The sequence below is a fragment of the uncultured Methanobrevibacter sp. genome, assembly GCF_902788255.1.
Classification (GTDB): domain Archaea; phylum Methanobacteriota; class Methanobacteria; order Methanobacteriales; family Methanobacteriaceae; genus Methanocatella.
This window is the reverse complement of record NZ_CADAJR010000023.1, coordinates 1-54,228: the sequence shown is the minus strand read 5'-3', so window position 1 is coordinate 54,228 and position 54,228 is coordinate 1. Positions and strand designations below refer to the sequence as shown.

Annotated in this window: 55 protein-coding genes and 1 pseudogene; 17 read left to right on the top strand and 39 right to left on the bottom strand. The window is 35.8% G+C overall.

The genetic code is table 11. The features are described from left to right. Positions 1-327: 327 nt before the first annotated feature. Genes QZV03_RS07350 through QZV03_RS07330 form a run of 5 tightly spaced genes read right to left on the bottom strand, consistent with a single transcriptional unit; the run spans position 328 to position 7,503 of the window. Positions 328-3,228, bottom strand: a complete 2,901-nt coding sequence (locus QZV03_RS07350) for a DEAD/DEAH box helicase (protein WP_296875409.1) — start codon at positions 3,226-3,228, stop codon at positions 328-330. Next, on the bottom strand, positions 3,225-3,374 hold the full coding sequence (locus QZV03_RS07345; RefSeq protein ID WP_296875407.1) for a hypothetical protein: 150 nt from the start codon (positions 3,372-3,374) through the stop codon (positions 3,225-3,227). The genes QZV03_RS07350 and QZV03_RS07345 overlap by 4 nt, the downstream gene beginning before the upstream one ends. 5 nt (positions 3,375-3,379) lie before the next feature. Next, complete coding sequence (locus tag QZV03_RS07340) at positions 3,380-3,769, bottom strand: (deoxy)nucleoside triphosphate pyrophosphohydrolase (protein WP_296875405.1); 390 nt, start codon at positions 3,767-3,769, stop codon at positions 3,380-3,382. A gap of 46 nt (positions 3,770-3,815) precedes the next feature. Further along, positions 3,816-5,693 carry a DUF2357 domain-containing protein gene (locus QZV03_RS07335; RefSeq protein ID WP_296875403.1) on the bottom strand — a complete coding sequence of 626 codons (1,878 nt, stop codon included), beginning with the start codon at positions 5,691-5,693 and terminating at the stop codon, positions 3,816-3,818. Between the two features lie 7 nt (positions 5,694-5,700). Continuing rightward, positions 5,701-7,503 (bottom strand): McrB family protein, encoded by a 1,803-nt coding sequence (locus QZV03_RS07330; protein ID WP_296875401.1) that lies wholly within the window; start codon positions 7,501-7,503, stop codon positions 5,701-5,703. A 91-nt stretch (positions 7,504-7,594) separates the two neighbouring features. Here QZV03_RS07330 and QZV03_RS07325 point away from each other — a divergent pair, with 91 nt between their 5' ends. The 4 genes from QZV03_RS07325 (at position 7,595) to xerA (ending at position 11,394) form a co-directional block, all read left to right on the top strand. Beyond that, complete coding sequence (locus QZV03_RS07325) at positions 7,595-8,839, top strand: restriction endonuclease subunit S (RefSeq protein WP_296875399.1); 1,245 nt, start codon at positions 7,595-7,597, stop codon at positions 8,837-8,839. A gap of 238 nt (positions 8,840-9,077) precedes the next feature. Then, the gene (locus QZV03_RS07320; protein WP_296875395.1) at positions 9,078-9,644 is read left to right on the top strand and encodes a restriction endonuclease subunit S; all 567 of its coding nucleotides are present in this window, start codon (positions 9,078-9,080) and stop codon (positions 9,642-9,644) included. After that, a complete protein-coding gene (locus QZV03_RS07315; protein ID WP_296875393.1) occupies positions 9,635-10,411 on the top strand; it encodes a restriction endonuclease subunit S in 777 nt (258 codons plus the stop codon). Before QZV03_RS07320 ends, QZV03_RS07315 begins: the two co-directional genes overlap by 10 nt. Beyond that, complete coding sequence (gene xerA / locus QZV03_RS07310; protein WP_296875391.1) at positions 10,408-11,394, top strand: site-specific tyrosine recombinase/integron integrase; 987 nt, start codon at positions 10,408-10,410, stop codon at positions 11,392-11,394. Before QZV03_RS07315 ends, xerA begins: the two co-directional genes overlap by 4 nt. 153 nt (positions 11,395-11,547) lie before the next feature. On the opposite strand, the gene QZV03_RS07305 is transcribed toward xerA, so the two are convergent. The 6 genes from QZV03_RS07305 to QZV03_RS07280 all read right to left on the bottom strand — a co-directional run bounded on the left by QZV03_RS07305 (position 11,548) and on the right by QZV03_RS07280 (position 18,743). Further along, a complete protein-coding gene (locus tag QZV03_RS07305; protein WP_296875388.1) occupies positions 11,548-12,201 on the bottom strand; it encodes a restriction endonuclease subunit S in 654 nt (217 codons plus the stop codon). A 38-nt stretch (positions 12,202-12,239) separates the two neighbouring features. Continuing rightward, positions 12,240-12,824, bottom strand: a complete 585-nt coding sequence (locus tag QZV03_RS07300) for a restriction endonuclease subunit S (protein ID WP_296875386.1) — start codon at positions 12,822-12,824, stop codon at positions 12,240-12,242. A gap of 39 nt (positions 12,825-12,863) precedes the next feature. Then, the gene (locus QZV03_RS07295) at positions 12,864-14,366 is read right to left on the bottom strand and encodes a class I SAM-dependent DNA methyltransferase (protein ID WP_296875384.1); all 1,503 of its coding nucleotides are present in this window, start codon (positions 14,364-14,366) and stop codon (positions 12,864-12,866) included. Positions 14,367-14,375: 9 nt separating this feature from the next. After that, a complete protein-coding gene (locus QZV03_RS07290; RefSeq protein ID WP_296875382.1) occupies positions 14,376-17,402 on the bottom strand; it encodes a type I restriction endonuclease subunit R in 3,027 nt (1,008 codons plus the stop codon). A gap of 235 nt (positions 17,403-17,637) precedes the next feature. Then, complete coding sequence (locus tag QZV03_RS07285) at positions 17,638-18,054, bottom strand: hypothetical protein (RefSeq protein ID WP_296875380.1); 417 nt, start codon at positions 18,052-18,054, stop codon at positions 17,638-17,640. Beyond that, a complete protein-coding gene (locus QZV03_RS07280) occupies positions 18,051-18,743 on the bottom strand; it encodes a hypothetical protein (protein ID WP_296875379.1) in 693 nt (230 codons plus the stop codon). The genes QZV03_RS07285 and QZV03_RS07280 overlap by 4 nt, the downstream gene beginning before the upstream one ends. 492 nt (positions 18,744-19,235) lie before the next feature. On the opposite strand from QZV03_RS07280, the gene QZV03_RS07275 reads away from it, so the two are divergent. After that, complete coding sequence (locus tag QZV03_RS07275; protein ID WP_296875377.1) at positions 19,236-19,886, top strand: zinc ribbon domain-containing protein; 651 nt, start codon at positions 19,236-19,238, stop codon at positions 19,884-19,886. A 9-nt stretch (positions 19,887-19,895) separates the two neighbouring features. Continuing rightward, on the top strand, positions 19,896-20,510 hold the full coding sequence (locus tag QZV03_RS07270; RefSeq protein WP_296875375.1) for a zinc ribbon domain-containing protein: 615 nt from the start codon (positions 19,896-19,898) through the stop codon (positions 20,508-20,510). A gap of 78 nt (positions 20,511-20,588) precedes the next feature. Here QZV03_RS07270 and QZV03_RS07265 read toward each other — a convergent pair whose 3' ends face one another. Further along, the gene (locus QZV03_RS07265; RefSeq protein WP_296875374.1) at positions 20,589-21,575 is read right to left on the bottom strand and encodes a hypothetical protein; all 987 of its coding nucleotides are present in this window, start codon (positions 21,573-21,575) and stop codon (positions 20,589-20,591) included. Positions 21,576-21,814: 239 nt separating this feature from the next. Between QZV03_RS07265 and QZV03_RS07260 the strand changes: the two genes are divergently transcribed. Continuing rightward, entirely contained in the window at positions 21,815-22,723 is a 909-nt protein-coding gene (locus tag QZV03_RS07260; protein WP_296875372.1) for a hypothetical protein, read from the top strand. A gap of 259 nt (positions 22,724-22,982) precedes the next feature. Here QZV03_RS07260 and QZV03_RS07255 read toward each other — a convergent pair whose 3' ends face one another. From QZV03_RS07255 to QZV03_RS07240, 4 genes are all read right to left on the bottom strand, one after another. Continuing rightward, on the bottom strand, positions 22,983-24,200 hold the full coding sequence (locus QZV03_RS07255; protein WP_296875370.1) for a glycosyltransferase family 2 protein: 1,218 nt from the start codon (positions 24,198-24,200) through the stop codon (positions 22,983-22,985). 4 nt (positions 24,201-24,204) lie between these two features. Continuing rightward, positions 24,205-24,633 carry a hypothetical protein gene (locus QZV03_RS07250; RefSeq protein WP_296875368.1) on the bottom strand — a complete coding sequence of 143 codons (429 nt, stop codon included), beginning with the start codon at positions 24,631-24,633 and terminating at the stop codon, positions 24,205-24,207. A gap of 172 nt (positions 24,634-24,805) precedes the next feature. After that, positions 24,806-25,345 (bottom strand): glycosyltransferase family 2 protein, encoded by a 540-nt coding sequence (locus tag QZV03_RS07245; protein ID WP_296875366.1) that lies wholly within the window; start codon positions 25,343-25,345, stop codon positions 24,806-24,808. Between the two features lie 445 nt (positions 25,346-25,790). Next, positions 25,791-26,594, bottom strand: a complete 804-nt coding sequence (locus tag QZV03_RS07240) for a DUF4013 domain-containing protein (protein WP_296875364.1) — start codon at positions 26,592-26,594, stop codon at positions 25,791-25,793. 171 nt (positions 26,595-26,765) lie between these two features. On the opposite strand from QZV03_RS07240, the gene QZV03_RS07235 reads away from it, so the two are divergent. Continuing rightward, entirely contained in the window at positions 26,766-28,157 is a 1,392-nt protein-coding gene (locus tag QZV03_RS07235; RefSeq protein ID WP_296875362.1) for a hypothetical protein, read from the top strand. A gap of 183 nt (positions 28,158-28,340) precedes the next feature. Here QZV03_RS07235 and QZV03_RS07230 read toward each other — a convergent pair whose 3' ends face one another. Both QZV03_RS07230 and QZV03_RS07225 read right to left on the bottom strand, forming a co-directional pair. After that, positions 28,341-28,592: a hypothetical protein gene (locus tag QZV03_RS07230; protein ID WP_296875360.1), complete on the bottom strand. Its 252-nt coding sequence runs from the start codon at positions 28,590-28,592 to the stop codon at positions 28,341-28,343. A gap of 135 nt (positions 28,593-28,727) precedes the next feature. Further along, on the bottom strand, positions 28,728-32,333 hold the full coding sequence (locus tag QZV03_RS07225) for a right-handed parallel beta-helix repeat-containing protein (RefSeq protein ID WP_296875358.1): 3,606 nt from the start codon (positions 32,331-32,333) through the stop codon (positions 28,728-28,730). 261 nt (positions 32,334-32,594) lie between these two features. Between QZV03_RS07225 and QZV03_RS07220 the strand changes: the two genes are divergently transcribed. Continuing rightward, positions 32,595-34,127 (top strand): hypothetical protein, encoded by a 1,533-nt coding sequence (locus tag QZV03_RS07220; protein ID WP_296875356.1) that lies wholly within the window; start codon positions 32,595-32,597, stop codon positions 34,125-34,127. Between the two features lie 119 nt (positions 34,128-34,246). On the opposite strand, the gene QZV03_RS07215 is transcribed toward QZV03_RS07220, so the two are convergent. Further along, a complete protein-coding gene (locus QZV03_RS07215) occupies positions 34,247-34,690 on the bottom strand; it encodes a hypothetical protein (protein ID WP_296875354.1) in 444 nt (147 codons plus the stop codon). Between the two features lie 430 nt (positions 34,691-35,120). Between QZV03_RS07215 and QZV03_RS07210 the strand changes: the two genes are divergently transcribed. Beyond that, positions 35,121-35,336: a hypothetical protein gene (locus QZV03_RS07210; protein WP_296875351.1), complete on the top strand. Its 216-nt coding sequence runs from the start codon at positions 35,121-35,123 to the stop codon at positions 35,334-35,336. Between the two features lie 21 nt (positions 35,337-35,357). On the opposite strand, the gene QZV03_RS07205 is transcribed toward QZV03_RS07210, so the two are convergent. After that, entirely contained in the window at positions 35,358-36,812 is a 1,455-nt protein-coding gene (locus QZV03_RS07205) for a sodium-dependent transporter (protein ID WP_296875349.1), read from the bottom strand. 52 nt (positions 36,813-36,864) lie between these two features. On the opposite strand from QZV03_RS07205, the gene QZV03_RS07200 reads away from it, so the two are divergent. After that, positions 36,865-37,242, top strand: coding sequence for a hypothetical protein (locus QZV03_RS07200; protein WP_296875348.1), 378 nt, complete (start codon positions 36,865-36,867; stop codon positions 37,240-37,242). 70 nt (positions 37,243-37,312) lie between these two features. On the opposite strand, the gene QZV03_RS07195 is transcribed toward QZV03_RS07200, so the two are convergent. Both QZV03_RS07195 and QZV03_RS07190 read right to left on the bottom strand, forming a co-directional pair. Further along, a complete protein-coding gene (locus tag QZV03_RS07195) occupies positions 37,313-38,872 on the bottom strand; it encodes a putative glycoside hydrolase (protein WP_296875346.1) in 1,560 nt (519 codons plus the stop codon). Position 38,873: 1 nt separating this feature from the next. Continuing rightward, complete coding sequence (locus QZV03_RS07190; RefSeq protein WP_296875344.1) at positions 38,874-40,676, bottom strand: Ig-like domain repeat protein; 1,803 nt, start codon at positions 40,674-40,676, stop codon at positions 38,874-38,876. Between the two features lie 394 nt (positions 40,677-41,070). Between QZV03_RS07190 and QZV03_RS11285 the strand changes: the two genes are divergently transcribed. Further along, positions 41,071-41,187, top strand: coding sequence for a hypothetical protein (locus tag QZV03_RS11285; protein WP_394350681.1), 117 nt, complete (start codon positions 41,071-41,073; stop codon positions 41,185-41,187). Here the strand turns inward: QZV03_RS11285 and QZV03_RS07185 are convergent. Together QZV03_RS07185 and ftsY are read right to left on the bottom strand one after the other, a co-directional pair. Next, positions 41,169-41,999: pseudogene (locus tag QZV03_RS07185) on the bottom strand (CapA family protein); the annotation flags it as partial. The gene QZV03_RS11285 and the pseudogene QZV03_RS07185 overlap by 19 nt on opposite strands. Beyond that, positions 41,989-43,512 (bottom strand): signal recognition particle-docking protein FtsY, encoded by a 1,524-nt coding sequence (gene ftsY / locus QZV03_RS07180; protein ID WP_296875340.1) that lies wholly within the window; start codon positions 43,510-43,512, stop codon positions 41,989-41,991. The gene ftsY and the pseudogene QZV03_RS07185, both read right to left, overlap by 11 nt. Before the next feature lie 288 nt (positions 43,513-43,800). On the opposite strand from ftsY, the gene QZV03_RS07175 reads away from it, so the two are divergent. From QZV03_RS07175 to QZV03_RS07160, 4 genes are all read left to right on the top strand, one after another. After that, positions 43,801-44,046, top strand: coding sequence for a hypothetical protein (locus tag QZV03_RS07175; protein ID WP_296875338.1), 246 nt, complete (start codon positions 43,801-43,803; stop codon positions 44,044-44,046). 199 nt (positions 44,047-44,245) lie between these two features. Next, positions 44,246-45,478, top strand: a complete 1,233-nt coding sequence (gene iscB / locus QZV03_RS07170) for an RNA-guided endonuclease IscB (RefSeq protein ID WP_296875335.1) — start codon at positions 44,246-44,248, stop codon at positions 45,476-45,478. 37 nt (positions 45,479-45,515) lie between these two features. Then, positions 45,516-46,280 (top strand): hypothetical protein, encoded by a 765-nt coding sequence (locus QZV03_RS07165; protein WP_296875333.1) that lies wholly within the window; start codon positions 45,516-45,518, stop codon positions 46,278-46,280. Positions 46,281-46,334: 54 nt separating this feature from the next. After that, positions 46,335-46,475 (top strand): hypothetical protein, encoded by a 141-nt coding sequence (locus tag QZV03_RS07160; RefSeq protein WP_296875332.1) that lies wholly within the window; start codon positions 46,335-46,337, stop codon positions 46,473-46,475. A 195-nt stretch (positions 46,476-46,670) separates the two neighbouring features. Here QZV03_RS07160 and pfdA read toward each other — a convergent pair whose 3' ends face one another. From pfdA to QZV03_RS11280, 14 genes are all read right to left on the bottom strand, one after another. Continuing rightward, positions 46,671-47,105, bottom strand: coding sequence for a prefoldin subunit alpha (gene pfdA / locus QZV03_RS07155; protein WP_296875330.1), 435 nt, complete (start codon positions 47,103-47,105; stop codon positions 46,671-46,673). 18 nt (positions 47,106-47,123) lie between these two features. Next, entirely contained in the window at positions 47,124-47,348 is a 225-nt protein-coding gene (gene rpl18a, locus QZV03_RS07150) for a 50S ribosomal protein L18Ae (protein ID WP_296875328.1), read from the bottom strand. A 24-nt stretch (positions 47,349-47,372) separates the two neighbouring features. Beyond that, on the bottom strand, positions 47,373-48,047 hold the full coding sequence (locus QZV03_RS07145) for a translation initiation factor IF-6 (RefSeq protein WP_296875327.1): 675 nt from the start codon (positions 48,045-48,047) through the stop codon (positions 47,373-47,375). A gap of 27 nt (positions 48,048-48,074) precedes the next feature. Beyond that, positions 48,075-48,320 (bottom strand): 50S ribosomal protein L31e, encoded by a 246-nt coding sequence (locus tag QZV03_RS07140; protein WP_292601775.1) that lies wholly within the window; start codon positions 48,318-48,320, stop codon positions 48,075-48,077. Between the two features lie 11 nt (positions 48,321-48,331). Continuing rightward, positions 48,332-48,487, bottom strand: coding sequence for a 50S ribosomal protein L39e (locus QZV03_RS07135; protein ID WP_004032463.1), 156 nt, complete (start codon positions 48,485-48,487; stop codon positions 48,332-48,334). Between the two features lie 20 nt (positions 48,488-48,507). Further along, positions 48,508-49,092 carry an asparagine synthase-related protein gene (locus tag QZV03_RS07130; protein ID WP_296875325.1) on the bottom strand — a complete coding sequence of 195 codons (585 nt, stop codon included), beginning with the start codon at positions 49,090-49,092 and terminating at the stop codon, positions 48,508-48,510. A gap of 6 nt (positions 49,093-49,098) precedes the next feature. Continuing rightward, positions 49,099-49,455: a DNA-binding protein gene (locus QZV03_RS07125; protein ID WP_296875323.1), complete on the bottom strand. Its 357-nt coding sequence runs from the start codon at positions 49,453-49,455 to the stop codon at positions 49,099-49,101. 25 nt (positions 49,456-49,480) lie between these two features. Next, positions 49,481-49,918, bottom strand: coding sequence for a 30S ribosomal protein S19e (locus tag QZV03_RS07120; RefSeq protein ID WP_296875321.1), 438 nt, complete (start codon positions 49,916-49,918; stop codon positions 49,481-49,483). 92 nt (positions 49,919-50,010) lie between these two features. Continuing rightward, positions 50,011-50,268 carry a YhbY family RNA-binding protein gene (locus QZV03_RS07115; RefSeq protein WP_296875319.1) on the bottom strand — a complete coding sequence of 86 codons (258 nt, stop codon included), beginning with the start codon at positions 50,266-50,268 and terminating at the stop codon, positions 50,011-50,013. Further along, on the bottom strand, positions 50,237-50,602 hold the full coding sequence (locus QZV03_RS07110; RefSeq protein ID WP_296875317.1) for a ribonuclease P protein component 4: 366 nt from the start codon (positions 50,600-50,602) through the stop codon (positions 50,237-50,239). The genes QZV03_RS07115 and QZV03_RS07110 overlap by 32 nt, the downstream gene beginning before the upstream one ends. 217 nt (positions 50,603-50,819) lie before the next feature. Further along, positions 50,820-51,056 carry a hypothetical protein gene (locus QZV03_RS07105; RefSeq protein ID WP_296875315.1) on the bottom strand — a complete coding sequence of 79 codons (237 nt, stop codon included), beginning with the start codon at positions 51,054-51,056 and terminating at the stop codon, positions 50,820-50,822. A 421-nt stretch (positions 51,057-51,477) separates the two neighbouring features. Beyond that, on the bottom strand, positions 51,478-52,008 hold the full coding sequence (locus tag QZV03_RS07100; protein WP_296875313.1) for an adenylate kinase family protein: 531 nt from the start codon (positions 52,006-52,008) through the stop codon (positions 51,478-51,480). Continuing rightward, the gene (locus QZV03_RS07095) at positions 52,005-53,099 is read right to left on the bottom strand and encodes a GTP-binding protein (RefSeq protein ID WP_296875311.1); all 1,095 of its coding nucleotides are present in this window, start codon (positions 53,097-53,099) and stop codon (positions 52,005-52,007) included. Before QZV03_RS07095 ends, QZV03_RS07100 begins: the two co-directional genes overlap by 4 nt. 162 nt (positions 53,100-53,261) lie before the next feature. After that, positions 53,262-53,441, bottom strand: coding sequence for a peptidoglycan-binding protein (locus QZV03_RS11280; RefSeq protein WP_394350680.1), 180 nt, complete (start codon positions 53,439-53,441; stop codon positions 53,262-53,264). Here QZV03_RS11280 and QZV03_RS07085 point away from each other — a divergent pair. Continuing rightward, complete coding sequence (locus QZV03_RS07085) at positions 53,436-53,609, top strand: hypothetical protein (protein ID WP_296875307.1); 174 nt, start codon at positions 53,436-53,438, stop codon at positions 53,607-53,609. The genes QZV03_RS11280 and QZV03_RS07085 overlap by 6 nt on opposite strands. 202 nt (positions 53,610-53,811) lie before the next feature. Here QZV03_RS07085 and QZV03_RS07080 read toward each other — a convergent pair. Continuing rightward, on the bottom strand, positions 53,812-54,228 hold a 417-nt coding region (locus QZV03_RS07080; RefSeq protein WP_296875306.1), incomplete at its 5' end, for a hypothetical protein.

Here is a 54,228-nt window from a genome sequence, read left to right as displayed (position 1 = left end):
TAATAATAGATTGTACTTCCTAGTATATAAAATTAAAGGATAATAAAATAAGAAAAAAAATTTAAACACAAAAATTATGAGTCAGCCTCTTTTTTTAAAAAAATGTTAAGAATTAATTTTTCTAAAAATCAAAGACTTACAAACAAATAGAAATTATTTTTAACATCCCTCCCATTCACAATGACTTTTTAGACCCCCAACACATAACCCGTTATAGTTAACTTTTGTTTAATATTATTAAAAAAAATTATACTAATCCAATAAATAATAAAATATATTACATTTTTTCAAACGAAATAAGAATAAGTGTGAATGAACATATTGAATTCAGTCATTGACAAAATAGGAATAGATTTCATCCTTGACTTCTGTGAGAATCTGGAACTTGAAGTTGACAATAGGATGCTCACGACCATCAATTGTTCTATACATCTGCTTATATTTGAGCGGTTTCAATTCACCGATGTAGTAGAACTCTATTCCCTCGTCATTGCTTTTCTGGATGAAAAGCTCAACCTGCAAATCACTGTAGTTAATCAGCGGCTCCAGTTCCCTTGAGGAAGTTTTACGGTTGTTTCTGCTCATCCAGTTGAAGAGTGTTTTGGAAATGAAGTGATCCTCATAGTTTATTGTCTCGGAGATGTCCTCGGACTTGTTGTAGGTTACAAATATCGGACAGGTGTTGTACTTTATCTTGTATCCGCCGATGTTCTGTCCGTTCATATAACTGTCCCAGTTCAAAAGCCTCAGCACGTCCTCACGGGAGTATTTTTCATAGAGCCTGAACTGTGAATCGGTTTTATAAACATTTTCATACTTGTGGAACGCATATTTAAGGACATCTTCCAGATGGCTGTAGTAAACCGGATTTGTTAAAGCCTTTTTAAAGCGATCTGATGCCTCAAGGTTTTCATTGAAGAATAGGTTTTCAGGGTTTTCAACAATCTTCTGGATTGTGTTTGCCTGATATCCATCGCCGTTTTCCTTGCGGTAAAAATCAAGGCTTAAAAAGTTTATCGCACCCCTTATGGCATCCTTCTGATTAACTAATCCGTAACTCTCATCTAAACACTTCTCGATTTGTTCAACTGTGAAACGTTTATTGATTTTAAGACATTCCAGAATGATGAGCTCATGGGGCCTTATCGCCTTCATGAGTTTTCTTGATATGAAGCGCAGGGAGTCCAAATCATCATCGTCTATGTGTGATGTGTAGTCGTCCTCGATGTCTGTGAGGAAATCATGGTATGTCGGATAGTCCTTGTGTGAGAGGATGAGTTCGGGATTGAATTCTGCGTTGATTGCGAAGTCATATAATGAAGGGATTCTTCCCAACTTGTATTTTAATTGATTGTACTTTTCTTTAAACAGTGCCTTCTTATTAAAAGAAGTGTTGTTTATTGATTCATAAATACGCTTTCTTGAAATCTCATCAAAGTTGATTGAAGAGGCACCCGGAATGATTTTCGTACCCTCCATGAGATACTTCCTAATCTTGTCCTTGTCATAGGACCTGTCCCCTGAAAGCGCAATCGGAATCATGAAGTTGTTCCTGTAGTTGCCGATAAAGTCAAGGATTACCACATACTCCTTGTTCTTGTATTTCCTCAAACCCCTTCCAAGCTGCTGGATGAAGATGATTGGGGATTCGGTCGGCCTTACCAAAAGCACCTGGTTGATTTCGGGAATGTCGACACCCTCATTGAAGATGTCAACGGTGAATATGAATTCTAATTTGTTTGGATGACTGTCATCGGTAAGTCGCTCGATTGCATCCTTTCTTTTATCCTGTGAATCGTCACCTGACAGGAATATTGAGCTGTAGCCCCTTTCGTTGAACTTCTCGGCCAACAGCTTCGCTTCCCTTTTTCTTGAGCAGAACACCAGCGCCTTTCTTCTGCTTCCGGAGTAGCTGTAGAACTCAGACTTTTCGATTAGATAGTCAACCCTCTCATCGCTTGCAAGAAGGTTGAAGTCCGTAAAGTCATCATCGATTTCGCCTGTCTCAAATTCAACGTCACTTATTCCGAAGTAATGGAATGGACATAATAGATCTTCTTCAAGAGCCTCCTGGAGACGGATTTCATGTGCGATGTTGTTGTCGAAAAGGTCATAGATGTTAAAGCCGTCGGTACGTTCCGGTGAAGCTGTCATTCCCAAAAGGAATTCGGGCTCGAAATAGCTGATTACCTTAAGGTATGATGCGGCACCTGCCTTGTGGACCTCATCAACGATGATATAGTCGAAATAATCCCTGTCAAATCTTTTATAGACATCCTCCTTGGACATTGTCTGGATAGTTGAGAAAAGATATGGCCTGTCGTAGTCTTTCCGGTTACCGGTTAGGAGTCCGAAGTTTTCATGGTCATTGAAAACATTTTTGTAGGCCTCGATGGACTGCTTTGCAATCTGTTCCCTGTGAACCAGAAATAAAAATCGTTTCGGACTGAAATCCTTTACCGCAAATGCGGAAGCGTAGGTCTTACCGGTACCAGTGGCCGATACCAGAATTGCCTTGTCCTCACCATGCTTTATCAGATTCCTGATGTTTTCAAGAAACTGCTCCTGCATGTAGTTCGGAGTTAAAGTGATGTTTTTTTCCTTTAAATCCCTTGAAATCTCACGGATGTTTGTGAATCTTTTGGTGTCCTTGTAGATTTTTTCATATATCGGAAGGACCTTATCCAAATCGTCCGCCTGATTCCAGAGGCTTTCGAATTCCCGTCTAATCTGTGAGAGCATCTCGCCCTCGTTTAAGGAGGTGAATTCCACATTCCATTCCTTGTTCACCGTAAGAGCATTCATGGTCATGTTTGAGCTTCCGATGATGCCCTTGTAAAAGCCGTCCTTTTTAAAGATGTATCCCTTGGTGTGGAAACCTTCATTCTCATGGCTGTAGAGCTTGATTTCAATGTTTTTGAAATCCTGAAGCTTTCTTAATGCCTTGGGTTCGGTGAAGTTGAGATAGTCTGTGGTGAGGATTTTACCCTTTATGTTGTGGGCTTCCAGGTATCTGAAATCCTCCAAAAGGGGAGTGATGCCTCCCATGGTGATGAACGCCGAGGAGATGATGAACTCGGTGCAGCTTTTAAGCTCATCCTTGATTGAATTGATTACCTTGGTTTCACGGCTGTTCACCAGAAGTTTCGGTCGAAGGTCCGAACTGGAATCCAGGGTTTCGTCTATGAATGCTGTTCTTGCGCCATTGAGGATATCGTCAATGTTCATTGGCCTTCAAGGTGTTTGATAAGTTCCTTTAACTTGTCCACCTGGATTTGGAATTCCTCTTCTCTTGGAGATCCTTTGACCTTTTCGAGTTTGGACTCTAAAGCCTCAAGTTTCTCTTTAGCTAAATCTAGTCTTTTGTCTGCCATTTTAATTACTCCATAGTTTCCTTTAAATAATCAATGATTTGAATGTCTGCGGGAATCCAGTTGACCTCGTCCAGCTGGTCCTTTGAAAGCCACCTGGCGTCGTTGTGCTCCAATAGCTTTGGGGTTCCCTTTTGAATTGTAGCCTCAAAGCAGCTCATCTTGAGATAAAAGGTAGGGTACTGGTATTCTAAATCTAGGGCGAATTTGGTCGGTTTTATTGTGCAGTCGAGTTCTTCCTTGATTTCTCTGATTAGTGCCTCTTCTTTGGTTTCTGAGCCTTCTATTTTTCCGCCCGGAAACTCCCACATGTTTATGAACTCGCCGTAGCCCCTTTTGGTTGCAAGGATTTTATTGTCCTTTTTGATAATAGCTGCAACTACATTTAAAGTTTTCATGATTGTTTTCTCCTGGTTAAATATAGGGCAGCTTACGTTATATATTTTAATAATTTACACTAACAATATCTACTGGCATCAATCCTCTATTAAACAGTAATGTCTTTATAACTTCCTTAATAAACAATTCAAGGTTATCTTCCTCAAATCCTTCATTTCCTGGAGTTAATGAAAATGCTCCAACAGAAGGAATGATAGTATCCGTTTCAAAGAATTGTTTTGTTCTGTTTCCAGGATACAATACGTAAGATCCTTCAGTCATTAAAATTGAATCTTTATATGTGTGCATTTTATAAATGTCCCCATCCTTAAAGACATATTCCTTTTCTTCCAATGCATCACGCTCATCGATTTCAGCGTCCAACTCTTTTTCCAAACCGATTTTTTTATAAAAGTCAACAATTTCCAATTCTGAGCGATATTTAGCATCAAAATGAATGTAATTGACCTCATCATCAATTGTTATCCTTAATGTATAATCCGGTTTGAATGCAAGTGAATATGACCTGTATTTTGAACCATCAAAAAATCTTAAATTATAAAACAGTTCAACATCGATTTCATGATCATATAGGAACAGTTTGAATTTTTTACGTGACCCTACACCTTTTTTGATACCTATTGACCAATTATCCCTGTTGATTTTAAAAACATCCTCAAAACTGATCTTTTTAAGACTCATATCGTTTAAAACTTTTAATAATTTAAAGTAACACCAATATTCATACAATTCGGACAATTTCTTTTCAAATCCTTTAAATTGATTGTTGATCTCATCCCAACTTAACCTGAATGAAAATTCAAGCATTAAAAAGTACTGGAAAATCTCCCTGTAACCTTCTTTTTTCTGTAGAATCTGTGAATTGAAAGGAACATACTCCATTGTTGAAATGTGATTGAAAAATTTGTTTGACAAGTAATATTCAATTTCATCTTCAAATGAAGAGAGTTTATCTTTAATATATCCCTCTTTTGAGTTTTTAAGTAACTTTTCAACAAGTTCACGAATCAATTCTAAAAAGTATTTGAAAAATCGGTTTTCCGGAATGTCAATTATATCCTCATGTTTTGTCTGCTCTATTTCATATGGCAGATAACCGTTCAGTTTTTGAGTAATTTCCAAATCATTATTGGCTTTAAAAAGTTTATTTGGTTTTGATATGATATTTTTTAAGGTATTCTGATTGACATTTGATGCAAAAGAAATTGGAACAGTTTCTGTATGATTTTTAAGTTGAGAATGTAGGTTTTTAGATAAATATTCAAATATTGAGGGTAAATTATCTTCTCTAAACAGATATTCTAAAAACATGAAATCCTCATAATATGTCTCTTTTTGGCGATAGTCAAGTTCAAACTCCTGGTATAATGAAGAGTTGACTTCAAATATCAGACTTAATGAATGTTGTGACAGATCAGCTATCATTGCCGAGTATTGATTGAAGTAATCGATCTTTTTAGACCTTACCTCAATTGGAATTTTGATTGAGTTAATCTTATCTTTTCTAACATCCAAAAATGATTTACCAACATAACTTCTAAAATTAAGTGTTCCTGCAATTTTATATTGTTTATTGTCACCCAACTCAAATCTGAATGGTTTAAAATGAGAATCATTAATTTTTGTTAATGAATACAATACATCAAAATCGGCTTTGACATCTCCTGATTCGAAAAGTATTTGATATTCTGTTTCTTCCAAAAACATTAACTTTGCAAAGTTAGCCCCAATGTCAGGACAATACTGAATAGGAGTTTGATTATCCGGTTCATCAACAATTGGAACATTCTCTAAGGTTACAGAACGTGAGATGCTATCGTCGAATTCCTCATCCCCAGCATAATCTAGTGAACTGACTGTTAATGTTCCTAAATCAGCTGAATTCTCATCAGTTAAATGAATAATAACCTTTTGCTCAATCATTTAAATCTTAATTAATAAATGAAACATATCTTTGATCAGACAATACTTTAGCCATGTCTTTGAGTTTTAAAGCTGAAGTGTAGTACCTGCAATCATCTTTATTGACGATTGTATTTTTAGGATTTTCATTATTGTTCCTGTCAACCAAACAAATGTTAAACAAGTTAGTTAAAACATTACCCATAGCTTTTTCAGATCCATGAAGTTTTGGAAGGATCTTTTGTTTGATTTGAGCATCAAAGTATCTCTCCCAGTTATCCCATTCGTTTGGTGAGTTTTCATATCTCCATGCTACGACCATGAATCTTAAAATTTCATTAATTACTCTAAAACCAAAGTCAAATCCTGATCCTTTCAAGGTTTCTTGGAATGCTGTAAGTTCAATAGCTAAAATATCCCACAAATTTTTATCTTCAACTGTAATTTGAGATAATTCTTCTTTTAATTTATCAATTCCCCAATTAGAAATATTTGAATCTCTAAGTGGAGATTGTAAATAGTTTATGTCGCCTTCAAAATCTCCATGATCCCTATTTAATGACATATATTCATTAGCAGATAATGTATCAAATTCAATAGTGTTTGCCCTATCCAATACTTTTGGTGAAAACATGTATGTTGTTTCATCAATATTGACAGTACCTATTATGAATAAGTTATCAGGTAGTTTTAAAGTTTTATCATCACCATATAACGGAATTTCTTCACCACTTTCAATAGCTGACAAGAAATCAGCAAAATATCTTTCAACATGCGAAAGATTCATTTCGTCCAAAATTAAGAAATAAGGATTTTCAGCATCTTTTTGAGCTTGTTTAATCAATTCATATGCTGGGGTCGATTGATAATTTTCAGTGATTACATTATAATATCCAACAATATTAGTGTTATCTGTCCAATTTGCCCCAACTGGAATTATTTCATAACATTTATTTGAATTTAAGTTAGATGAGATAGGTTCCCCCGAAGAATTACAAAAATCATAATGAGGGACAAAACTGTCAAAATCCATATCCTCCAAATTCAATTTTAGATTAACTTCTTCTCCCTCCTTTTCTTCCAAATAAGTTTGCAGTTTCTTATTTGGAGAATAAGATAACTTAAATAATGCTCTTAACTTTGCTTTCGATTCAATGCCATCAACAATTATATTTAAATCAACTTTTCCCCATTTAAATGGGAAAAAATGGAAAATATCCTTGCCAATATTCCATTGTCTATCATTATAAGCAGAAGCTGTTGAATCTTTAGTAATATTTACATAGTCATTTAACTTTTGATAATCACCCAAAATATTATTAATATCTTCTGCTTTAATCAATATATCAATTTCTGGTCCTTTAGAGTACTTCTTTTTTTGTTCTTTAGGCAGATCATCCCATTTATTGAATAAATGATCTTTAAGTTTCTCATTAGTATAATCTAATTGAACAGAAATATTAATACTCCCTTCTGCAGGAATATCATCTACAAAAAGATTAAATTTGGACTCAGATTGTCTGATTGGTAAAAAATCAATAAAATATTTCTTATCCAGAGTCCAACCCATCGAATTCCAGGAAGCAAAATTTACTCTTCCTTTAACTTTTACATATTTTCCTTCCAAGTCGACATCATTAATTGATTTAAAAACATACTTAGCAAATAATTGGGACAATTTTGTTTTTCCAGTACCAGAATTTCCAGTAAGTATTTCAAATGGTTTAACTTTCATTGATAAAAGATAATTTTCAACTAATTGCTTATCAAAATAATATCCATTAGATATTAGATAATTATAAAATGAACCTACCACTACATTTTCAGACATAAAGACCCACCAAAAACAATATTTCATTAATTAATACATGTTATATATAAACAAATATTAAAAAATGTCGATCGTTAACCCATGAAAAAATTTGAGTTTAGAATTATCTACTTCAAGATATAAATTAGAAGATATATGTTTACAAATTACTGATGGAAAACATGGGGACTGTGAAAACCAAGAAAATTCAGGATATTATTTTGTTAGTGTAAAAGATATTGATGATGGAGTAATTAATTATTCTAATGCAAGACAAATAACTAAATTTGATTTTGAAGATACTGATAAAAGAACAAAATTAGAAAATGAAGATATATTAATTACTAATAGTGGAACCATTGGGAAATTTGTTTTTGTAAACTCACCATTATCTAGAAAAACAACATTTCAGAAGAGTGTAGCGATAATAAAACCAAATAAAAATAAAATAATGCCCAAATTTTTATATTATTATTTGATTTCAGAAAAAAGGAGATTAGTCGAATATGCTGGTGGAACTACACAAAAAAATTTGCTTTTAAGAGATATACGTAATTTTGAAGTAGAAATTCCAAATGAAACACGGCAAAAGAAAATTATTGAACTTTTAAATAATATTGATCAATTAATTTCAGTTAATAAAAAGTTAAATAAAAATTTGCGAAATTTAATAAAAATATTATATAAAGATTATTTTGAGAGTTTTGAATTAAATAATATCCCAAATGATTGGGAAATAATTAATCTTGAGTCAATTATTGATATTTATAATGGATATTCCTATAAAGGAAAAGAATTACAAGAATCAAATTGTGGAATAGTTACAATAAAAAATTTTAATCGAGACGGAAGTTTTAGAATCGATGGATTTAAGGAAATTGTTTATTCAACAAAAATTAAGAAACATCACTTCATAAATGAAAATGATGTTTTGATTTCATGTACGGATGTAACTCAAGATGCAGACATTATAGGAAATTGCATAATTGTTCTTGACAAACAAAAGTATAATGAACTTATAATGTCAATGGATTTAGTGAAAATTGAATCTAAAATTCCTGAAATTAATAATTTCTTATTAGCTACAATATTTAAAAGTTATAGTTTTAAAAAACATATTTTAGGTTACGTTAATGGAACTACCGTTTTACATTTAGACAAAAAAGGAATTAAAAAATTCAAAATAGCACTACCAAAAGATTTATCAGAACTAAAAAATATTTCTGAAAGATTAGAAATTTTCTATTCTGAAATTCAATGTAATCAAAAAGAAATTAATAAATTAGTTAATCTTAGAGATGCTTTACTCCCGAAATTAATGTCTGGAGAAATTGATGTTTCCAAATTTGAAATTTAACATATGAAATATAGATATACTAAAGATAATACTTCCAAGATTATTTTTATTAAATCTTTCTTAACATTAACATCATCTAGCGCATATAATTCAGTTATCAGAAAACTGAGGATTAAAAATCCATTAATTAAATTAAAATTATTAAAATTTATAGTTATTTGGATTATAAACAAAAATATATTAATAATTTTAATAAATAAACCATAAAATACAGTATAATATAAACTCAAATTTAACTTTGAGTTTAGATTTCAATGAGGATAACTTAATTGATTTATGTGAATTAGTAACAGATGGTTCTCATCATAGTCCTCCTTCACAAGTAGAAGGATATTATATGGCATCTGTGAAAGATATGGGAATGTATAAGTTTAATTATTCTGATTGCAGAAAAATATCCAAAGAAGATTATGATAAATTAGTTAAATCCGGATGTTCTCCTAGAAATAATGATATTTTAATTGCAAAGGATGGATCTCCATTATCAAATATATTTATTTATAAAGAAGAATATCCTATGGTTTTGTTATCTTCAATAGCTATAATAAGAACAAATGAAAATAAAATACTTCCTAAATTTTTAAAATATTATCTGCAAAATCCTTCAATTAAGAAGTATATTCAAACTACTTATACTTCTGGATCAGTTATTCCAAGGATTATCCTTAAAGATTTTAAAAAATTTCCAATTAATTATCCTAATATCGAAAATCAAAATAAAATTATTAATATTTTAGAAAGAATTGATAAAAAAATTGAAGTCAATGAAAATATAAATAAAAATTTAGATGAATTATGTCAATAAATAAAAATTTAGATGAATTATGTCATCTAATTTTTAAATATTATTTCATAGATTTTATTCCTTTTCAGAACAATGAATTCATTGATACTGAAATTGGAGAAATTCCAAAAGGATGGAATATAACAACAGTGGGAGATATTTTAGATTGTAAATTAGGAGGAACTCCTAGTAGATCTAATGAAAATTATTGGGGAGGAGATATTGCATGGATAAATTCTGGTAAAGTTAATGAATTTAGAATTCTTGAAGCTTCAGAGTATATTACAGAATTAGGTTTAAAAAAATCTGCTACTAAATTATTACCTGCCAAAACTACTGTTATTGCAATTACTGGTGCTACTTTAGGCCAAATTAGTTTATTAGAAATAGATTCTTGTGCAAATCAGTCAGTCATTGGAGTTATTCCGAATAAAAAATATCCTTATGAGTTCGTATATCCTTTAATTTCAAGTATTCTTTTTGATTTATTGAAACATCAAACAGGGGGAGCACAGCAACATATTAATAAAAACAATGTAGAATCATTTAAAATTGTTTCTCCTCCAGAGAATATTATTTCAGAATATAAAAATATTGTTAGTTCATTATATTCTCAAATATCAGCAAATTGCTTTGAAATAGAAAATTTAACAAAGTTAAGAGATACTTTACTCCCTAAGTTAATGTCTGGTGAAATTGATGTCTCAAAGATAAATTGTGATTTGAAATATGAGATTAATAATTTAACATTGAAACTCAAAAATAAGTTAATAGAGGTGGTAATATGAAAACTAAGATTATTTCAAAAATCCAAAATCAGATGAAACCTTATCTAAACCAGGGACAATACATAAAATTAACAAATTCATTACTCAACTCCCTACAAGATATTGATATTATTGACAATAACAATGAATTGAGTGAAGTAGACAATTTTAAGTTATTAAATCTTTTTTTATCGGCAAAGCAAGTTGAAGGCTGTTCCGATAAAACAATCATATATTACAAATCAACTATTGAAAAAATGTTAATGAAAATCAAAAAGCAGGTTTACAACATTAGCACTGATGATTTGAGAAAGTATCTTTTTGATCACAAATATGAAAAACATTCCTCAAAAACAACTATTGATAATATAAGAAGAATCTTTTCTAGTTTTTTTTCATGGTTAGAAGATGAAGATTATATTATAAAAAATCCCGTTAGAAGAATACATAGAGTAAAAACAGGAAGAGTTGTCAAAGAAGTTTTAAGTGATGAAAATCTTGAAATATTAAGAGACAACTGTGAAGAAATCAGAGACTTAGCGATGGTTGAATTACTAACCTCAACTGGGATCAGAGTTGGAGAATTAGTTAATTTAAACATTGAAGATATTGATTTTTATGAACGGGAATGTGTGGTTTTTGGAAAAGGTGAAAGTGAAAGAGTAGTATATTTTGATGCAAGAACGAAAATACATTTACTTGAATATTTACATTCACGAAATGATGAAAATCCTGCATTATTTGTTTCACTGAATAAACCACATTACCGATTAGGAATAAGTGGCGTTGAAACAAGACTTCGGGAATTAGGAAAAAAATGTAATATTAATAAAGTTCATCCCCATAAATTCAGAAGAACCATGGCAACAAATGCAATCGACAAAGGCATGCCAATAGAACAAGTACAAAAACTCTTAGGACATGTTCAAATTGACACTACAATGCAATATGCAATGGTAAATCAAAGTAATGTAAAATTAGCACATAGAAAATTCATAGGATAAATAATTATTTAGTTTTGTAAAGATTTTATAAAATAAAAAAATAACACTGTTATTATTAACATGAATAAAACTCAATTAATATCAAATTTAAAAAAACAAGACCCATATTATTTTTGAATTTAAAATATAAAAGAAGAATAACTACCTAATCAGTTATTCTAAATCACAATTTATCTTTGAGACATCAATTTCACCAGACATTAACTTAGGAAGTAATGTATCTCTTAATTTTGTTAATTTTTCGATTTCTAAAAGATTATTATCTTTTATCTTTTCGATATTTGTTGCTATTTCTTCAAATTGGAATAATAATTCTTTAGGAGGTATAATAATTCGATAATCATATAAAGATTCTTTTGATATTGCTAATACAGTAGTTCCAGTGGCATATCCAGATACCATATGATTGTATCGTTCACTTAATAAATTATAAAAAATATAAAATTTAGGCAATTTAAATTGACTTAAACGATTGATATGATGAGAATAAATAATTACATCATTATCTATTAATGATGGAACAATAATTGGACTACCTAATACTAATCGATCTTGGGTCAAATCCGTATTTGCAACTATATCTCCCGCATTAACAACATATTTTTCATCAAAATCTCCTGAATAAAATTTTAGTTTTTCTAACCTAAATTTAGAATTAGGTAGTATGTTGCCTAAGTTAATTAATGGAATTCCTTCATCAGATAAATATTTTCCTTTATAAGATAATCCGCGTTCTATTTTGATATAATCTCCTAAAATACCAATATCCCAATCATTAGGAATTAAACCCAATTCAGAATTTTTCATTTTACCATTATCTATTTTATAAGGTTTATTATTTTCATTTAAAAAATTAAAATCAACAAACCAATTTTTAAATATAAATTTTTATTTATTTCTTTATTCACAGTAATTTTATTTTCAATCGAAGTGAGAATTTTAGAAATTTTTTCTTGAATTTCAAGAGGTGGCAGTTCAATAAGTAAATTACCTATGTCAGATGGCTTAATAGAAGGATAGGATGTCGTACTTTGCTCAGCAATTGTTTGTAATGACTCAGTTATATATTTTTGAGTAATGTAATAATAAATAAATTCGGGATATGCTTGAGTTTTATCAACGGTTAATGTTGTAAAACCTGTTGAAACTAAAAAATTATCAATTTTATTCTTTATCATTCCATAATGTTCTTGATTTGGTCGAACAGTTGAAATTATTATGTCATCTATTTTAACTTTTCTTTTTGCTCTACTCGGTACTTTGTCATAATTTGGATCAAACAATTTAATTTCATTTATTTCACCTTTAATGATATTTTTTGTATCCAAATAATTTATAAAATCCCAATTATCTTTTTTGGAATAATTAGAACTATTTATTTCACAAAGTTCATTAATTTCTTTAATAGTATAATTTGAATCTAAACTCAAATTTATCACTCCTTTAACTAAAAAATTCTAAATTCAAATCTAGAATTCAAAACCAATCTCCTTTAAACTTTGACGGATTTTTCCTTCAAGTTCATTAGACTCCTTAAATAATTCATCAAGTTCAGAGGTCAATGTTTTCATTTTTTCCTCAAATGGTATTCCATCATCTTCTTCCGGTTTAAATCCAACATATCGTCCAGGAGTCAGGATAAAATCATGTTTCTTGATTTCTTCCAAGTCACTGACTTTGCAGAATCCTTTTTCATCTTCCAATACTCCTTGTTCAAAATCAGTGAATGTTTCTGCAATCAAATCAATATCCTCATCAGTCAGTTCACGGAGTTTCCTTGAGACCATTGTTCCCATTTCACGAGCATCAATGAACAATGTCTTGCCTTTTTGTTTTTTGTCACGATTAAGGAACCATAAGCAAACCGGAATTCCTGTTGTATAAAACAATTGTGTTGGCAATGCTATAATACATTCCACAAGGTCATCCTCCACAATGGCCTGTCTTATTTTTCCTTCACCTGATGTTGTAGATGATAATGATCCGTTAGCCAATACAAGTCCTATTTTTCCTTTTGGAGATAAGTGATGAATCATGTGCTGCATCCATGCGAAGTTCGCATTTCCTTTTGGAGGAATTCCATATTTCCATCTCACATCATCCTGCAGTTGTTCCTGCCCCCATTTTTTAAGGTTGAATGGAGGATTTGCCATTACATAGTCTGCTTTTAATGTTGGGTGCAAATCATTTAAGAACGTGTCTTCCTGATGTTTTCCAAGATCTGCTTCAAGTCCACGAATAGCCAGGTTCATTTTAGCCATTTTCCAAGTTGTAGGATTTGATTCCTGCCCATATATAGATAGATTATTAATGTTTCCAGCATGGTTTTCTATGAAGTTTTTAGATTGAACGAACATTCCTCCAGATCCACAGCATGGGTCGTAAACCCTTCCATCATATGGTTTTAGTACTGAAACCAATGTTTTAACTACACATGCAGGAGTATAGAACTCCCCTGCCTTTTTACCTTCAGTTTCAGCGAACATACTTAAACAGTACTCATAAGTACGGCCCAAAATATCCTTTTTGTCTCCCTTATCGGACATTTGAACATTTGTGAATATGTCAATTACAGCACCGAGTTTCTTTTTATCGAGTTCTGGTCTTGAGAAGTTTTTAGGTAATATTCCCTTAAGTGACTTGTTATTGTCTTCAATAGCTTTCATTGCATTGTCAATTGCCTTACCGTTTTCTGCAGTATTTGCTTTTTTAGCAATTACTTCCCAACGAGCTTCAGGAGGAACAAAGAAAATATTCTTTGCAGTGTATTCATCTATATCTTCTTCAAATCCATCTCCTTCCTCGACCAGTTCCTGATATCTTTCTTCAAATTTATCAGATAAGTATTTTAGGAAAATTAATCCTAATACCACATGCTTGTATTCTGCCGCATCCATTGAACCTCTCAGTTCATCTGCCGCATCCCAAATTTGCTTTTCAAATCCTATTTCACTACTGTTGTCTTTTGCCATTTTATTCACCTATGCTGATTCATCTACCCATAATTCACATTGTGCTATAACCTTTTCCAAGGCAAATTTCATTTCACTTGGAGGATAATCATATTTTTTAAGCAGTCTCTTAACTGTTCTTCTCATGTTAGCTCTTGCAGATTCCTTTTTCTGCCAATCAATAGTTCTGTTTCTTCTTAATGACTCCGTCAATTCCTGAGTGATCTTAATCAAGGTTTCATCGTCATAGAACTCGTGAATGTTTTCCGGAAGTGCAATTACATTGTAAAATGCCAGTTCCTCTTCTGTCAATCCCAATTCTTCTCCCTCATTGTGTGCATCACGCAGAAGTTGTGCGATTCTCATCAATTCCTCAATCACTTCATCATTTGTGATGTGACCATTAACATAACTGTTCATGGTTTGTTTCAAAAGCTCCGAGAATTCCTCTGATTTGACAATATTGGTACGAGTATAACCTTTTACTTGATCGCTAAGCAATTTTTCCAAAAGGGAAATTGTTAAATTGGACGATTCCATTGCACGAACCTTATCTAAAAATTCAGGATCAAACAATGACACCTCATCACTGACATTGATTACATTGATTACACCTGTGCTTTTAATTGACTGGTTGAGGAGTTTTGTAATTTGAGCGTTAATTTCATGAATTGACAATTTCTTATCTGAGGATACCTTAACAAGAACTGTTCTGACGGCTTCAAAGAATGCCGCTTCAAATCTTTCCTTTTCTGTTGCTCTGCTTCTGCATAATGAAAGCCATTTTTTCAATAGCAACGCTTCTTTCAGGTATGATTTTTTAGTTTCTTCACGGGACAAGTCTTCCATGAAGTTTACACCATTGGATATGACTTTTGATCTTTCCAAATCACTGTCGCCAAAGAATTTGGAATAGTCAAATCCATGGAATAAGTCCTGACATATTTCAAGTTTTTCCTGGAAATTAGGATACGCGATCTTGTCAACATTCATATCACCGTAGTTCTTGTTGTCCCTTTCTGTGTATTCACTCATCGCCTTTTTAAGGTCTGATGCTATTCCAATATAGTCAACTACAAGCCCACCTTCCTTATCCTTGAACACCCTGTTGACACGAGCAATGGCTTGCATTAAGTTGTGGCCCTGCATTGGCTTGTATATATACATTGTTGCAAGAGAAGGCACGTCAAATCCTGTAAGCCACATATCAACTACAATAGCTATTTTCATTGGATCTTCATCATCCTTAAACTTGTTTTCAAGCTGTTTTTTATATGATTTATCCCCAATAATGTCATGCCATTCCTCAGGGTCCTTATTGGAACCACTCATTACCACTTTCACTTTTTCATCCCAATTAGGACGAAGCTCCAATATCTTCTCATACATCTTAATGGCGATTGACCTTGAATATGCAACAATCATTGCCTTACCGGTCAGTTCCTGTGCACGATTATCTTCATAGTGATTAACAATATCCTGACAGATATCAGAAATTATTTCTGGAGCTCCAAGCAAGGATTCCATTCTACTGAGTTCCCTTTTACTTCTTTCAATATTATGTTCCTCTGCTTCTTCCCTTAACTCCCAATATTTTTGATCGATTTGGTCGAGAACTGTTTCATCAAGGCCAATTTCAGCAATACGACTTTCATAACTTATAGGTACTGTCGCTCCATCCTCTACTGACTGTGTCATGTCATAAATGTCAATGTAATTTCCAAACACTTCCCGAGTGCTTCTATCTGATTTGGAGATTGGTGTTCCTGTAAAACCGATGTAGGTTGCATTTGGAAGCGCATTACGGATTTTTCTTGCCGCCCCAATCTTGACTTCACCAGTTTCAGGGTCAACTTTTTCCTCAAGACCATACTGGCTTCTGTGTGCCTCATCAGATATTACAATGACATCACTCCTGTCAGTTAATGATTCATCATAATCATCGAACTTTTGCATGGTTGTGAAGAATATTCCATTGGCTTTTCTGTCATTTAGCAGTTCCTTTAGGTTTTTCATACTTGTTGCTTGTTTTGGAGTTTGCCTTAAAAAGTCACTGCACTTGGCAAATTGGGAATATAGCTGATCATCCAAGTCATTACGGTCAGTTATTACAACAAATGTCGGACTTTCAAGTCTTTGCTGGAGCTTGTTTACATAAAATACCATGGACAGACTCTTACCACTTCCCTGAGTGTGCCAGAACACTCCTGCCTTATGGTCACTGTTGATTGCCTTGACAGTTGACTCAACAGCCTTGTTAACAGCGAAGTATTGATGGTATGCACCTAAAATCTTAACCTTATTTGTTGAATCATTTGAAAATGTGATGAAATTCCTCAAAATATCTACAAATCTGTTTTTTTCAAAAATTCCTTCAAAAAATGTTGTGAAATCAGCCCATTGTGTTGACTCATAGCTTCCATCAGTTGTTTTCCATTCCATGAACCTGTCCTCATTAGCAGTAATGGTTCCCGCCTTTGAAAGGGACATGTCACTCATTACACAGAATGCGTTATAGTTGAAAAGTACAGGGATTACCTGCATGTATTTTTTCAATTGAGTGTATGCCTCAGATGTGTCCGTATCTTCTCTTGATGGAGATTTCAACTCACAAACCACTAATGGAAAACCATTAATGAATACAACAACATCTGGAATTTTCATTTCCAGATCAACAACTGTCCACTGGTTGATGACTGTAAAAAGATTGTTGTCCATATTATCATAATCAACCAGCCTGACATGAGTGGATTCCTCCTTTCCGTCACTCCAATAGGTTACATTGATTCCATTTTGAAGATATTCCATGAACTTATTGTTTTTATCTTCAAGAGAACCAATGCCAAAATCTTGAATGGTTTCAATGGCCTTATCAACAGCATTTCTGTCCAATGATCTGTTGATCCTATACAAATTATCCAAATCAGGCACAAATAATGGATTTTTATAGTCCCTGTCAACTTCCGGACCATAATAATAAGTATAGCCTAAGTCTTGAAACAATTCCATAATGGATTTTTCATATGCTTCTTCATTATAAATTGAAATATTAACCAACTCCAAACAATATTACAAGTTAATGACAATATTCATTTAATAATAATTTTATAACAGGCATATATTAAATTTAATCCATAAACGAGAATTTAACCTAAAAAAAGAAGAAATGAAGATTTAATAAAAATACTATTAAACCATATTCATATAGCATCATTGCCAAGTAATCCATAAGAATTACATTCTATATGTGAAACAATATCAATGAGGAAATGTGTATTTAACACAAATCCCATCAAAACTCCTTAAAAAACACCTGTGCCTTGAAAGGAGTGTAACCGTCAATCAATGGAAAGGCCTCAAAACCCTTATCAAGAGTCTGTGTCTGGTTTATCACATTACCATTTCCGTCCCGATAAAACACAATCTCCTTGAGAATCACCGTATGGTGAGGATCAATATCCTCCTCGCCATCCCCCACATACCAGTGGACTATGTGGACACCTTTTGAGTACTGCACGTTGTCCCTGTGCTCGGCAAAACAGATAACAGAATCCCCGCCAGCCAATTCAGTTGCCTTATCCTTAAAATGCTCACCGTCACTTACATTCACAACATCAAAGCTAACATCAGAAACACCGAAGGGCGCAACCGCACTGACCACACCCAATGACATCAAAAACAATAATACTATTAATACTTTCCTCATCATTTCACATCCCTGTACCAAACTGTGGCCCTGTAAGGTGAGTATCCCTTAACAGCCTTTACCTTAATCCACGTGCCGTAATCCACCTTGCTTGAGGTCTTTGTAATCACCTTGCCGGTTGCCTTATTCTTGAAGTAGAACTTTGCCTTCACAAGCTTTGTGTGAGCAAAATCATAGCCCAACTCAGCATATACCCCATTCTTGTACTGTGCGTCCTTGGTCACATATATCGAATAGAGGTGGTCTCCGTTTTTAAGCCTCTTGTGAGGAAACTCGTCTGTCGGATCGTCAATCCTGATTTTAACCTTATGAAGACCCCTTTTCAAAATCACAACGGAAAACTTGCGTGTCTCCTTGATTTTGGGATTGTAGGCGGTAATTCTGTGCTTGCCCCAACCCAGATTCAGCTTGAGCTTGACGTAACCTTCAGAATCGGTCCTGAGCCTATAGTTCTTGCCCTTGATTTTGAAGGTGACCATTTTCTTTACAAGACTTTTTCCCTTGGAGTCGACAAACTTGAACTTGAACTTTTTGCTTTTCTCATTGGAGTACTTAACAAGCTTTTCGCTTTTCATGATGGTTGACTTTACCTTGACGGTATTGTAGGCGCTCCAGAAGCCCCTGCCGTCATCGCTTTCGATGTATGTTTCAACCTCATGGCTTCCCACCTTGTAGTTGATCGGGAAATACACGTTGCCATATGAATTGGTTGGCTTTTCCCTGTACTTTCCGCACCACTGGCCGAATGATACCTGGACTCCCTTCAGGGAATTGTAGTCATCATCATATACCGTTACCTTGAACCTGGTATCCCTGTCCCCGTAGTACTTGACCACGTCACGGGTGACAACGACATCATCCTCATACTGTCTGACGCCGTCCTCATAGTAGTAGGTCTTTTCTAAAACCTCATCGTCCGTTTTTTCAAGTGGAGTATCTTCACCCACAGAAAGTGAAGTCTGGTTGTCCCGGGCACTTACTGAAGCCATCAGAAGAAAAAACAGAACCCCCATTATAAGCAGATATCTCACCTTCATAATTATTATATTGTATGCAAGTTGTATTAATTGTTAACGAAATTGGAAATGTATTCCCCGATGCTGCGATGCAAACCACACCATATGCAATTTGTGATTAAAAAGATATAAAGTATTACTAATATATATTCATCTAGAGGTGAACTGATGGACGAATACTGTACAAATTGTGGCACAAAGATTAAAAACAAAGCCAAGTTCTGTCCGGAATGTGGAGAAAGTCTAGAAAATGATACAGATTTATTCTGTCCGGAATGCAGAAGCGAAATTGATGCTGATGAGGAATTCTGCAGCAAATGCGGGAAACGTCTCAAGCCCAAAACCGCTTCACTCAAAAAAGAGCACAAGATAATAATTGTCGCCTTAGGTATTGTTATAATAGCTCTTGTGGGATTGCTTTTAAGCGGAGCACTTACAGGCAGCGATGTGCCTCTTGGAACCAAGGATTTCGGAGGAATCAGCATGCTTGTTCCTGTCGGGTCCGACTTTGTTGAGAGCAATAGCCTGCCGGATTATGGTGTCGGAGGATTCATAATGTACAAGAATACCGGGAAATATGCCCATGACGCATTCTCGATTACATTTTCAACAACAATCGGCAAAGGCGCACCGTCATCCTTTACACTTGACAGGCAGGATGGGGACATCACCATCTACAGGGCCACCAATGGTGAAGACGGCCTTTACATGATTCGTGAGGTCGGAGGAATAAAAGTCGACATAATCGGAGGAAACGAGGAAGTTATGAAAAAGATGTTGAATTCAGTTGAGATAAGTTCAACATACAGCATAGATTAGAGGGATTTTATGGATGAATACTGTACTGAATGCGGTGCGAAACTTAAGGAGAATGCCCAATTCTGCTCCAAATGCGGAAATAGAATAAACAGTCACCTGTGCCCGAACTGCGGAGAAAACATAGAGGGAAGTGAAAACTTCTGTGAAAGCTGCGGATGGAGACTGACTGAAAAGGAAAGCGTTCTCAAAAACAGGAAACTGCTCATAATACCTGTTGTGATTATCGTTGTGATTGTTACACTTTTTGTGGGCCAGGCAATTGTCAATCATACCGTTGAAAAGCAGTCAGTGAGTGTTGAAGACATCATACTTCGCATACCTGCGGATTTCAAATTGAATAATGCAAAAAGCGACAATGAGACATTATCCGAGGTCAACAAGTACTGGGACACCCCTGACGGAAAATATATCCAGGTCATGATTGTGCCGATTTCAAGCAACGATGACGGAGACGTCCTAATAGCAAGCCTTGGAGGTACCAAAGAAACAAGATATGACCGGGACGGGTATCTGAACAGATTTGAAGATGGAGGAGCCGCATTTTCATATAATGAGGGCAAACAAAATGTTTATATAATGGTTTCCGAAGAAAATCTCCTAAACCAGATAGACATACCCCAATGAGTAACCGTTTAAAAAAAACCATCACCACAATCTTTTTTTAGATCATGGCAACGGATTTTGCTAAAATCAGATTTCAAATTACACCTTGATTCTATCCTTATACCAAACCATAGCCTTGTAAGGTGAGTATCCGTTAATCATATTTACCTTGATTGCACTGTTTTTCGCATCGGTTGAGGTCCTTGTAATCACCTTGCCTGTTGATTTGCTTTTAAAGTAGAACTTTGCCTTCACAACCTTTGTGTGCTTATAATCATATTCCATATGGACATAGACTCCCTTATCATACTGCATATTCCTGGTTGAATATACAGAACATAACACATCACCGTTTTTAAGCCGTTTGGTGGGAAACAGGTATGTAGGATCGTCAATCCGGATATTTACCCTATGAAGTCCCTTTTTCAAAATCACAACAGAAAACTTGCGTGTCTCCTTGCTTTTTGGATTGTAGGCGATAATCCTGTGCTTGCCCCAACCCAGATTCAGCTTGAGCTTGATGTAACCCTCCGAATCAGTACGAAGCTTATATGTCTTGCCCTTAATCTTGAACTTGACCTGTGTCTTTACAAGGCTTTTTCCCTTGGAATCGACAAACTTGAACTTGAATTTCTTGTTTTTCTCATTGGAGTACTTAACAAGCTTACCTGTTTTGATGGTTGATTTCACCTTGACGGTATTGTAGGCGCTCCAGTAGCCGCTGCCGTCATCGCTTTCGATGTATGTTTCAACCTCATGGCTTCCCACCTTGTAGTTGATCGGGAAATACACATTACCATATGAATTAGTTGTCCTTTCCTTATATTTTCCTCCAAACTTTCCGAATGACACATAGACCCCCTCCAAAGGATAGTAGTCGTCGTCATATACCGTTACCTTGAACTTGGTATCCTTATCCCCATAGTACTTGACCACATTACGGGTTACGACGGTGTCATCCTCATACTCCTCGCCGTCCTCATAGTAATAGGTCTTTTCTAAAACCTCATCGTCTGTTTTTTCAAGTGGAGTATCTTCACTTACAGAAAGTGCAGTCTGGTTGTCCTGGGCACTTACCGAAGCCATCAGAAGAAAAAACAGAAACCCCATTATAAGCAGATATCTAGTCTTCATAATAGTATATTGTGCCCAAGTTGTATTAATGATTAGCGAAATTTATTTTTTACAGGCCGAAAATCCCAGCTGTCAAGAAAAATTAGCAACTTCCCCACGTACAATTTGTGATTAAAAAGATTATAAGCAAGTAACATTAAATATTTAATCAACGGCAATACCCCAGATTATTGTCAATGGGAGAGATATAAATGAACAAGACTAACTTAAAAATAGGAATATTTTTCATGCTACTTCTATTTTTGTTGATCGGAGCCGTTTCAGCCAGTGATGATATCAATGATACGCTCAGCACCGATTCAAACACCAATGAAATAACCGGCGAAACGGATGTCTCATCAGCCAATGATACAACTGCAGTCAATGAAGACGACACAAAAACAACCCCAACCCCTGTTTTAAAAAAACAAACAAAGATTAAAGGCAAGCCTGTAAGTGGCAAGCAAGGGAAAAAAGTTAAATTGACTGCTTTTGTCAAACAGACAGACGGCAAGGCGATAAAAAATTCCAAAGTGACCTTTAAATTTAGTGGAAAGACATACAAAACCAAGACCGATAATAATGGAAAGGCCAGCATAACTGTTAAGCTTCCTAAGGCGAAATATTTCAAAACAATTAAAAGCAAAAAAGGAAGCATATTGACCGTTAAAAAAGTTTTTAAAACAATACGTACATGTACCGTCCAGTTTGCAGGATCCAAGACATATAAGGCAAGTTCCACCAGTTTCAAAGTAACTTCCAATAAAAAATCCATTGTTAAAAAATACAGGCACAAGAACTACAGGTATGTAACAGTGCCTTTCAAATCAGGACAGCATCAATACAACCGTGGATCCATTGCGGTGATTACCAACGATGCAGTGGAGGAGGACACACACGGCATCATTATTGCAGCCGGAAACAAGAAAACAAGAACCATTATTCCAATTTCAACAAAACTTCACTCAAAGTATCCTAACGGAAAATGGTACTGGGACAACACCTGGGAGGAAAGCAGCGACTACAATGGAGTTCAAATGGTCGTCTATTACTACAACATGGCTCCGGTTAATAAAATCAAAATCAGATACAAATCCCCTCATTATGAACGCATCAGATAAAGAACAAGTCACTGCAACCTAGCGGTCCTTGAAAGCATGAAAAAGTGAAAATTACCTCAAAGGGAGAATTGAAACCCTCCCCATTTTTTTTATTTTTTAAAATTAAACAATTTATTTTACAATTTAAACCAATAATAATCTTTTTTACTGATTTTAATGTGCAAGTAGGCACTTACATCTTAAAATCAAAAAATAACCCCAATACAATGGCTAATACCTTTAATTGATCAATATAAAAAAATTCCTTGAAACTGCCAGTTTATCCAAATTTTAACAGATTAATGAGTTTAATACTATTTGAATCATGAATATCATAATCGATCTTTTTTAAATCCTCGACCTTTCGTTCAAGTTCTTTATTTTCCCCATACAATCTTTTTACCTTCTTATCCATCGCATGAAATTCAATTTCCAAATATTCCCCTTTAAAGTCATCATAGGAATTACATGCATAAAGTAAAATAATTTTTCTCAATTCCTCATTAGAAAATCTGTTATTATTCCATAACTCACAGTCGTCCAACTCTTTTTTTACGGAATTAAAATAAGTTTCATCATCGTTTATTAATAAAGTATGAAAAACGTTTGAAATATAAAAAAACTCCAAATCCTTTTTATATTCCTTTAAAATATCAGGTTTCCTGCCAAAAATTTCAGTGAAAATGGTATAGGCCTCAACATCATTATTTGAATTAAAATTATCCAGACGGTTAATCAGATTCAACTTATAAGCGTCAAGAATGGAATTTAATCCGTTGGATTCTAAAATTTCAAAAGTTTTCTTATAATGAATCATATAATGTCGTTTTTTAATGGTCGTATTAATCCGATTTTTACCAGGTTCCGGAGCCATATAACCATACAACACAACGGGAACCCCATAAATAACATCAATTTTTGATAAAAATTCAGCAAAAAAAACCGGATCCTGACCTCTTAATAAATCGGGAAATCTTATATTATTCTCTTCAATGACATCCCGTTTAAATAAGTTTTTATAAAATGACCATGGAATTCCATATTCATCAGGACGAATATTACAGTACTCATCAAAACAAATGTATTTGTTTTCACAATTAGGATTTTTATTTGTTATTTCACGTTGAGGATTAATATTAACCAGATTGGCGCTAACCATATCCGCATTATTTTTCACAGCCACATCATACATTATTTCCAATGCATGTTTATCAACATATAAATCATCAGAATCTAAAAATGCAATGTATTCTCCTGTTGCATGATTTAATCCATTATTTCTAGCACTTCCAGACCCATTATTTTCTTGAGAGTAAACCTTAATGAAATCATGTTTTAATGAAAATTCATTTAAGATATCTAGAGAGGAATCGGTTGAACCGTCATTAACACAGATCAATTCCAAATCTTTAAAGGTTTGTGCATCAACACTTTCAATTGATTCCTTTAAATAATCTTCATCATTAAAAACCGGCATTATCACTGAAATTTTCACCATAAACTCACCTAGACTTTAACCAAATCCTGGGCATTCTAAAAATTCGGGTATATCTCCAACCTTTCGAATTGAGAATTTCATTATTAGATTTCCTCAAATAATCTATTTCCTTATCCCGGTTTGAGTTTTCTTTTTCAAAATAGGAAATCCGCTTTTTTGAATCATAAATCTTAACAGCATATAAAAATTCTTTATAGCTTCTTGACTCTAGCAATGTATTAAAAATCAATTTCGACCTGAAACTAACCTCATTAATAAAAACATCATCATGTTCATATTCATCAATATGCTTTTGAAAATCGTCTTTAAGCAGCTTATAAAATTCTTTTTTATCCTCTTCGCGTACCGCCTCAAATCTTGAATGAGCACTCCTCATTTTCTTTTCAATGAATTCCCTTTTAAAAATGTTATAAACACTGTTTTCCTTTAGCAAATCTATGATTTTATTAATAATTTGAATACTGTCTGCAAATTTTATTGTGTAGGTAGTGGTTATGGAATTTTGACAAACACGATGATAATATAAATATTTATCTAAATAAAATATTTTTTCGGATTTTAATAAAGCCTTCCAAAAAAACAGATTATCCTCAAAAATTAATCCTTCAGGAAAATCTGATATCTGAAATAACTTCTTTTTTAAAGAATTTGCCCTGAGCAGTTACTGCAACATCAGCAATCTTGTCCCCAACATCCCTATAATTAAATAACTTATTTTTATAATCTTTCAAACAATCCATTTCATAATAATCTGATTCATAAAATTCATCAGTACCATCATCAAAATTTATTAATTTGAAAATGATAAAATCCGGATCATATTTAACAGAAAGATCATACAATTCTTTTAATGCATTTAAATCCAGATAACCATCGGAATCAATAAAATAAACAAATTCCCCTTTAGATAGTTCTATACCCCGATTTCTTGCTGCTGAAAGACCGGAGTTATTCTGATTAAAAATTTGTATTCTTGAATCCGCTTTTGCATATTTTTCCAGTATATCAATTGAAGCATCTGTTGAACCATCATTAATACAAATAATCTCAATATCCTTCAATGTTTGATTAATAATGCTGTCCAGACATTCTTCAAGATAGTTTTCAACATTATAAACTGGAATTACAACTGAGACCTTAACCATTTTCACTCAAACCCTGTCAATTAGCATTATTAAATTAATTTATTTAATATCAATTATGGAAATTTGATAAATTTCATGCAAGAAATTTATATTTTTAATTAAAAATTAACGGTAAAATATAATTTACACCCTTAATTATAACCCATACATTATTTATGACTTATATTATATTTAAATTTTTATAAAAACAATTATTTCTCCGATTAAAGAAAAATCATTGAATTTAACGATTATTTGAAAAAATAGGAAAAAAATAATTTTTAATCAAATTTTTTAATAAACTTTTGATTTTATCCACCAGTCTGAAAACTTTAATGATATATTCTCATTAACTCCATCATATTTGTTCATTAATTATCTGCTTTGAACCACTCCGGCTTGAAGAAGCCGGAAAATTCCTACACAATAAAGTTAAAACAAAAAAAAGATAAAAAAAGGGTTTAATCTATGCATCAGCATAGGCTAAACCGACAGCCCTGTACATGAACAGGAGTATGAACGGCACTCCAACAAAGATGCCTATGAAAACTCCTATATAAGGTATGAGTCCGATAACTACGATGACAAGTGCCAAAAGCACTGCAATTATATAAATTACAATCAGTGAAACTATAATATTCAGGATTCCCACTTTTCGCATGTCCTTGATTATTTCCCTGAATCTCAGACCTTCAGTTCCGCTTCCGGTTTTTGCATATCTCACGATTGCTGTAAATGAAAGCAGTGAAAATATTACAAAGAGGACAATTCCAATGACCAAGGTAACGGTCAGGGCATTGTTGAATGTGGCAATTGAGTCTTTAGGAATTGCGGCCATTATCGCAGTGGCATTTTCCGCACCCTTTTCCATGGCCTTAACGCCTGCATTTACCATGGTGGTGAGTGAGGAAAACAGTCCGCTTGCGGAAGCGACGACTATTGTAATTACAAGAGGTATGAGGAAATAGATTATCTCCAGAATCATCGCCTTGATACCCAGGATGAAATGTTTCACATAATCCAAATCGGGAAGTGTGGCCTCACCCTCGGTTCCGCCTTTAAGGACTTCAATCAAGTATCCTAAAACTACAAATGAAACAATTAAAGTTATAAGAGTTAAAACGAGGTTTAAAGTATCATTATTAACACCATATGACGGCAGAATTGATGATAAGCTCATTATAACAATTAAAGCACAGAATATTAAAAATTTTCGATTGTCAACAATGGGATATCTTATAGCATCCCTTATAATATCACGCAAATCCATTTTTATCACATTACCTAACTCATTTACATATATATTTTTAGATAATACTATTTAAAATTTTTATTGCTAAACAGATAGTGACAAATACTGATTTTCACTGAAAAATATGGCATAATTACAATAATCTTAATATATGGGGAGTGATAAAAGATATTAGTATAGGGGCAGATTATGAACAAAAAAATAGTCACATTGATACTTGTCATGCTGGTTTCATTTTCATTTCTAAGCATTGTGGTAGCAGACAATGCCACACATGATGCCAACACCGGAGCCGACGACAGCTCATCAGACACTCCGGATAAAAAAGATGATTCTTCAGACAAGAGCGATGCAGCGGATAAGAATACGGATAAAGACAAGAAGTCCGACAAGGATAAAACGGACAGCAAAGATAAAACCGATGATAAATCCAAACATAACTACATCAAGGCTAGAGGACATGGAAATGACATCAAATTTAGCGACGGATTTAGAGGATTCAGACTTGACTATTCAAAATCCCCTGCAAGCAGTGGCGATGAATTCAAACATGTCTCTGCTTCAAGGGCTCCGAATGCCAACACACTCAAGCTTGCCGTAGTCGAATGCTACAGACACGACATGGACGGAAGTGTAGGAAACATACTGTCCGATTTCATAAAAAGCGGATCATCCTCTTCAAAGGTAGGAAAAGCGGTTGCAAGTTCAAGTGAATTTATAGGCGACACCGCAGTCGTCATGGTGGACAACAAGACTGAAGCAGTATTTAATTTTGAAGTTTTGAAATCCGTTTCAGGAAATGAGTCAGACTATTTTGCATATACATTATCATTCAGAACCATTGACCATATCATTGTCCCAATCAACCAGACTGACACAAACGAAAGCGGTCCGGAAAGCTTTACAAACAATACAACCATACCTACAGTAGCCCTAAATCAGACCGGAGGAAATGAAACAAACGGCACATTCTTTGATGACCTGCAGGGTTATTTTGATTCCGTTCTAAATTCAATCTATGACGCATGGAAACCTATCATTGACTCAATTACAGGTTTCGCCCTATCCCTTGCCGGAGGTATCGAATGGATAGGAAACATGTTCAACGGATTTATGGACCAGATTCAGCAGCTGATAGATGGTCTGAACAGATTTACAGAATTGCTCGGAACCATATGGACGGAACTTTCAGGATTCCTGAAATTCTTTGCGATTATTCTGACCTCAATTGAGCAGCTCCTAAACTTAATCCTGTCCGCACTGAATTTCATCATAGGACTTCTCCAGACAATCATATCCCTTATACAGTATATCATCGGACTGATACTGAGCATAATAAACTTCGTCATGGGACTCATAAGCCAGATTATAGGAATGATTACCGACTTGATAAATGCAATCATTTCATTCCTCACCAATTTAATCAATCAGATCGGTGCACTGATTAACGCGATTATAGACTTCCTTACAAAGGCCGGAAGTTACCTGGTTGATGTCCTTGCAAATGCGGCAATCATAATATGCGCATTCATAGTCGTTACCGTTGCAACATTTGTTTACGACAGGTCAAAACAACCTTAATCTTCTCTTATTTTTTTATTATATCCTATCTGTACAGACGGCATTTAACGCGTCAATAACGCTTCATCAATATTTTAAAAATAGTCATCGATAATAATTAACAGTCAACCTAAAACCTGTCGTTTAATTGATGCTTAAAAAAAGAAAATGGGCATGAAGGATTGAACCTTCACACGATTAATATTAAATCCTCTCTTCAATATTCTCCCAGTCAGGATTTCTGGCCGGAAGAACTGTAAATATCAGGCAGGATACAAGAAGTATCACAGCCAAAATGAGTGTAACCATCAGCTGGCCAAATGATCCGTTGGTTATAATATCGCCCAGGCCTCCAATCCATATGATGGCCACCACTATCGGCAGAATAAATCTCACAATTAAAAGCCAACCCTTGCCGAGCTTGATTGTCTTGCTTCGGGCATTGAGAAAACCCATGAGCTTTTCAGCATCAAACATCCATGCAAAGAGAATGCACTCGAAAACGATTCCCAGAAGTACCGCTGTAAAAAAAATTATACATTAATCGAATTTTGTTTAAAAAAGAAAAAAAGTGAAGGATATGGAATCCTTCTATTTGATTTTGGCGAACCTTTTGAGGGTTGCCTTTTTGTAGGTAATTGTGTAGGCTACTGTTTTACCCTTCTTGAGTTTTTTAACCATCTTTTTGGTTACCTTGAACTTTGCAATTCCATTGCCATTGGTTTTGACCTTGTAGTTTTTGCCATTGAACTTGACAGTCAGTGTTGCTTTTTTGTAAAGCTTAGGTCCCTTGTAGGTCACTTTGCTTGTGTATTTTTTGCCCTTCTTGAGCTTTTTGGCAACCTTCTTGGCCAGTTTCAAAGTACCCTTGCCCTTAGCGTTGACCTTGACCTTGTAGGTTTTGCCCTTGAACTTGACAGTGACTGTCTGTTTTTTCATGTCCTTGCCGAAGCTGACCGCAACCTTGTTCTTGCCCTTGTAGGTGAACTTGACACTGCCGGACTGCTTTACCTTATGGCCCTTGACAGTTATTGTAATCAAGGTTGTCTTTTTGGACTTCTTGACTGTTGTTGTCTTTTTATCGGAAATGATCTGCTTTACAGTGACAGTGTTTTTGACAGTCTTGCCAGAATATGTTGCAGTTATTGTGTATTTACCAGGCGCCAGAGACAGTTTGATAGTTGCAATACCTTTGGCATCAGTGTTTGCATAGTAGGTATTGCCCGCAACTGTGAACTTGACTTTTATACCTGAAACAGGTTTTTTATCCACCAGTACACGGACACTGTAGCTTGCAGGTTCAAGATAGAATACATTGACATTCTTGTTGCTGTCAAGAGATACAGGCACAGTTGGAATTACATCATATGATAAATTACCGTATTTGGAGTCGTTGGATATAACTACGGTTACAGGACCGGACGGCATTGATGGAACCTTAATGCTTCCAGTACCATTAACAATATCGACCGGATAAACCACATTGTTTATGATTACGCTCACATTTCCGGTGACATCGCTTGGAACATTTACGGTAACATTACCATCAACGACTATAATCTTCATAGTTGTTAACACCTTTTTGCCAGAAGAGTAGTATGAATCATCATCGTGGCTGACAATTAACCAGCAATCTTGTGAAGCATCCTTCAAAGTGACCTTACCGTCAGCATCGGTGATTGCACTGATATTTACGGACTCACCGTTAACAATACCGGAAATTGTGACGTTCTGACCGGCTTCATTATATGTCATGACAGGCACAATGGTAGCCGAACCAGTGTTTTCAATGCCCTTTGCCCCCCAATAGGTAACGTTTGTGACACTGACATCAGTATTAAATCTGGAAAATATTGCATTTAAAAGATTATCGTTACCAACGAAAGCGATTTCAACATTGTTTCCATTGACTGTTAAAGTAAATGGAGATATAGGATCCATATTTGCCTTGTTGTTCAGGAATGTGGAGTGGGAAATGGACCTTGAGTATTTGGAATCCCTGAGAGCCCAGAAGTAAATTGCAGAACCCGCATCAGCTTTATTGCCTGTGAATTTGGAATTTACCACAGTGGCATTGCCGTCGATGTAAACAGCACCACCGTCACCACTGCCCTCACCATTGCTTGCAATGTTGTTGGTGAAATTGGAATTTTCAATACTACCTGAACCCATATAGAGAGCACCGCCCTCCACTGATGCATGGTTAGCTGTGAAATCACAATCAACTACGTTAACGACCAGGTTAGCACTGACAGCTCCTCCAAAGTCTGCGAAGTTATTTTCAAATTTACAGTTAGTCACATTACCGGAATTTTTAAAGTAAATCGCACCACCTTCTAATGATGCATCATTATCCTTAAATGTAGCATCTCTGACAATTCCCTCAACTGCAGCTATTGCACCACCGTATTTTGTTGCAGAATTGCCAATGAATTCACCGTTAAATATCACATTTTCAAAGGTTTTAAAGAAATTGACCCCTCCACCACTAGGAGAAGTGTTGTTTATGAAATTGCTGTTGAATGTAATGTTTGAAGGACTTTCACGATAGTTTACACCTCCACCGTTCAAAACAGCACTGTTGTTAATGAAATCACAGGTGAAAACACAATTGGTGGAAACATTCTTGAATGTTATTGCCCCACCGTTTCCGTATGTTGGATCAAGTTGACCTAAAGCACTGTTGTTGATGAAACTACCTGAGAAGTTGTTCTTATCGGTTGTGCTGTAGAAAAACATTGCACCTCCGCATGATTTTGCAGTGTTGTTTATAAAGTCACCTTTGATCTTATTGGCATTTGCGTTCTTGGAGAAAAACATTGCTCCACCGTAGCCTGCATAATTGTCCTTGAAAATGCAATCAAAACTATTGTTTTGAACTGAATTATGGAACAATATTGCTCCTCCACATTGTCCTGCATAATTATTATAGAATTGGGATGAAAAATTGTTGTTGGTTAATTGAGCTTCAACATATATAGCACCACCATTTCTAGATGCCCTGTTGGCTGTGAAAATAGAATTTATCATATTTCCTGCGCCATTAAGGAAAATTGCTCCACCTTGATATGCAGAGTTTTTAGTAAAATTACAATTTGTCACATTTCCTGCACCATTAAAGTAAATTGCTCCACCGGAACTTTTCTCACCAATCACCCCATTGTTAGTGAAATTACAATTTGTCACATTACCAGACTTACCAAAGTAAACTGCACCACCATTTTTTGCAGTGTTGTTAATAAAATTACAATTTATAATAGCACCATCATTCATGAAGTAAACTGCACCACCATTCCTAGGAGCAGTGTTGTTAGTAAAATTACAGTTTATAATGGTACCAGAACCCACCATCCTAACAGCACCAGCCCCATCACCAGCTCGGTTATCAGTAAAAGTACAATTTGTCAATTTACCCTCATTTTCGAAGACAACTGCACCAGCAGAAGTCATCATATTACCAATCGCTTTGTTACCGGTGAAATTACACTTTGTCACTTCACCATTTTGTGAGAAGTGAACTGCACTACCATAATAGGCTGCAGTGTTGTTAGTGAAATTACAATTTGTTACTTTACCCTCACCAGTGAATTCAACTGCACCACCCCTACCATATAAACCAGTTACGTTGTTATTAATAAAATTACAATTTAGAATTTCACCTGATCCGCCGAAATAAACTGCTCCACCATCGCCGTCAACGTATCCGTTTATAAATGTGATATTGTTTAAAGCCACAGTGATGCCACTTCCAATATTGAAAATTCTTGACTGGCCCTGTGCGTTTATTGCAAATCCGTTACCGTTGATTGTTAAACTCTTAGATATAAATATTCCTTGAGTCATGGTGTCTGTACCAACGGTATAAGTGTAATTGTGTTCAAGATTGATTACACTATTTTCTGAAGCATCATCAATCAGTTTTTGAAGTTCTCCAAAGTTCCCTGATGATGACAACACATCACCCTCGGATGACTTTAAGCTGACATCGGATTCTGCTGAGTCATCTCTTTCACCCAACGTCACTTTTTCATCACCTGTCTTAAGATTATCCTCAGCGATCCCATCGTTTGAGGACAACACGATTTGATCTGTATCATCACTTGCCATCGCATCATCCATTTCGCCTGCACACACACTTGTCAGGCTAAACAGGAAAATAACAAGCATCAACATGATTATTGATTTTTTAGCCTTCATATAAACACTCCGATATATAAAAACATTATTCTTTTACAATATTCAATTTTAAAGAAAAATAATAGTAATTCAATAAAATTAAATAGGCATACAGTATGATTTCTATCATTCAAAGAATATATACTATGTGCAATGGATTCATGAAAACCCCAAATCTGAATTTAAAAAAAATGGAATGAAGATACACAATTCAAAAACAAGGTAAAATTAGTAAAATTAATACGTCATCAATATATAACTTATATATACTAAGGTGTTATTATGAAGATAAAACATTTAATATTAATCAGTCTGACATTGCTAATCTTATCTGTAGGTGCGGTCAGCGCTGATGATGGACAAAATCAAACATTGGAAACTTCATTTGAGGAAGTTGATGATTCAAATTCCTTAAGTGAATTTGATGGCGATGAATTAGAACAATCTTCTGATTCAGAACTATTAAAAGGAGGGGCTGTAGATGATAAGCATTCTATAGGCGTTGAAGATACTGTAATATATGGTTCTGGCAGAATACAAGTTGATTATGATAGTGCGACATCAGGAGATCTGTTTTTAACTGTGAACGGCAAGGAATATAAAGTGGACAAATTTTATGATGAATGGGGCATGAGTACTCACGGTTTTGCTAAAATAAACAATGATTTGACTATTGGAAACTATACTGCAATCGTTAAATATATGGGCGATAAGGAAATTCCCCAATATTCACAAAACTTCAAATTTGAAATTGTTCCAAAAATATTGGCTCCAGACACCGTTTTTAATGAAAATGGAGAGGTATATCTGAAATTGCCTGAAAATGCGGCTGGCGCATTGTCAATACAAATAGGCAAAATTATTGATGGGCAAGAAAATTGGATCATCAATCAAACCATTTCCTTAAATAAAGGGATTGCATCCTATTCGTTAGGAAACATTGAAGTTGGCAAATACAAACTGAAAGCTAAATATAATGGCAGCGATTATAATGTCAAAGAACTTTCAAGTGATTTGTCTGTAAATCCCGACATTTATGTTCCTTCAAAAATTGTCAGGGGCGATGCCAATGTAATTGTTAAAATCCCTGGTTTTTCAGGCACTATTGTATATATCGTACCATGGGCGGACTTGGGTTATGACGAATTAGATACTGAAGCCAAATTGACTAATGGAATAGCAAGCCTCGATTTAAGAGATGTGACTGATAGAAAATACCCTCTTTCTCTCACTTTATATTCCACTACAGATAATCAGAAGTATGAATATGAGTTTGTTATAGATGTTCAGTATCCTACTATTAAGGCAAGTAATGTGAACGTACGCTACGGCAGTTATTATAAGGTTCAAATAACCGGCATCGATAAGGACCTACTAACCGGAGGCAAGGTTAGATTTAAAATAGGCAAAAAGACTATTGGAACCAGTAAAATTGATAAAAATGGATATGCCCGCATCAAGATTAATCAAAAGCCTGGATCATATAAAATCAGTGCAATATATAAGGGCCACAAGATGACTAAAAAAGTGAATGTAAAGCATATAGTGACTTTAAAAAAGGTGAATGTTAAAAAATCAGCTAAAAGACTTGTTTTAAAGGCCACAGTTAAAAACGGCAAAACCCCACTTGCCAAAAAAAGCGTTACTTTCAGGTTTAACGGCAAAACATTCAAAAAAGTAACCAATAAAAAGGGCATTGCACAAGTTACCATCAAAAAGGCATTGCTTAAAAAACTCATAGTTGGCAAAAGGGTAACCTATCAGGCAGGATATGGAAGAGATATCGTTAAAGTTACTGCAAAAGTTAAAAGATAATTAATTAATTTTAATTATTTTTTATTTTTTTTATGAAAGTTTTTAAAAAAAAAGTTGAAAATGAGTTAAAAGCAGACAAACTGCCAAAAAAAATAGAGTGAGTGGATATTATCCACTAATTAATAAGTCTGATACCAAACAACGGCCTTGTAAGGAGTGTAACCTTTAATAAGCTTGGTGGATATGTGTGCGCTGGTCTTTTTGACGGTTTTAGTTTTTACCTTACCGTTCTTGTTCTTGAAGTAGAATTTGGCCTTTACCAGCTTTGTGTGGTGAGGATCGATGTCTCCGTTATATCCGCTTCCAACATACCAGCATGTGACTCCAGTTCCCTTGTCAAACTGCATGTTCCCATTGTATTCGACATATCCGGCAATTACGTCACCGTTTTTGAGCTTGACCGCCTTTGGAGCCCACAGAACTCCAGGTTTGAAATTGTGTATCTTGACTGTTGTTTTTGATGTCTTGGCCGCACTCACGTCATGTGCTGAAGCGGCGCAAACTATTATCAGTGCCCCAATCAGGATCAAAAAGATTATGAAGTGTTTTTTGTTAAAATGCATTTTATCACTATATATGAATATTGCATTTGAACTATTAAAAACTACCTATGTGACACCCCTTCGATTGAACAATTTTTTCATGTAAAATTTGAATGTGATTTAGGCAAACCTTAACACTTGAAATTAATATTTAGGCAAGTAAAAATAATTATATCTTTAAATAAGAATTAAAACAATAATACTATTGTAACACTCCCGTGTTATACTAAAAAATTTTTAGTTTAAGTTCTAAAGGTCCTGTTGCCTTTAGACTTAACATCTTGTTTTATTGTTTGTTGAAAAACAGGGATTTCCCCATCGTCATTGCCATATCAATTATTGTATTTAGACAGGATTATTTTAAATGATTAATAAAAAAGTATTAAAATAATCAACAACAAAGTTAATTTAGTTAATCTTTAACTTTAAAATGATTATGGAGGTGAGAGTAATGGATATTGATTCAGTAAAATATGGCGTTTTTTCATTCATCATACCGGGACTTGGCCAATACCTGAACAAAGACAATCAAAAGGCAATCAAATTATTCGCAATAGCAGTACTACTCCACATATTCATCTGGTTTTTCATGAACAACCCTCTGGGAAGCGCTGTCAATACCATATATCACTTATATGCAGGATTTGATGCATATAAAAATTATTAAAAAAAAGAATGAGCAAATGAGTTACTCATTTGCCGGATTAATTTTTGTAAGAATCAGTGCAAATACCATTACCAATGCGATTATAATGACATCGACAACGATTTCAAACTGTTTTGCAGTGGAGAACAGCTTAATTATTCCAATAAGCCACATTGCACTGAGCACACATGGAAGCAGATATCTTATTACGAATTTCCATGTCTTACCCACGGAGAATATTGAGTACTCGTTGAGAGCCGGAATAATCTTGTCAACGTTATAGAACCATGCAAAGATTACACACTGAACAGCAATCAAAATCAGTATTCCGAATTCATTGACAAATGAGTCGACTATGCTTACAAGATAACTGCTTATTCCTGTTGTAAGGATTACTGAAAATACACATCCGATAACTGACAGTATTGTTGCGGTTTTGGTTCTTGACCATCCGAGCTTGTTTGATGCTGAGTTCAGCATCGGCTCGAAAAATCCCAAAGCGGAAGTGATTCCCGCAAAGAGAATTGCCAGAAACAGTAACGGAGCAAGAACTCTTCCGATCGGACCCATGATGTTAAATATCATAGGGAAAACGACGAAAACCAAACCTGTACCCTCGGTAATCAGCTGAACCATTGGAGTACCGTGTGTAAATGACATATATCCCAGAATTGAGAATACCCCGAATGCGGTACATATTTCAAAAAGGGAATTGGATGCAATGACTATCAATGCATTGTCAATGAGTCTGGAGTTTTCAGGCAGATAGCTTGCATATGTCAAGGCGATAGCCTGTCCCATACTTAATGAAAATATGATTTGAGCAAATGCGGCAAGCCAGATGTTGACATCTGTCAGTTTTGTCCAGTCCGGAGTCAGGAGAGTGTTGATACCGATGCTCGCACCAGGCAGGGTCAGGGCATAAACGATTATACTGCCCATTATGATAAACAGTGCCGGAATAAGGATTTTTGAAGCCTTACCGATACCTTCATCAACATTCCTGTGAGCAATGAACCAAAGCAGTATCCACAATGCAACAACACCTATTGTTGTTGGAACCAGAAGGAAACTTGCATTGGAAAGGTTGGAACTGCCTCCAACGTTGTTTACAAAGTAGTGCGCAACGTCGGTTCCCCAGCTGAATGTGAAGCTTGAACCCAGATACACAAGGTCCCAACTTAGGATAACCATATAGTAGATTGTGACTACAAAAACAAAAATAACCAACATCCACGCGAAAATTTCAAATTTCGGATTGATTTTTTTAACAATGTTCGAAAAGGAATCCCTGAATGAGAATCCCACACCATATTCTAATATTAAAAACGGAATTCCCATTATAGCTATGGCAATAAGGTAAGGAATGAAAAATGATCCCCCACCATTAGAATAAAGCACATAACTGAAACGCCAAATGTTACCTAAACCTACTGCCGCCCCAATCATTGCAAAAATAAAAGCTATAGGCGAATCCCATTGACCTTGTTTTGACATGGTATTAATTATGTAAAGAATATATAATAAATGTTATAGATATTTAACTACAATGAATGTTTTTGACAAATTTCTAATGGGTGAAACCACAGGCATAAACTGGTGCTTTGAAAACAGGCATTTCATCGACAGGCTGGATGAAAATGGAATATCCAGAGAATATGTTGTTGACTGCCTTATGAACGAAGAACCTGTAAGCTATGAGCATGTGGAAAGAGAAAAGTATGCCGTAGTCTATAAGGCACCTGAAGGCAAGGACTATAGGGAAATAAGGATTCTTATGGCCTGCACAGGCAATTCAATTGATCTTGTAACAGTCATGAGAAACAATGAAACAACCACAAGCCGCCAGAACAGACAGTACCAGTCACAAAAAAAGAAGGATATCGAAAAGAAACGCCTGAAGGCAATATCCAAACGTAAATGGTGATTGCCGAATATATTAACCCTCACCAACCAATATTAAAAAAAGAAATGTTTAGATTTAAAAGAATCAACTTTTAAACCTTTTTGAAATTGAAATTACAGCTTATACCTATTCTGAACAGTACAATACCTAAAGCACCACCATTTTTAGCAGCCTTTGCATCCTTCAGAAGTGTGCTGTGAGGCAGTTTATTGGTATTGGAATCGGAATAGTATGACTGAAGACCTGTCCAGATTTGCGCCCCGTTTGACTGCTTGACAAATGTTTGGGTTACGGACTTAATCCATGAACGGGTCTGATGATAGTTGCCCTTATAAACCATCGGAAGCAGTGCGTCTACGTATTTGCTTAATGTTGGAACGTCCTGACCGTAATAATACTCCATCATGCTAGGCTCGGGCATAAGCGCACCTGAAACTATACAGTTCGGCCTTATCTTATGAATCTGAATTGCAGTCTTCTTGACAAAGTAGTTGATGGATTCAACGGCATTCTTGTGCTTGTGGGCGGTTCCGCCATACCTCATATAGTCAAAGTGTATTCCATCCACACCCTTGATTTTGGCGTATCTTTTGGCTTCAGCGATTTTCTTGTTCATGAATCCATATTTATATGAGCCGTCATCCCTTACGGGACTTACCCATTCTCCCCCACTGTAGCATATCTGCATCCACAGATGAACCTTTATTCCCTGTCTGTGTGCCTTCTTAATGAATGACACAACATAGGATTTGCCGTATGCTGAAATGGCCTCAACATGAAGGAAAAGATGTTTGGTTCCCTTTTTGGCCAGACTCTTAAGGCTTATGCTTTTCATGTGTGCCGGCCAGAGCCAATATCCGTTACCCTTAGCCATTTTGGCCTTGACCTTGATTTTGTATGATCCGCTTGAGGCGGAATATGCGGGAACTCTTTTAAATGAATATTTCACCTTGTGGGTTCCCTTCTTAAGGTTAAGGTATACCTTGGCATTTCCTCTATTGTCAGTTTTGAGCTTATAAGTCTTGCCTGCAACATTCAGCACAACTTCCTGGTTTTTTAGAACCTTTCCGGAGGATGTCATCAGCTTGACATAAAAGAGACATTTTGAACCCTGACGGTAGTTGATGTTCTTGTCGCCGACAACCAGCTTGGTTTTGGTGGGACTTTTAACTGTCACCTTTGATGTCTTCTCAGCGGATGTTGTCGAATTGTCCCCCTCATAGCTGAATTTCGCATAGTATGTTCCCTTCATAAGAAGTACGGATATGCTTCCCTCACCGTTCCTGTTTGTGGTTTTGTCATAAGTGAGGCCATCCAAAAGAATTGTGACATTTTTGGAAGCCAATGGCTTGCCGCCTGAAGTCAGCTTGAATGTTATCTTTATAAATGATGCCTCATAACCGGATACGGCGGATGCTGTGATTTGAGATGTTGTCTTAACATCCCCGCTTTCATTTTCCTTCACAATATCCTCATTCGATTGCTCGGCCAAAGTGTCATCCACTTCAGATGAAAGGTTATCCACTGATTGAAGAGCGGAAATGTCCTCCTTCTCATCAGCAATCAAATCAGTAGAGTTCTCATCGGCTGTGACTGCAGAAATGGAAGCCAGCGCCAATAAGAATATGAATATCAACATTATACGTTTCATGTTAGAGCTCCTTGAAGTTTAAGAAATTGAACAGTCCGAATCTGAATAGGATTACACCTTTTGCTCCGCCTAAAACAGCGGCATCAGCATCTCCCATCAGTTCTGTAGCAGATAGTTTATTCAAACTGGAATCGGATCTGTATGACTGAAGACCTGTCCAGATTTGTGCCTTGCTGGATTGCTTGTCAAATGTTTGGGTAACCCACTTGATCCATGTCCTTCCGGCATTGTAGTTTCCCTTATAGACCATAGGGACAATCGCATCGAAGTATTTGCCCATTGTCCTGATGTCCTGAGCGTAGTATGTCTTCATTGAGGAAGGCTCCGGCATCACAGCTGCAGATACGATCAGTTTTTTATTTACGCTGTGGACTGCATTTGCGGCCTTTTTGACAAATGTGTTGACCGCATTTATAGAGTTTTTATACTGATAAGCATTTCCCGGATATCTGAGATAGTCAAAGTGAACTCCGGTCACACCTTTGATTTTGGCATAGCTTTTGGCCTCCTTGACCTTTGAATTGATCAGTTCATAATCTATTCCGCCATTCCTGACCGGATTCTGCCAGTTGCCCTTTCCATAAAAGACCTGCATCCACAGATGAACCTTTATGCCGTATGATTTTGCCTGCTTGATCCAATTCTCAACTCCGCTTTTACCATACAGTTCAACGGCTTTGAAATTCAGGAAAACATGCTTGAATTCATGCTTCTTAAGAGTATTGAAGTTGACGGCTTTCATATCCTTACCGAAAAGCCACATACCATTGTTGGTAACATGTTTAGGCTTCACTTTTACCGTATAGGTTTTGGATACCTGTTTGTACATGGAAGTTTTGGAAAAGTAGGCCTTAATCTTATAGTTGCCTGTTTTCAATTTGATTTTAAGGCTTGCAATACCATTGGCATTAGTTTTTTTGACATAGGTTTTGCCCTTAAGCTTGAATTTGACATTTGCTGACTTTAAAGGATGGTTTCTCATGTCAAGCAATTTGACCTTGAAATATCCGGCTTTCTTGTTTCTGTATATTACGGAATTTGCCTTGGACATTTTGGTAGGCATTCCATTCAAAACGGTTATTTGAGATGATCCTGATGTCGATTTAATGTTCTTTTCACCGGCATAGGAGAATGTGATTCTATAATTTGCCTTAGGCAGATTGATGCTGAGTTTAGCCTGCCCTTTGCTGTTTGTCTTTTTGTTGTATGTCTTTCCATTGATCTTAAACACGACAACCCTACCGGAAAGTGGAGTGTCACCTGCAGTCAATGTTACGGTATAGATATTGGTCAGGCCCACATATGCAGTGTAGGTCTTGGCGGCTATCTTTGAAGTTGATGATGAGATTACAAAGATTTTGGTTGAACCGCTACTTGCCGAATATCCGTCATCTCCTGAAAATGAGTACTTGAGTGTGTATGTTCCGGGTTCGACATTGATTTTAAGTTTTGCAAATCCGTCATTGTCGGTAACGACTTTTGTATTCTTATTGTTGAACTTGAATGTTATGGTCTTGTTCGCCACAGGTGTTGAATTTGAATCTGTCAGCTGGACAGTGAAATCCTTTCCCTTAACAATATTAGTATCTTCGCTTTTGACTGATGTCTTGACTTTGGTTAGATTATCTTCATTTCCCAGTTTTGATGATTCGTCAGGGAGTTCTTCATTAACATCTTCTACAACAGACTCCTGTGAATCGTAATTTTGAGATACTGCAATATCGGTTTCATTGACTGCACTGACGGAACCTATCATGAAAATTAATGTCACTGCAATTAATAAAATCAATATTTTATTTTTCATCGAAATATTTTCACCTCTCATTGAATGGTTTATCAAAAAACATATATAAATCTTTTTACTTTAAAAATAGCTTTAAAATAGCTTAAATTGATGAAAATAGCTTGAAAACATATAGAAAAAACTATGAAAATAACAAAAATAGTGAAATATGCTACAATAACCTTAAAATGTTTAGATTAAAATGTGATTTTTTAAGAGTTTAACTAATAAATTAAAAATTAATCTGAAAAAAAATAAGAAGCATTTAACTGATTGGAGTTATCCATCAGTTAAATTGAATGTTAATGTTCCGGTACCATCGGAATTGACCTTTAGTTGTTCGCATTGCGGGGAAAGACCGCTTAAAAGAGAAGTTCCGTCTTCCGCTGACATATGCTCCGGCAGGTAGTTTGAAATGTATATAGGATACACTGTGCAGGTACCTGTGTTTTCAACCAGGTCAAGCTTTACAAAGTATGCAGTATGTGTCGCCTCGTTTGACTGGTCAAATATGAAGTTTCCCAAACTGTAGAATATCGGCTTGCCCTTATACATCTCAATTCCCTCGGTAACGTGAGGATGTGAACCTATGACAATGTCCGCACCGTAGTCAATCAGCTCATGGGACATCTTGACCTGATTTTCGTTTGGTGAATTGGAATATTCGTTTCCGTAATGCATGTATGCAATGATGCAGTCTGAATCGTTGTTTTCCGCAATCTGCTTTTGGGCATCCGCTGAGTCATATGCGGAATATCCCGGATTTGACCCGTTGGCATACGGCATCACTTCCTGTGAGTATTCGGCGAAGTTTTCGGAATCCATATAGTTGAGGATTGTAATCTTTCTTCCGTTTACCTCCTTGACAACAGCCTGATGGGCCTCATCTTCAGTGTTTCCGGCACCCATCGGTGTGATTCCGGCATCCTTGAGGTATTTTATGGTATCCTCCATTCCGGTCTGGCCATAGTCAAATGCATGGTTGTTTGCAAGTGCCGCAACGGTATTGTTGTTTGCCTTTGCAAGGGGAACATAGCTCGGATCGCATTTCAGCGGAACATCACCCTTGAGGGCATTGTCCGTATCTGTCGCAGCATTTTCAAAGTTGATTAAAAGCAAATCAACGGCAGAAGTAACGTCACTTACGCCCTTGAACGGTGAGGAGTCCATGCTAAGGACCCCCGGCATGTTACGTGCAAACATCACATCCCCTGTAACGGCTACGGACACGTTTTCCTTAGGTCCGACGTTTACCACCGAACTTGAGGGATTGAAGAATGTTGCCCATGCGGCAACAATCACAAGAAAGACCAGAACAATCAAAAGAATGTTTCTAAGCTTCATTTTCAACAATTGCCTCATCGTCTTCTGAAAAGAGCTGATTCAGCATCCATTCAGAGTCATATTCCATAATGTCATCGTATCCCTGACCAACACCTAAAAACATAATCGGCTTCTGGATTACATAACCGATTGAAAGTGAAGCACCACCCTTACTGTCAGCATCGGCCTTGGTGAGTATTACACCGTCAATGTCAATTGCCTCATTGAACTTACGTGCCTGTTCGGTTGCGTCGTTACCGGTTATTGCATCACCGACGAAAATGACCAAATCAGGTTTGGATACACGCTTGATTTTTTTCATCTCGTCCATAAGGTTTGTGTTGGTCTGCATCCTTCCTGCAGTATCGATTAAAACAAGTTCCTTGCCCTGGGCCTTTGCGTGTTCAACCGCATCGAATGCAACAGCGGCAGGATCTGAACCCTTCTGGTGCTTGATGATTTTAACCCCCACATTGTCTGCGTGATGTGTGACCTGCTCGATTGCCCCTGCACGGAATGTGTCTGAAGCCGCAATTACAGGAGTGTAACCTTTTTTGAGATAGTAGTTGGCGAGTTTTCCGATTGTTGTGGTCTTACCGGTACCGTTGATACCCACAAACATCACAACAAGTGGCTCTCCCTGTGCCTTCTTTTCCTCAAGCATTTCGGTCATTGACTTGCCTTCAATGCTTATGATATCGGAAACCGCATCCCTTAAAGCATAGAATGTGTATTCAGTGATGTCATTGCTTCTTTTGATTTTCTTACCGACAAGGTTTTCCTTGACGCTTTCAACGACCTCGGTTGCAACCTCCATTGCAACATCACCCTGGAGAAGTTCCATTTCAAGTTCAAAGAGAATGTCTTCAACGTGCTTTTCCTGAATGGTCTTTTCCCTTACAAATGAGAATATTCCACCTTTGGCCTCACCGTCAGCGGAAACGTCCTTTTCATCCTTGTCCTTGTTCCTGCTCCAGAAATGAGATTTTTCCTCTTTTTCTTCGGCTTCATCTTCTTGCCCATCATCGGATGATTCATCCTTGTTCCTGCTCCAGAAATGGGACTTTTTCTCCTCTTTAGGTTCATCATCTTCCTCTTCGGATGACTCTTCCTTGTTCCTGCTCCAGAAACGGGATTTCTTCTCCTCCTTAGGTTCGTCTTTCTCTTCGATTTCTTCTAAAACCTCTTCAGCCTCATCCTCTTCAGGAGTTTCTTCTAAAACCTCTTCAGCCTCATCCTCTTCAGGGGTTTCATCCTTGCTTCTGCTCCAGAAACGGGATTTCTTCTCCTCCTTAGGCTCTTCAGCAGGTTCCTCTAAAACCTCTTCGCTTTCTTCAACTTCTTCAGCTTCCGGAAGTAAATTTTCATCCTCTTCCTCTTCAGTCTCCTCTTCCTTTTTCTTACCGAATGAGAAAAATGAAAATCTTGAACCGGATTCCTCCTGAAGGTTGTCTTCTGCTTCTGCTTCTTCTATAAGTTCTTCTTCCAGTTTTTCACTGGTACGTGAGAATTTCTTTTTTAACGATTCAAACAAAATTAATCCCAACCTAAACTGTTAGTTAAAAATCTATATTAATTATAGTTATGTCAGTTATATTATTTAAAAAATAGTCAAAAAACAGACCCGACACACTTATCATATTTTCAGCGAGCTAAAATAAATATTGTTTAAAACTTCTAAAAATACAAATAAAAATCAATAATGCTTTTAAATAAAACATATCTTTATATATGGTCTTTTTAAAATTATTATTTGCTCATGAGTAGTTTATATAAGATTTTTGGAAATCTCTAAAAAATAAAAAAAAGGAGATAGAATCCTATGAAACTAAGTCAAACCTATCATCTCAATGACAAAACTTTGAAATACATGTCCTTTGCACAGTCAAAGCGCCAGCACCAGTATCTGAATCTGCCTGGAGAGTATGATGTCAGACTGCCCCAGGAAATGGTTTTTACAGACATGACTTCAGCCCGTGGAGACGAAATCTACTACAATATTAAACTACCACGGCTTGTAGAAGCCGTGGATTTTTTAGAAATAACTCTAAAAAGTCCACTAGTTTAATAGACTCGGGTCTTTATTGACCTACGTTACCCAAGAATATTATAGGTACCAGGGGATGTTTAATCCCAGTCCCCTTGCTCTACGGTAATTGGTTAAACATGGTTCTGAGATGGTAGGAACAGTGCCAATTTACATTAAACCTTGGGATAACATTGTCGAGGGATAAAAATATAAACTTAGGAATAGGAGGTAAACATTTATGTTTGTTTACGTACTAAACATGCATGGTGAACCGTTAATGCCATGCCGACCAAGAAAAGCAAGAATATTATTGAAAGATAAGAAAGCAAAAGTTGTGAATCGTACACCATTTACCATACAATTACTGCATCGATCTTCAGATTATCGTCAACCGGTTAATCTAGGTGTTGATGCTGGAAGCAAATATATTGGATTGTCTGCAACAACCAGTAAAAAAGAATTATTCAAAGCCACTGTCGAATTAAGACAGGACATTAGTAAATTACTGGAAAGTAGAAGGAGTCAGCGCAGGAATCGCAGGAGCAAGTTACGTTATCGTCCAGCCCGGTTTAATAATCGTAGTAAAAAAGGAAAATTGGCTCCCAGTATTCAGCATAAAATTGAATGTCATTTAACTATGATTAAACGTGTTTGCAGTATACTTCCAGTGGACAACATTATTGTTGAGACTGCTGAATTTGACACATATAAACTAAAAAATCCTGAAATAAATGGTGTTGAGTATCAGCATGGAGATGCTGAAGGTTTCTATAACGTTAAATCCGCTGTTTTAAGCAGAGACAAATATACATGCCAAATATGTGGAAAAAAACATACAAAATTAGAAGTACACCACATCATTTTTAAAAGTCAAGGCGGTTCTAATCGTATGGACAATCTTGTAACATTATGCAGCGATTGTCACAGTAAAATCCATAAAAAACAATTAACCTTTAACAAAAAAGTAAAAACATTTAAACATGCAAGCCACATGAACATCATGAGAAAAAGAATACTGGAATCCCTCAAGAGAGAGTTTAATAATGTTTATGAAACATTTGGTTATTTAACGAAGTATCTTCGAGAGAATTTAGGTATTGTTAAGTCCCATTGCAATGATGCTTTTGTGATTAGTCATAATTTGGAAGCTGAACAATCAGATGTTGAATATTTATTTAAAAAAGTTAGAAGACACAACCGACAGATTCACAAAGCCAAACCCAGTAAAGGAGGACAAAGACGAAAAAACCAATCACCATACATCATCAATGGATTTAGAAGATACGACAAAGTAATGTATAAAAGTATAGAATGTTTTATTACAGGAAAACGTAGCAGCGGGTATTTTCAGCTGAAAAGTTTCAATGGAACTGTAATCAGCCAAGGAGTAAGTAGTAAGAAGTTAAAATTATTAGAACCTATAAAAGGTTGGTTAATAGATTGGAGGATAGCAATTCCATCCTCGACCTAAAGAGGTCGAGGTATCCTTGCCAAAATAAGATGAAGATTTGCTCATAGACCTTGAGGAGGAAAGCGAATATATTAGCCCTAAAACTCTTGAAAAGTTTTCAAAATATGCAATATTTCTTTGTTACTGGTATCTCAAAAGGAAACTATACCTAGCAGTAATCTGTCACAAAAATCCTAAAAAAGAAAGTGAATGCTTTGAATATGCACCTTCACTCTACATCAAAGTCCATTATATCTACTTTGAAGAGGACTCCCTGTGGGAAAAATATGAAAACATTATTAATAAGGTTGAACATAATGAAACATTAACAGACACCGAAGCATTGGACATTGCATTCACCAGCAAATTCATATCAAAAAAAGATGCTCCGGAAGTTATTGAAAAACTGTGTGAAGCTTTTAGAGATGCCCAAATTGAAGACAAAGGTTTAAGGCTTGATGTAAAAGTCATTTTAGGTGGAATGATTTTAAAACATGTGCAAAATCAAAGCAAACAGAAAAGATTAATGGAGGTAATTGGAATGAGAGAGATTAAAAATGAATTGGATGAACTTCTGTATGAAGAATACGGAGACAAACTCGACGCAAAAGACAAAGAAATCAACAACCTCAAAAAATCCAACGAAAAATACAAAAAATCAAACCAAGAATACAAAAAATCCAACGAAAAATACAAAAGATCAAACCAAGAATACAAAAAATCCAACGAAAAATACAAAAAACAAATCGAAAAACTAAACGAACTAGACGACCTAAACACACCAGAAGCACGAAAAATACTCAGTTCATTAAAATTACTTTGAGATGTTAAAAAACATCTCAATATATAGCAAATAATCCAAATAGAGATGATTTGAATGATAAAATTTGAAAATGAATTTGAAAAATTCGCATATGAATATTATAAAGACGAAATCATTGGAATAGACAAAATAATAGAAATCAAACACCATGAAAGAGCAATCAGAAAAACACAAACTCGCAATCAAAAATCTTGAAATAGAACTCATTAACCAAAAAACCGAATATCTCAAAAAATCAAACCAAGAATATAAAAAACAAATCGAAAAACTAAACGAACTAGACGACCTAAACACACCAGAAGCACGAAAAATACTTGATGAATTAATTTTAATGGTCGAAAATCAATATAATATTTAAAAAATAGTTTAATAAAAAAATAATTAGTAATATTAACCCATTTGGGTCATATTACCTTGTGCTGCGGCAGCAATCTGTTCAGCCTGAGCCTGAAGATTACCGACCATGTCAGTTACCTGCTGTAAGTTTGCAAGCATTTTGTCACGGCTGTCGATTAATTCCTCTTTTTGCCCAGATAAGATTTCACGAGCGCCTTCAGCATCTTTCTTAACAGCGATTCCAGCACCGATACTTACGATAATCTCATCAGTACTTTTGAGTTCCCCTTTAACAAAGGAACCTGCACCAACAGGTACGAATGCCTCTACTGAATCCTTACCTTCAATATCGTCCAGGGTTGAAAACAGAGCCTCAACCTCAGCGATGGAAGCCTGAATCAATTCAATTTGCTGTTGGATTAATTCAGCCTGCTGTCTGTATACATTGATTTCATTAACAAGATTGTTTAATCTTTGTTGATCTTCCATGTTAATCCCTCAATGCACTTAAATAATTTCTTTTACGATTGGGTCTTCTACATCTTCAGGAGCAATTTCCTCAATTGAATCGATTGAAATTTGGTTCCTGTTAATAGCATGTTTACTACCAAAGTTAGCATAGATTTTTTCTTCTATGTCGCTTTCGTTAACAGCTTTGTATTCTTTGGTAAAATCATGATATTCATCACCCATTACAAAAGTACCTTTAACTCTGTAAATTTTTGTTATCATATAAAATCCCTCATGATTAATTAATTAAAAGTCATCATCCAAAAAGCCTAACGCTTCTTCAACTCTAGCCATTTCAGGACCAGTACTATCCTTATCCACGATTGCACCATTTGAGTTTCCGAGTATGCAAGCGCCGACAAGTGGAATGCCTCTTCCTACAGTACCAATGTCTCCTTCAACACCAAATACTTCACGAGCAAAGTTAACTTCTGAGGTCAGTGCGTTCTTGCTCATCAGAAATCCCCTGTTTGTGACCTTGATTAGAGAACCGATAATGTCACTTCCAACGATATGTGATGTTTTTACATCCACATCAAGGGTTTCCTCGAGAACCTGAATCGCTTCTTCGGATATGAATGGTGAAGCTATCGCACCATTGTCGTTTGCAGCCACGATGTTACCTACGGCAGTGTATTGGCCAGGCATGGTAGCTACGTTCAATCCAATATCCTCAAACTGTTTAACTTCCCTATCTAAAACATGTGGGGAAACAACAATACCGTTTGAATTAGCTACAGCTAAAGATCCTATAAGGCTTGATCCTGAAATAGAAGATTTTACAACTTCAACTTCTAATGTTTCCTTGATAATTTCTGCTCTTTCATCTAAAAGATTATAAGGAACAATAGCCAGATTGTCGGTTGCAAGACAAAATACCCCTATATTCGGATTTCCTACAATGTCCATTCTTTTCAACATATTGTTACCTCACATTTAAAGCGGTGCTTATTCTGCTAAAGTAGCTTTTACAACACCATCATCATCTTTAACTGCTTTTACAGTGATTTTTGAAGGTATTTTTTGAATACCTCTTTCCCAAATAGCATGATTAATAGATTCGTCAATTTTAACATCACTAGCTTTCATGTGTTTGGTTAAGAAAATTTTAATCTCCCTAATTGCTCTAGGAGCTCTGATAGTCCTTTTGACTTCTTTTACATTTCTAAGTGGAATTGTGTAAACTCTTTCCATAGTACCCCTCTTTATAATTTAAGACTGTTTCTTCTCCAATGTCTAGGTTTAGGTCTGTATCTAAGTTTACGGTTAGTTTTAGCATAAGCCCAGATTGGAATTCTCCTATTTTGTTTGTTTGCTTTTGCCATTCTTAATTTTTTAGCTAAAGGTTTATTTCTACTCATTTTTTCACCTGTAATAATAATTATTTTTTATATCCGATAACACGAGTTTGATAATGTTCTGGGAAAATGTCCAATGAGTTTCCTCCCATCTCATCAATCATTGTCCTTATTTCAACCTCAAAGTCTGAACTGTTGTCCCTGTTTGACTTTTCCTTTGAAATCTCAAAGAGATTTTCGGTTATGAGCCTTACTGACTTGTGACCGAAACTGTCAAGGTTTATGTATTGAACGCTCTTGCGGTCTTCAAGGCTTTTTATCTGATTGATGGATAACTTAGGAGTTCTGTCATCCCTTCTTGTCCCATCGGCAATAATATCATGGTCTTCAGCAAGTTTTTCAACAGTTTGGGCATGAATGTATTTTATTCCGTCGTTTGGAAATCCGTCCTCCATGATCTGCTCACAGGTTCTTTTGAGGATATCTCTATCCATCTCAAGGACGTTGTGTTCAAAACCCAGGGATTTTGCGGACTTTCCTGCTGGAATATAGGAATCATAAACGCCGAAATTTGCGGTGTACAATTCAACATCAAGACCTAGCCTTTTAAGCATCACTGCCACAAAGGATGAGTCCTTGCCTCCACTATATAAAACAGCTGCCTTCATGGGATATTATTTCCTTGTAATCTTAATTTCTCTTTTCTGACCTGCAATCTGTCTTAAAAGGACTTTCAATTGCTCGTCAGTTACCTTACCCCTTAGACTGCCAGCCTGTGCTGACTGTATGAGTTGAAGTTCGATCTGGTTGACCATTTCTGGCTTGGTCAGTTTAAGATTTGACAATCTTTGACGAGCTTCAGGAGTCATAATCTGGCCTAAGATTTGTTTTTTCTGAGCTTCGAATTGTGCTTGAGCCTCTTGCTGTTGAGCCTGTGCTATGGCCTGTTGTTGTGCCTGGTTTTGCGCAGCAGCCTGTTGGGCCTGCAATTCAGCCATTCTTTTTTGACGAATTTCATCTAAATCGCTCATATCAAACTCTCCCAAATAAATCTAATTAGTATTTTTCAAGTTCAGGAATATCTTTAATGATTTCTCCAGAAATTTTATCTAAAAAGGATCTTCCTTGAGGACTTACAACTCTTCCGCCTTCTACTTTTTCCACATATCCTGCGTCTTCAAGTTGGTGGAGTGCGGTTCTGATTATGGATCCGCTACCTCTCATGAATTTTTCAGGGCGTACCCCACGGTCTTTTTTACCACCGTAGAAAGTTCTTAAACTTGAAACACCGACAGGTCCGTCAATGTAAACTCTTCTGATGATTGAAGCAGCTCTTACGAACCACCAATCTGGGTTTTCTGGTTTTCTTTCTTTGTGAACACCAGTTCTAACAAAATTGGACCATGCAGGAGATTCTATTTTATCGTTTGCTTTAAATTCTTCTGCGACTTTTTCAATTAATAAATCTGCAGGTACATCATATACAGTAGTCATATTAATTCTCCAATATTAATTTTATTGTAGCTTAATCCACTGTAAATTTAAGACCTAAAAAAATAGGGCCTGTAACTCTAAATTTATAATGTTTAAGGCTTTTTCTTGTAAATTACAGCAACGTGGCCTCTGACATCCACGAGTTTAGCTCGGGTCTTTGAGACGATTTCGTCGATGTAAGTATCTTTATCGCGAGCGATATTTTTTGCAAATTTAAGTTTAACGATTTCATTGGCTTTAAGCTGACGTTTGATTTCTTCAATGACATTATCGTTAACGCCTGACTTACCAATGTTAATTGTCATCGCATTAAGAGCTCTATTCATTAATTCTTTTTTGTTTTGAATCATATTTGGCTCTCCTTTTTAACTTCTTTTCCCTGTGATAGGGAATTTTCATTACATGACCACATTCACCACAAAAAATGTTAACTTCTGAGTTAACTAGCCGGACGGTGCAATTGTGACCAGGCTTGAGAAAGGACTTGCAGCTCTTGCAATACCTCCGGGACCATTCAGCTGGCACTTTGGTATTGTATTTGGTGGACAGCTTCAATGCCATTTCGACATAGCGATTTGACCTTTCAGGATGGGTGATGAATTCCATCTCAGCACGGTTGAAAAGAATGTTCATTCTTTCAATCGCTATTTCAATCATCCACTTTGGTCTGTTTCCTCTACTCAAAAATATCCTCCTTTAAAATGTAGGATATAATATTCAAAATTGAATTAAAATGATTTGCGCAAATTAAAACAAAAACCATAGTTAAAATAACCTTAGGTTAATATGAATATTAAGAATAAATATGTTTATTACCATTTATAAAGGTTGTGAATTTTGGTGGTTTTTCATATAAAATAAAATTTTCAAAGGAAAATGAATGGGTTAGGAAAACCCATAACTAATCCCATCCGACATTACCCAACTGGCGAAGTTTCTTTAAAGTGTCATCACCTTCAGGATTGTCCCTTACAGCACTTTTTTCAAGTTTTTCAACATCAACACTGGAAACATCTTCAACTTTCATCAGGTAATCATATAGAATACTGTTTACAAGTTTTTCAGGGCTGCAATTAAGATGTTTACTTCTATTTTTAATTCCATTAATAATTTCATCTGATATGGTTATTTCCTGCATATTATCAGCTCTCTTTTGATTGTTTAATCCTTCTCGGATGAATTTCAAAGCCAATTCAGATACATCGAATTGCTTTCAAGAGCAAAATCCTCCAAATCCTTCAATAGCTCATCATCAATATCAAAACTCATTCGAGCGATGCTATACCCCACACAAGTTATGATATGTTTATACCATTATAAAGATTTAACGATTGTGCTTGCCCCATACACTTAAACCGGCCGGTGAAAGCTAACCCATTATCTGTAGTGAATTTCATATATAGTTTTTTGAAGTGTGCAAAAACACGAATGTGCATTTGTGAAATCATTAATTATGAATACAATATTGACCTATTCAAGTTAAATTAAGGCAAACTGGCAAAAATAGAAATAATTACATCAATTTCCAAAATGGATTTTTTCAATTTACAAATCAGCAATTAAGGATTTTCAACAAGCCATTGCATAAAGTCAACACTGCCGACAGGATAGTCCCCACCGTTTTGGATGATATCCTCTATCACTCCGACAGCCCCATCAATATCCAAATCGCTTACATCAATCTCATATGTCTCATCAGGATATTTTTCAAATGATTCGGCAGAACAAACCCCAAGGGCTTCCGCCTCAAGGTTTTCACGGATTTTTGACTCGGAATAATCTCTTGCCTTAAGCCTTTCGGCTAAAATCTCAGGCCTCACCCTCAAAACGATCACCTTATCGGCGCCGTCGAGAAGGTGTGATACATGACCCTCAAAAATAAGCAAATCATCTGATTTTTCAATAAGGCCATCCACATAATCGGACAGCTTCTCGATGTCGATTATCTCATAGCCCTTATCCTCATCGACACCCATGATGAAACCGTGACTTCTTGCAAGGTCATTGATTTTAACAACACGTCCGTTCAATTTGCTTGCAATTGTGGTCTTGCCCGTACACGGAGTGCCTGTAATAAAAACAGCAGTCATTTTTTCAAAATCACCCTCAAGACATCCTCATCCTCAAGGACATGGTCAGGTCCTACCTTCTGGCCCGGAAACTTGACGGATGTACCCCATACCTTCGCATGACGGAAGTTCTTGACAAATTCCCTGTGGAGCTTGCCGCATGCGTCGATGACTGTAGAGCCCTTCTTGATGACCAGAGGATCCTCCATATCCGCCTTTCTTCCCTGCGGTTTAAGGTAAACTCTCACCAAATCGAGGTTGTCGAATATCAAATCCTTGAGCTCATCGATGTTGGTGTTCTTGTCTGCGGAAATCGGAATGAAATCCGGAATGTACTTTTTAAGCTCCTTGATATAAGCGTCATCCACCAGGTCCACCTTGTTGAGCAGAATAAGCATCGGAACGTATGACTTGTTCCTGTCCAAGACATCAATGAACTGGTCCATTGTAACGTCATCACGGAAAAGCACATCTGCATTGATGTAGCCGTATTCGTTGAGAATTGACCTTATGGTCTTCTCGTCAAGGTGTGTGAGCTTGCAGGTGCTTGATACCTTTACCCCACCGAGCTTTTTCCTTTTGACTGTAACGTCCGGAGGCTGCTCGTTAGGCCTTATGCCGATATTTCTCAACTCCTCAAGAATGACCTTCAGGTGCTGAGGGTTCAATGTGTCCAAAACGACAAGTATCAAATCGGCGGTTCTTGCAACTGAAAGAATCTCCTTACCTCTTCCCTTACCTGAGCTTGCACCGGTGATGATTCCGGGAATGTCAAAAACCTGAATCTTGGCATTCTTGTGCTCCATCACACCCGGAACGATGTCCAGTGTGGTGAACTGATAGGCGCCGACCTTACTTTCGGCATTTGTAATGTTATTCAGTAATGTTGATTTACCCACAGACGGAAAACCGACCAGAACCACAGTAGCATCTCCACTCTTTTTTACATGGAATCCCTGTCCTTTGGATCCCCCGCTACTGCGCTGCAATGATTCTTCTTTTAATTTGGATAATTTGGCCTTTAATTTTCCAATATGGTGGGAAGTAGCCTTGTTATAAGGTGTCTTTTGAATTTCTTCCTCAATATCCTTAATCTTTTCTTCAATACCCATATAGTATGAACTCCAAAAAATTAGTTTATGTTAATTATATTATTTTTATTATATAAAAAACTTATACCACGGCCCTTTCAAAAGCCTGTGTGATTTCTAATTTTAATGTATGAAAAATTAGTCTTAAAAAAAGAGAAGAAAATAAGGAATAAAAATCCTTATTTAAATTATTCCAAGTTTTACAGCAGTCTTTTCATCAACCTTACCGGTCACCTTAAGTCCTTTGTCCTTTTGGAACTCCTTGACGGATCTTTCAGTGCAGCTTTGGAACTTACCGTCAACCTTAAGGTAGTGTCCTTTGTATGAGAGGTAGTATCCGTGGTCTTTTAGGGCCTGTTGGATTTCCTTAACAGTGGATTTGTCCTTGCTTCCTTTGGAAACTGTCTTGAAGGTGACAATAACTTTAATGTTGGCTTTATTGGATACCTTGTTGTAGTATTTGTTTCCTTTGTAGGTTATTGTTGCCTTGAAGGTTCCTTTCTTGTTGAGATTTTTGATTTTGAAGACTGATTTACCTTTACTGTTGGTTGTTGCCTTATAGGTCTTGCCCTTGACTTTCAGGGCGACTTTAGCCTTCTTGATTGCCTTACCAGTATTGTCCTTTAAGATTATAGTGTACTTTTTGGTTTTTGTAGTTGTCTTAAAGGTCTTTTTTTTGGCAGTCAGTTTAGGAGTTGCCTTCTTGACAGTGACTTTAACATCCTTGGTTGATTTAGCATAATTGATTATTGCCGTTGAATGTTACCTTAGCAGTGTAAACATTAGGAGCTAAACCCTTGGTTGACACCTTAACCTGACCGTTACTGTCAGTAGTGTATGTTTTAGCACCGTTCAAGTCAACGATTAATTTAGCGCCACTAACTGGATTTCCGTTGCTGTCTTTCAATGTGATAATCAAATCCTTGTTGATGTTGTAGGTTGTAGTTATTGCATTACCTGACAGTTCTGTTTTAATCTTGTTTACAGTTATTGTAGCATTGTTAACAGTTACATTATCCAATCCGACATATGTTGCATTGACTTTATATTCACCGTAAGCGTCAAATGTATGTACTGCCCACCAGATACCGTTAGCACCATAAGTTGCATTAATCTGAGTTCCGTTTGGTAATATAAATAGTAATTTACC

Bases quoted from the DNA above. Each gene is read 5' to 3' on its own strand.
- QZV03_RS07350 (WP_296875409.1), bottom strand. From the start codon at position 3,228: ATGAACATTGACGATATCCTCAATGGCGCAAGAACAGCATTCATAGAC.
- QZV03_RS07345 (WP_296875407.1), bottom strand. From the start codon at position 3,374: ATGGCAGACAAAAGACTAGATTTAGCTAAAGAGAAACTTGAGGCTTTA.
- QZV03_RS07340 (WP_296875405.1), bottom strand. From the start codon at position 3,769: ATGAAAACTTTAAATGTAGTTGCAGCTATTATCAAAAAGGACAATAAA.
- QZV03_RS07335 (WP_296875403.1), bottom strand. From the start codon at position 5,693: ATGATTGAGCAAAAGGTTATTATTCATTTAACTGATGAGAATTCAGCT.
- QZV03_RS07330 (WP_296875401.1), bottom strand. From the start codon at position 7,503: ATGTCTGAAAATGTAGTGGTAGGTTCATTTTATAATTATCTAATATCT.
- QZV03_RS07315 (WP_296875393.1), top strand. From the start codon at position 9,635: ATGTCAATAAATAAAAATTTAGATGAATTATGTCATCTAATTTTTAAA.
- xerA (WP_296875391.1), top strand. From the start codon at position 10,408: ATGAAAACTAAGATTATTTCAAAAATCCAAAATCAGATGAAACCTTAT.
- QZV03_RS07305 (WP_296875388.1), bottom strand. From the start codon at position 12,201: ATGAAAAATTCTGAATTGGGTTTAATTCCTAATGATTGGGATATTGGT.
- QZV03_RS07295 (WP_296875384.1), bottom strand. From the start codon at position 14,366: ATGGCAAAAGACAACAGTAGTGAAATAGGATTTGAAAAGCAAATTTGG.
- QZV03_RS07285 (WP_296875380.1), bottom strand. From the start codon at position 18,054: ATGATGAGGAAAGTATTAATAGTATTATTGTTTTTGATGTCATTGGGT.
- QZV03_RS07275 (WP_296875377.1), top strand. From the start codon at position 19,236: ATGGACGAATACTGTACAAATTGTGGCACAAAGATTAAAAACAAAGCC.
- QZV03_RS07270 (WP_296875375.1), top strand. From the start codon at position 19,896: ATGGATGAATACTGTACTGAATGCGGTGCGAAACTTAAGGAGAATGCC.
- QZV03_RS07265 (WP_296875374.1), bottom strand. From the start codon at position 21,575: ATGGCTTCGGTAAGTGCCCAGGACAACCAGACTGCACTTTCTGTAAGT.
- QZV03_RS07260 (WP_296875372.1), top strand. From the start codon at position 21,815: ATGAACAAGACTAACTTAAAAATAGGAATATTTTTCATGCTACTTCTA.
- QZV03_RS07255 (WP_296875370.1), bottom strand. From the start codon at position 24,200: ATGGTGAAAATTTCAGTGATAATGCCGGTTTTTAATGATGAAGATTAT.
- QZV03_RS07245 (WP_296875366.1), bottom strand. From the start codon at position 25,345: ATGGTTAAGGTCTCAGTTGTAATTCCAGTTTATAATGTTGAAAACTAT.
- QZV03_RS07240 (WP_296875364.1), bottom strand. From the start codon at position 26,594: ATGGATTTGCGTGATATTATAAGGGATGCTATAAGATATCCCATTGTT.
- QZV03_RS07235 (WP_296875362.1), top strand. From the start codon at position 26,766: ATGAACAAAAAAATAGTCACATTGATACTTGTCATGCTGGTTTCATTT.
- QZV03_RS07230 (WP_296875360.1), bottom strand. From the start codon at position 28,592: ATGGGTTTTCTCAATGCCCGAAGCAAGACAATCAAGCTCGGCAAGGGT.
- QZV03_RS07225 (WP_296875358.1), bottom strand. From the start codon at position 32,333: ATGAAGGCTAAAAAATCAATAATCATGTTGATGCTTGTTATTTTCCTG.
- QZV03_RS07220 (WP_296875356.1), top strand. From the start codon at position 32,595: ATGAAGATAAAACATTTAATATTAATCAGTCTGACATTGCTAATCTTA.
- QZV03_RS07215 (WP_296875354.1), bottom strand. From the start codon at position 34,690: ATGCATTTTAACAAAAAACACTTCATAATCTTTTTGATCCTGATTGGG.
- QZV03_RS07210 (WP_296875351.1), top strand. From the start codon at position 35,121: ATGGATATTGATTCAGTAAAATATGGCGTTTTTTCATTCATCATACCG.
- QZV03_RS07205 (WP_296875349.1), bottom strand. From the start codon at position 36,812: ATGTCAAAACAAGGTCAATGGGATTCGCCTATAGCTTTTATTTTTGCA.
- QZV03_RS07200 (WP_296875348.1), top strand. From the start codon at position 36,865: ATGAATGTTTTTGACAAATTTCTAATGGGTGAAACCACAGGCATAAAC.
- QZV03_RS07195 (WP_296875346.1), bottom strand. From the start codon at position 38,872: ATGAAACGTATAATGTTGATATTCATATTCTTATTGGCGCTGGCTTCC.
- QZV03_RS07190 (WP_296875344.1), bottom strand. From the start codon at position 40,676: ATGAAAAATAAAATATTGATTTTATTAATTGCAGTGACATTAATTTTC.
- QZV03_RS11285 (WP_394350681.1), top strand. From the start codon at position 41,071: ATGTATATAGGATACACTGTGCAGGTACCTGTGTTTTCAACCAGGTCA.
- QZV03_RS07175 (WP_296875338.1), top strand. From the start codon at position 43,801: ATGAAACTAAGTCAAACCTATCATCTCAATGACAAAACTTTGAAATAC.
- iscB (WP_296875335.1), top strand. From the start codon at position 44,246: ATGTTTGTTTACGTACTAAACATGCATGGTGAACCGTTAATGCCATGC.
- QZV03_RS07160 (WP_296875332.1), top strand. From the start codon at position 46,335: ATGATAAAATTTGAAAATGAATTTGAAAAATTCGCATATGAATATTAT.
- pfdA (WP_296875330.1), bottom strand. From the start codon at position 47,105: ATGGAAGATCAACAAAGATTAAACAATCTTGTTAATGAAATCAATGTA.
- rpl18a (WP_296875328.1), bottom strand. From the start codon at position 47,348: ATGATAACAAAAATTTACAGAGTTAAAGGTACTTTTGTAATGGGTGAT.
- QZV03_RS07145 (WP_296875327.1), bottom strand. From the start codon at position 48,047: ATGTTGAAAAGAATGGACATTGTAGGAAATCCGAATATAGGGGTATTT.
- QZV03_RS07140 (WP_292601775.1), bottom strand. From the start codon at position 48,320: ATGGAAAGAGTTTACACAATTCCACTTAGAAATGTAAAAGAAGTCAAA.
- QZV03_RS07135 (WP_004032463.1), bottom strand. From the start codon at position 48,487: ATGAGTAGAAATAAACCTTTAGCTAAAAAATTAAGAATGGCAAAAGCA.
- QZV03_RS07130 (WP_296875325.1), bottom strand. From the start codon at position 49,092: ATGAAGGCAGCTGTTTTATATAGTGGAGGCAAGGACTCATCCTTTGTG.
- QZV03_RS07125 (WP_296875323.1), bottom strand. From the start codon at position 49,455: ATGAGCGATTTAGATGAAATTCGTCAAAAAAGAATGGCTGAATTGCAG.
- QZV03_RS07120 (WP_296875321.1), bottom strand. From the start codon at position 49,918: ATGACTACTGTATATGATGTACCTGCAGATTTATTAATTGAAAAAGTC.
- QZV03_RS07115 (WP_296875319.1), bottom strand. From the start codon at position 50,268: ATGATTCAAAACAAAAAAGAATTAATGAATAGAGCTCTTAATGCGATG.
- QZV03_RS07105 (WP_296875315.1), bottom strand. From the start codon at position 51,056: ATGCAGGAAATAACCATATCAGATGAAATTATTAATGGAATTAAAAAT.
- QZV03_RS07100 (WP_296875313.1), bottom strand. From the start codon at position 52,008: ATGACTGCTGTTTTTATTACAGGCACTCCGTGTACGGGCAAGACCACA.
- QZV03_RS07095 (WP_296875311.1), bottom strand. From the start codon at position 53,099: ATGGGTATTGAAGAAAAGATTAAGGATATTGAGGAAGAAATTCAAAAG.